The 55337-nt window shown below is 61.5% G+C and carries 55 protein-coding genes and 3 pseudogenes (1 of these 58 running past the window's edge); 31 read left to right on the plus strand and 27 right to left on the minus strand.

Annotation, left to right across the window (positions count from 1 at the left end):
* The 4 genes and pseudogenes from V8P77_RS22035 to V8P77_RS22050 form a co-directional block, all read left to right on the plus strand.
* Positions 1-388 (plus strand): TylF/MycF/NovP-related O-methyltransferase (locus V8P77_RS22035; protein ID WP_335914244.1); only part of this gene is annotated, 388 nt, incomplete at its 5' end.
* 245 nt (positions 389-633) lie between these two features.
* Positions 634-1662, plus strand: coding sequence for a polysaccharide pyruvyl transferase family protein (locus V8P77_RS22040; protein ID WP_335914245.1), 1029 nt, complete (start codon positions 634-636; stop codon positions 1660-1662).
* 278 nt (positions 1663-1940) lie between these two features.
* Positions 1941-3419, plus strand: a complete 1479-nt coding sequence (locus tag V8P77_RS22045; protein WP_335914246.1) for a lipopolysaccharide biosynthesis protein — start codon at positions 1941-1943, stop codon at positions 3417-3419.
* 66 nt (positions 3420-3485) lie between these two features.
* Positions 3486-3617 (plus strand): annotated as a pseudogene (locus V8P77_RS22050) (GTP-binding protein); the annotation flags it as partial.
* A gap of 260 nt (positions 3618-3877) precedes the next feature.
* Here the strand turns inward: V8P77_RS22050 and V8P77_RS22055 are convergent.
* Positions 3878-4432 (minus strand): methyltransferase family protein, encoded by a 555-nt coding sequence (locus V8P77_RS22055; RefSeq protein ID WP_335914247.1) that lies wholly within the window; start codon positions 4430-4432, stop codon positions 3878-3880.
* A gap of 213 nt (positions 4433-4645) precedes the next feature.
* Here V8P77_RS22055 and V8P77_RS22060 point away from each other — a divergent pair, with 213 nt between their 5' ends.
* The gene (locus V8P77_RS22060) at positions 4646-5524 is read left to right on the plus strand and encodes an alpha/beta fold hydrolase (RefSeq protein WP_335914248.1); all 879 of its coding nucleotides are present in this window, start codon (positions 4646-4648) and stop codon (positions 5522-5524) included.
* A 175-nt stretch (positions 5525-5699) separates the two neighbouring features.
* Here V8P77_RS22060 and V8P77_RS22065 read toward each other — a convergent pair whose 3' ends face one another.
* Both V8P77_RS22065 and V8P77_RS22070 read right to left on the minus strand, forming a co-directional pair.
* Positions 5700-6323, minus strand: a complete 624-nt coding sequence (locus V8P77_RS22065; protein WP_335914249.1) for an exopolysaccharide biosynthesis protein — start codon at positions 6321-6323, stop codon at positions 5700-5702.
* A gap of 3 nt (positions 6324-6326) precedes the next feature.
* The gene (locus V8P77_RS22070; RefSeq protein WP_335914250.1) at positions 6327-6638 is read right to left on the minus strand and encodes a hypothetical protein; all 312 of its coding nucleotides are present in this window, start codon (positions 6636-6638) and stop codon (positions 6327-6329) included.
* Positions 6639-7249: 611 nt separating this feature from the next.
* Between V8P77_RS22070 and V8P77_RS22075 the strand changes: the two genes are divergently transcribed.
* The 3 genes and pseudogenes from V8P77_RS22075 to V8P77_RS22085 all read left to right on the plus strand — a co-directional run bounded on the left by V8P77_RS22075 (position 7250) and on the right by V8P77_RS22085 (position 9911).
* Positions 7250-8380, plus strand: a complete 1131-nt coding sequence (locus V8P77_RS22075) for a DUF3734 domain-containing protein (protein WP_335914251.1) — start codon at positions 7250-7252, stop codon at positions 8378-8380.
* Positions 8377-9117 (plus strand): acetoacetate decarboxylase, encoded by a 741-nt coding sequence (locus V8P77_RS22080; protein ID WP_335914252.1) that lies wholly within the window; start codon positions 8377-8379, stop codon positions 9115-9117. The genes V8P77_RS22075 and V8P77_RS22080 overlap by 4 nt, the downstream gene beginning before the upstream one ends.
* 11 nt (positions 9118-9128) lie before the next feature.
* Positions 9129-9911: pseudogene (locus V8P77_RS22085) on the plus strand (3-hydroxybutyrate dehydrogenase).
* Between the two features lie 112 nt (positions 9912-10023).
* Here the strand turns inward: V8P77_RS22085 and V8P77_RS22090 are convergent.
* Positions 10024-10392, minus strand: a pseudogene (locus V8P77_RS22090) (NAD(P)-dependent oxidoreductase); the annotation flags it as partial.
* A gap of 341 nt (positions 10393-10733) precedes the next feature.
* Here V8P77_RS22090 and V8P77_RS22095 point away from each other — a divergent pair.
* Complete coding sequence (locus V8P77_RS22095; RefSeq protein WP_335914253.1) at positions 10734-11645, plus strand: acetamidase/formamidase family protein; 912 nt, start codon at positions 10734-10736, stop codon at positions 11643-11645.
* A 12-nt stretch (positions 11646-11657) separates the two neighbouring features.
* On the opposite strand, the gene V8P77_RS22100 is transcribed toward V8P77_RS22095, so the two are convergent.
* Positions 11658-12560 (minus strand): proline iminopeptidase-family hydrolase, encoded by a 903-nt coding sequence (locus V8P77_RS22100; RefSeq protein WP_335914254.1) that lies wholly within the window; start codon positions 12558-12560, stop codon positions 11658-11660.
* A 65-nt stretch (positions 12561-12625) separates the two neighbouring features.
* On the minus strand, positions 12626-13423 hold the full coding sequence (locus tag V8P77_RS22105; RefSeq protein ID WP_335914434.1) for a helix-turn-helix transcriptional regulator: 798 nt from the start codon (positions 13421-13423) through the stop codon (positions 12626-12628).
* A 160-nt stretch (positions 13424-13583) separates the two neighbouring features.
* Here V8P77_RS22105 and V8P77_RS22110 point away from each other — a divergent pair, with 160 nt between their 5' ends.
* Genes V8P77_RS22110 through V8P77_RS22130 form a run of 5 tightly spaced genes read left to right on the plus strand, consistent with a single transcriptional unit; the run spans position 13584 to position 19552 of the window.
* Complete coding sequence (locus V8P77_RS22110) at positions 13584-14474, plus strand: proline iminopeptidase-family hydrolase (RefSeq protein WP_335914255.1); 891 nt, start codon at positions 13584-13586, stop codon at positions 14472-14474.
* Between the two features lie 51 nt (positions 14475-14525).
* Complete coding sequence (locus V8P77_RS22115) at positions 14526-15464, plus strand: ABC transporter permease (protein ID WP_335914256.1); 939 nt, start codon at positions 14526-14528, stop codon at positions 15462-15464.
* Positions 15461-16312: an ABC transporter permease gene (locus V8P77_RS22120; RefSeq protein WP_335914257.1), complete on the plus strand. Its 852-nt coding sequence runs from the start codon at positions 15461-15463 to the stop codon at positions 16310-16312. Before V8P77_RS22115 ends, V8P77_RS22120 begins: the two co-directional genes overlap by 4 nt.
* A complete protein-coding gene (locus V8P77_RS22125) occupies positions 16309-18018 on the plus strand; it encodes a dipeptide ABC transporter ATP-binding protein (protein ID WP_335914258.1) in 1710 nt (569 codons plus the stop codon). The genes V8P77_RS22120 and V8P77_RS22125 overlap by 4 nt, the downstream gene beginning before the upstream one ends.
* A 19-nt stretch (positions 18019-18037) precedes the next feature.
* Positions 18038-19552 (plus strand): ABC transporter substrate-binding protein, encoded by a 1515-nt coding sequence (locus V8P77_RS22130; protein WP_335914259.1) that lies wholly within the window; start codon positions 18038-18040, stop codon positions 19550-19552.
* Between the two features lie 83 nt (positions 19553-19635).
* Here the strand turns inward: V8P77_RS22130 and yghU are convergent, their stop codons facing one another.
* From yghU to V8P77_RS22165, 7 genes are all read right to left on the minus strand, one after another.
* Positions 19636-20511: a glutathione-dependent disulfide-bond oxidoreductase gene (yghU, locus tag V8P77_RS22135; protein WP_335914260.1), complete on the minus strand. Its 876-nt coding sequence runs from the start codon at positions 20509-20511 to the stop codon at positions 19636-19638.
* A 243-nt stretch (positions 20512-20754) separates the two neighbouring features.
* The gene (locus tag V8P77_RS22140; protein WP_025398377.1) at positions 20755-21135 is read right to left on the minus strand and encodes a cupin domain-containing protein; all 381 of its coding nucleotides are present in this window, start codon (positions 21133-21135) and stop codon (positions 20755-20757) included.
* A gap of 16 nt (positions 21136-21151) precedes the next feature.
* A complete protein-coding gene (locus tag V8P77_RS22145; protein WP_335914261.1) occupies positions 21152-22243 on the minus strand; it encodes a Gfo/Idh/MocA family protein in 1092 nt (363 codons plus the stop codon).
* A gap of 2 nt (positions 22244-22245) precedes the next feature.
* Positions 22246-23073 carry a carbohydrate ABC transporter permease gene (locus V8P77_RS22150; RefSeq protein WP_335914262.1) on the minus strand — a complete coding sequence of 276 codons (828 nt, stop codon included), beginning with the start codon at positions 23071-23073 and terminating at the stop codon, positions 22246-22248.
* Positions 23070-24017 carry a carbohydrate ABC transporter permease gene (locus V8P77_RS22155; protein WP_335914263.1) on the minus strand — a complete coding sequence of 316 codons (948 nt, stop codon included), beginning with the start codon at positions 24015-24017 and terminating at the stop codon, positions 23070-23072. Before V8P77_RS22155 ends, V8P77_RS22150 begins: the two co-directional genes overlap by 4 nt.
* A 59-nt stretch (positions 24018-24076) precedes the next feature.
* Entirely contained in the window at positions 24077-25330 is a 1254-nt protein-coding gene (locus V8P77_RS22160; protein WP_335914264.1) for an ABC transporter substrate-binding protein, read from the minus strand.
* Between the two features lie 94 nt (positions 25331-25424).
* A complete protein-coding gene (locus V8P77_RS22165) occupies positions 25425-26090 on the minus strand; it encodes a GntR family transcriptional regulator (protein ID WP_335914265.1) in 666 nt (221 codons plus the stop codon).
* Positions 26091-26220: 130 nt separating this feature from the next.
* Here V8P77_RS22165 and V8P77_RS22170 point away from each other — a divergent pair, with 130 nt between their 5' ends.
* The gene (locus V8P77_RS22170; RefSeq protein WP_335914266.1) at positions 26221-27417 is read left to right on the plus strand and encodes a Tm-1-like ATP-binding domain-containing protein; all 1197 of its coding nucleotides are present in this window, start codon (positions 26221-26223) and stop codon (positions 27415-27417) included.
* Complete coding sequence (locus V8P77_RS22175) at positions 27410-28252, plus strand: phosphoenolpyruvate hydrolase family protein (RefSeq protein ID WP_335914267.1); 843 nt, start codon at positions 27410-27412, stop codon at positions 28250-28252. The genes V8P77_RS22170 and V8P77_RS22175 overlap by 8 nt, the downstream gene beginning before the upstream one ends.
* Positions 28253-28339: 87 nt before the next feature.
* Here the strand turns inward: V8P77_RS22175 and V8P77_RS22180 are convergent, their stop codons facing one another.
* A complete protein-coding gene (locus tag V8P77_RS22180) occupies positions 28340-29242 on the minus strand; it encodes an NAD(P)-dependent oxidoreductase (protein WP_335914268.1) in 903 nt (300 codons plus the stop codon).
* 160 nt (positions 29243-29402) lie between these two features.
* Between V8P77_RS22180 and V8P77_RS22185 the strand changes: the two genes are divergently transcribed.
* The 3 genes from V8P77_RS22185 to V8P77_RS22195 all read left to right on the plus strand — a co-directional run bounded on the left by V8P77_RS22185 (position 29403) and on the right by V8P77_RS22195 (position 31249).
* Entirely contained in the window at positions 29403-29870 is a 468-nt protein-coding gene (locus V8P77_RS22185; protein ID WP_335914269.1) for a universal stress protein, read from the plus strand.
* Positions 29871-30014: 144 nt separating this feature from the next.
* A complete protein-coding gene (locus V8P77_RS22190) occupies positions 30015-30923 on the plus strand; it encodes a DnaJ C-terminal domain-containing protein (protein ID WP_335914270.1) in 909 nt (302 codons plus the stop codon).
* Between the two features lie 2 nt (positions 30924-30925).
* On the plus strand, positions 30926-31249 hold the full coding sequence (locus V8P77_RS22195; RefSeq protein ID WP_025398586.1) for a chaperone modulator CbpM: 324 nt from the start codon (positions 30926-30928) through the stop codon (positions 31247-31249).
* A 13-nt stretch (positions 31250-31262) separates the two neighbouring features.
* On the opposite strand, the gene V8P77_RS22200 is transcribed toward V8P77_RS22195, so the two are convergent.
* The 3 genes from V8P77_RS22200 to V8P77_RS22210 are packed head-to-tail and all read right to left on the minus strand — an operon-like array spanning position 31263 to position 33435.
* On the minus strand, positions 31263-32192 hold the full coding sequence (locus V8P77_RS22200) for a phosphatidate cytidylyltransferase (protein ID WP_221977887.1): 930 nt from the start codon (positions 32190-32192) through the stop codon (positions 31263-31265).
* Positions 32189-32809, minus strand: a complete 621-nt coding sequence (locus V8P77_RS22205) for a lysophospholipid acyltransferase family protein (RefSeq protein WP_335914271.1) — start codon at positions 32807-32809, stop codon at positions 32189-32191. Before V8P77_RS22205 ends, V8P77_RS22200 begins: the two co-directional genes overlap by 4 nt.
* Positions 32806-33435, minus strand: a complete 630-nt coding sequence (locus V8P77_RS22210; RefSeq protein WP_335914272.1) for a CDP-alcohol phosphatidyltransferase family protein — start codon at positions 33433-33435, stop codon at positions 32806-32808. Before V8P77_RS22210 ends, V8P77_RS22205 begins: the two co-directional genes overlap by 4 nt.
* A gap of 208 nt (positions 33436-33643) precedes the next feature.
* Here V8P77_RS22210 and V8P77_RS22215 point away from each other — a divergent pair, with 208 nt between their 5' ends.
* The 7 genes from V8P77_RS22215 (at position 33644) to V8P77_RS22245 (ending at position 41629) form a co-directional block, all read left to right on the plus strand.
* Entirely contained in the window at positions 33644-34630 is a 987-nt protein-coding gene (locus V8P77_RS22215; RefSeq protein WP_335914273.1) for a BMP family protein, read from the plus strand.
* Between the two features lie 8 nt (positions 34631-34638).
* Complete coding sequence (locus V8P77_RS22220) at positions 34639-36051, plus strand: amidase (protein WP_335914274.1); 1413 nt, start codon at positions 34639-34641, stop codon at positions 36049-36051.
* A complete protein-coding gene (locus V8P77_RS22225; protein ID WP_335914275.1) occupies positions 36048-37580 on the plus strand; it encodes an ABC transporter ATP-binding protein in 1533 nt (510 codons plus the stop codon). The genes V8P77_RS22220 and V8P77_RS22225 overlap by 4 nt, the downstream gene beginning before the upstream one ends.
* Entirely contained in the window at positions 37570-38619 is a 1050-nt protein-coding gene (locus V8P77_RS22230) for an ABC transporter permease (RefSeq protein ID WP_335914276.1), read from the plus strand. Before V8P77_RS22225 ends, V8P77_RS22230 begins: the two co-directional genes overlap by 11 nt.
* The gene (locus V8P77_RS22235; RefSeq protein ID WP_335914277.1) at positions 38616-39560 is read left to right on the plus strand and encodes an ABC transporter permease; all 945 of its coding nucleotides are present in this window, start codon (positions 38616-38618) and stop codon (positions 39558-39560) included. The genes V8P77_RS22230 and V8P77_RS22235 overlap by 4 nt, the downstream gene beginning before the upstream one ends.
* Before the next feature lie 25 nt (positions 39561-39585).
* The gene (locus tag V8P77_RS22240) at positions 39586-40875 is read left to right on the plus strand and encodes an amidohydrolase family protein (RefSeq protein WP_335914278.1); all 1290 of its coding nucleotides are present in this window, start codon (positions 39586-39588) and stop codon (positions 40873-40875) included.
* A gap of 316 nt (positions 40876-41191) precedes the next feature.
* Positions 41192-41629: a VOC family protein gene (locus tag V8P77_RS22245; protein ID WP_335914279.1), complete on the plus strand. Its 438-nt coding sequence runs from the start codon at positions 41192-41194 to the stop codon at positions 41627-41629.
* 145 nt (positions 41630-41774) lie between these two features.
* On the opposite strand, the gene V8P77_RS22250 is transcribed toward V8P77_RS22245, so the two are convergent.
* The 3 genes from V8P77_RS22250 to V8P77_RS22260 form a co-directional block, all read right to left on the minus strand.
* The gene (locus V8P77_RS22250; RefSeq protein WP_335914280.1) at positions 41775-42641 is read right to left on the minus strand and encodes a protein-L-isoaspartate O-methyltransferase family protein; all 867 of its coding nucleotides are present in this window, start codon (positions 42639-42641) and stop codon (positions 41775-41777) included.
* A gap of 290 nt (positions 42642-42931) precedes the next feature.
* The gene (locus V8P77_RS22255) at positions 42932-43630 is read right to left on the minus strand and encodes a ribonuclease activity regulator RraA (RefSeq protein WP_335914281.1); all 699 of its coding nucleotides are present in this window, start codon (positions 43628-43630) and stop codon (positions 42932-42934) included.
* Positions 43631-43657: 27 nt separating this feature from the next.
* Entirely contained in the window at positions 43658-44443 is a 786-nt protein-coding gene (locus V8P77_RS22260; RefSeq protein WP_335914282.1) for an SDR family oxidoreductase, read from the minus strand.
* A gap of 95 nt (positions 44444-44538) precedes the next feature.
* Here V8P77_RS22260 and V8P77_RS22265 point away from each other — a divergent pair, with 95 nt between their 5' ends.
* A complete protein-coding gene (locus tag V8P77_RS22265) occupies positions 44539-45411 on the plus strand; it encodes a LysR family transcriptional regulator (protein ID WP_335914283.1) in 873 nt (290 codons plus the stop codon).
* A gap of 6 nt (positions 45412-45417) precedes the next feature.
* Here V8P77_RS22265 and msrA read toward each other — a convergent pair whose 3' ends face one another.
* Positions 45418-45927, minus strand: a complete 510-nt coding sequence (gene msrA / locus V8P77_RS22270) for a peptide-methionine (S)-S-oxide reductase MsrA (RefSeq protein ID WP_335914284.1) — start codon at positions 45925-45927, stop codon at positions 45418-45420.
* A gap of 188 nt (positions 45928-46115) precedes the next feature.
* Between msrA and V8P77_RS22275 the strand changes: the two genes are divergently transcribed.
* Genes V8P77_RS22275 through V8P77_RS22290 form a run of 4 tightly spaced genes read left to right on the plus strand, consistent with a single transcriptional unit; the run spans position 46116 to position 50080 of the window.
* A complete protein-coding gene (locus V8P77_RS22275) occupies positions 46116-47261 on the plus strand; it encodes an extracellular solute-binding protein (RefSeq protein WP_335914285.1) in 1146 nt (381 codons plus the stop codon).
* The gene (locus V8P77_RS22280; RefSeq protein WP_335914286.1) at positions 47261-48151 is read left to right on the plus strand and encodes an ABC transporter permease; all 891 of its coding nucleotides are present in this window, start codon (positions 47261-47263) and stop codon (positions 48149-48151) included. The genes V8P77_RS22275 and V8P77_RS22280 overlap by 1 nt, the downstream gene beginning before the upstream one ends.
* Positions 48148-48975, plus strand: a complete 828-nt coding sequence (locus tag V8P77_RS22285; protein WP_335914287.1) for an ABC transporter permease — start codon at positions 48148-48150, stop codon at positions 48973-48975. Before V8P77_RS22280 ends, V8P77_RS22285 begins: the two co-directional genes overlap by 4 nt.
* Positions 48976-49000: 25 nt before the next feature.
* A complete protein-coding gene (locus tag V8P77_RS22290) occupies positions 49001-50080 on the plus strand; it encodes an ABC transporter ATP-binding protein (RefSeq protein ID WP_335914288.1) in 1080 nt (359 codons plus the stop codon).
* 139 nt (positions 50081-50219) lie between these two features.
* Here V8P77_RS22290 and V8P77_RS22295 read toward each other — a convergent pair whose 3' ends face one another.
* The 6 genes from V8P77_RS22295 to V8P77_RS22320 form a co-directional block, all read right to left on the minus strand.
* Positions 50220-51053 carry an inositol monophosphatase family protein gene (locus V8P77_RS22295; RefSeq protein ID WP_335914289.1) on the minus strand — a complete coding sequence of 278 codons (834 nt, stop codon included), beginning with the start codon at positions 51051-51053 and terminating at the stop codon, positions 50220-50222.
* A 104-nt stretch (positions 51054-51157) separates the two neighbouring features.
* On the minus strand, positions 51158-52051 hold the full coding sequence (locus tag V8P77_RS22300; RefSeq protein ID WP_335914291.1) for a ribokinase: 894 nt from the start codon (positions 52049-52051) through the stop codon (positions 51158-51160).
* A gap of 23 nt (positions 52052-52074) precedes the next feature.
* Positions 52075-52722, minus strand: coding sequence for a TenA family protein (locus tag V8P77_RS22305; RefSeq protein ID WP_335914292.1), 648 nt, complete (start codon positions 52720-52722; stop codon positions 52075-52077).
* A 2-nt stretch (positions 52723-52724) separates the two neighbouring features.
* Positions 52725-53567, minus strand: coding sequence for a BtpA/SgcQ family protein (locus V8P77_RS22310; RefSeq protein WP_335914293.1), 843 nt, complete (start codon positions 53565-53567; stop codon positions 52725-52727).
* 35 nt (positions 53568-53602) lie between these two features.
* The gene (locus V8P77_RS22315) at positions 53603-54376 is read right to left on the minus strand and encodes a glutamine amidotransferase (RefSeq protein WP_335914294.1); all 774 of its coding nucleotides are present in this window, start codon (positions 54374-54376) and stop codon (positions 53603-53605) included.
* A gap of 37 nt (positions 54377-54413) precedes the next feature.
* A protein-coding gene (locus tag V8P77_RS22320) for a phosphotriesterase family protein (protein ID WP_335914295.1) crosses the window boundary here: on the minus strand, positions 54414-55337 show its 3' portion. Its footprint extends 156 nt past the window's final position; the window shows 924 of its 1080 coding nt (coding positions 157-1080); its start codon lies off the right edge, out of view — the gene reads right to left on this strand; it ends in the stop codon at positions 54414-54416.

The raw sequence follows: 55337 nt of genomic DNA on the forward strand, positions 1-55337 counted from the left end.
TGCCGGCGAAGCCGTCGGCCTTGGAGGCCAGCAATACTATCTCTATGATGATGACCTGATGGCGACGGTGACGAACAACTTCGCTAGGTTTGGTTATCCTGTCCAGTCCAACAACGTCCAACTGATAAAGGGTAAGGTGCAAGACACGCTTACAGTCGCCGAGCCGGTCGCTTTGGCTCATATCGATGTTGATTGGTACGAGCCTGTCGGCGCCTGTCTAGAGCGGGTTATGCCTCATCTCATCGTCGGCGGCGCTGTCGCACTTCACGCCTATTCGGATTGGTCTGGGTGCCGAAAGGCGGCGGACGATTACTTCTCTCGCGCAGGACGGGAGGGGCTGGACTTTGACCTCTCGGCTGGACACATGCTTGTGACCCGAACGCACTGAATCTTGTCCGTCCGAGAAGACATTTTGGGACGGCACCTCCTGCACTAGACACAGCAAGGACTTCGAGAATCGATGCCTACCGTGGCGCCAAAGATCCATTTCGCGAGACCAGCAATCATTGGCGTCACTTCGCTCGGGCGCCTGTAAGGGCTCCTCCAGCGCGCGCGGATGACAGTGTCCGCGCTAGCAAAGACAGGTTCCAGCATTCGCCAATCGCGGCAGTGCGTGATCGAGGGTAGGCGCACATGACCGGTACAGCACTTTCGCCTAAAGACGCGGCGCAAAAGGCGCAGCAGGCGCGAGCGATTCGCGAGTGTCTCGACCGATACATCCCCGAAGGCCAGCCTGTAGCGCTGCTGCAGTTCCCGTTCGACTTCAATGTCGGCAACCACATGATGTGGGTGGCCGCCATGGACTATTTGAAGCAACGTAATGCGCCCATCGCCTATACGGCGCATGGGCACAACTTCGATCTTCAGCAAATGATTCGCGCTGTCGGGGACGGCACGATACTCTTCTCGGGCGGGGTCACGGTCTCGCGCCTATGGCCGCGCCACGCAGAGGTCAAGCGCATCGTCGCCGAGGCGTGCCCCAATAATCGCCTCGTGTCGCTGCCGTCGACCATGCTGTTCGTCGACGACGAGGACCGTAGCGAGGCGCGCACGATCTTCGGAAATCATCGCAATGCTGTACTTTTAGCCAGGGACCCGGTCAGCGCTGAGTCAGCGCGCAACGTATTCCCCGGCAACGTCCATGTGGAGACGGTCCACGATTCCGCGCTGCTGCTCCCGCCGCAGCCAAGGCACGCCGCGCCTGATCACGATGTCATCTGGCTCGCCCGCGACGATATCGAGGGCGTCGGATCCCTCGCGCCAAGCGACGTCGAAGTGTTCGACTGGACGCACTATGATCCCGCGGGCATGCGGATCCTGTTTCCAGGGCGCTTCTTCTCCCGCGTCCGCACACTGGCGCCAACGCTCCGTTCGATCGTCAATAGGCAGATTGCCGGCAGCTACGATCGCTTTGCGCGCTACGTGCTCGCGAGCGGCAACCGCAGGCTGGATACCGGTAAGGTGCTGGTTACTGACCGCATGCACCCACACATTCTCTGCGCCCTGCGTTCGCAGCACAGCGTGCTGCTGCCCGACCGCTTCGGCAAGAACCGCGCTGTGTACGAGTACACAGGTCGGAACTACAGCACCGTCCACTGGGCCGACACATATGAGGAAGCCCTTGAGATTGCGCGTACCGTCGCCCGGAGCACCCCGGTCTAGCAGGCTGTTGAAGAAAGCGACTGACATGCTCTTGCGATGAATCAGATCAACATTTTTCAGCTCTTCGGTGAGGCTGCGACCGATCCAGTGAGTACTTGCCTGGCCCCGGGATTTTGGCTTCGCTGTTTCTTCTGCCTTAGCCGTCAGGGTTGCGATGTACCTGACCTTTCGTTCGTCTTATACCTCCAGCAAGACATAGCTTGACACCACGGCCCGATGAATATTTCTCCCGAGAACTGCACCGCATTAGCACTGTAAGCGTAAGCGAGGAAACAACGTTGGAAGGTGTACGCAAACAGCTGAGTGTCGGGGCAATGTGGACCGCCGGCGGACGCGTCGTCTCAAATCTTCTGGGCGTGGGTAGCATGCTGGCACTGGCTCGACTGCTATCACCTGCCGATTTCGGCCTAGTGAGCCTCGCGACTATCGTCCTTTCGATCATCGCGGCCATAACCGAACTTTCGCTCAGTTCGGCCCTCATCCAGCACAAGAGCCCGCAGCGAGAACATTACAATACGGCCTGGACACTGAACATGCTGCGCGCGGCGGTGATCGCCGTCCTGCTGGTTAGCGCAGGTTATCCCGTCGCATGGGCCTATCAGGACGACCGTCTGATCGGCATATTCTTCGCACTTGGAGGCGGCGCGCTGATCAGCGGCCTCGTGAACCCCCGGCTTGTGGACTTCCGGCGGCGCCTTTCCTTTCACCAAGAGATATTCATCGAGCTGATCAACAGGGTGGTTGGCGTGGTCGTCGCCGTCGTCATCGCCCTGATTCTTCGCAGCTACTGGGCGCTCGTGATCGGCACGCTCGCCTCGCAGGTGGCCGGTGTGATCATGTCGTACGTCCTGCTTCCTTATTTGCCGCGCATTTCGTTTGCTCACTGGAGAAATCTGTTCTCGTTCTCCGGGTGGGTGGCGCTCAGCTCCGGCCTCAATGAGGTCAACTGGCGCGCCGACCAGCTTGCGCTTGGCGCCATGCTGGGCGCCGGCCCTCTCGGCCAGTACACCGTAGGCGACAGGCTTGCCTCGCTGCCAGTGCGTGAAACGACGGCGCCGATCGCAGGCTTGCTCTTCCCAGTCTTTGCACGGCTTCAGGACGATCCTGAACGCCTGCGGCATGCATTCCTTCGATCCCAAGGCCTGCTTGTTGCGGCGGCGCTGCCGGTAGGCATTGGGTTCGCGCTGGTTGCCGAGCCCTTCGTCAGCATGGTCCTTGGCCCGGCGTGGTCCTCGGCCGCGCTGGTGGCTCAGGTGTTGGGCGCGGTCTTCGCCATCATCGCCTTTAAAATGCCGGTGACTCCCTTGGCAATGGGCCTCGGCTGCACGCGGTCGCTGTTTCAGCTTGACCTCGCTTTCATCTTCGTCCGCTTTCCCCTGATTTTCGCCGGCCTGGTCTGGGGTGGGCTGGTTGGTCTTCTATACGCGCGATGCATCAGCGCCGCGATCGGCATCCTGATGTATGTCTTCCTGGCGAGGCGTCTCGCCGGCGTGTCAGTGAGGGCTCAGCTTCTCGCCTGCTGGCGTTCGATCGTCGCTGCGCTGGTTATGGCTGGCTGTGTCTGGGGCGTCGGCCTCATGATCACCGACAGGTCAGAGTCCCTGCAACTGGCGATCATGATACCGATCGGCGGGATCGGCTATTTCGGGGCAAGCTTCGTACTTTGGCTGGCAAGCGGCAAGCCTGCAGGCCCCGAACGCGAAGCGTTGGATTTGCTCCAGTTCGTTCGCCGCGGAGAATTTCGAACGCCCGCGTAATCCGGCTACCCTGAGTCGACACGTAGCGGCCCAAGAGACACACCGCCGAAGCCGCGTGCACGCGCGTTGGACCATGTCCTGCGCAATCGCGAGGGGCGCCGGGTTGCCGTCATCGTCAACGACATGAGCGAGGTCAATATCGATGCCGATCTCGTGCGCGACGGAGGTGCGGATCCTGCTTGGTCGACCACCGATGAGAATTCTCTAAGGGTTCGTTGTATCGTATGGCGCTTTTCAAGGCGGGTGGTAGATACCACGATCGACAGCGGATTTCCGATGCGGGTGCCGAGGTAGAGTCTTGCGAACACCGTGAGCCAGTCGGCACCATGTCCCGCACGCAGAGCCTCGATCGAGGGCCTTAGCTTCCACGACTCGACAGCCGTTGCGTTTAGCGCCTCCGTCTCGGACCGGAAGCGGCCATAGAATACGCCATGCCTGACGCCCCTCCGGACGGAGGTTTACCGCCAATCGAACCACGGTGTCAGCAAGCCCGTCTTGCGCCGATAGGCTTCATATTCGGATGCCAGCGGTGATAGGGAGAACTTCCTCTCCTCATTGCGGGCTGCAATCACGTAGACAACCGTAAAAAATAAGACCGGCAGGATCGACCATATCGACCAAGATGCCAGCGCCCACCCCGACCAGAAGAGCAGGTAGGACGTGTAAAAAGGGTGCCGCAGGTAGCGATAGGGACCGTCGGTGACAAGACTATCTGGGTGATCGCGGTCGAACACAAAGCGCAACCTGGCCTGTCGCGAGGCCGACACCGCCCACCAGAACAAGCCCGCCGCCCCGAGTTCAAATCCCAGTCCTACTACCTGTACCCATAGCATCTGCGCCTCGGACCAAACCAGGTACAGGAAAAACGCCGTCGTCGCGATGACGCCGACGGTGATGAGCTTTGCTCCGGCTTCCATCTTCGGCGAGTTGAAGTGGCCTCGCAACGACCACGCCCAGCACCCGACGATAGTCAGGCTGGTGATCGAAATCATAAAGTCCAGAAGAAATTGCATCTCGATGCCCGGCTTGAAAGGTTGGTTACAATTGCTGCTGCGACAGACCTAACCCGTATAAAACGCCAAGGCAAATGATTGATGTATGATACGCAACCGCACTGAAACGTGTCGTGATTGCGCGACCTGGTTTAGATCTGGTTTACGATGATCATGCACCTGCCGTAGATATTTTCGTGCAAGACTTTAGCTGCGCTTTAGGGGTCGCAGCTTATGGACGTATTTCACTGTACAATCGACACCAGCCACGGCGCTGTGCGCATCAGTGACACTATCGATGGCGCTGCACCACTGGTTATGATCCACGGTTCCGGCAGCTCACGGACGGTCTTTTCACGGCAACTACACAGCCATTTGTCCCGGAATTGGCGTCTGATTGCGCTCGATCTTCCGGGACATGGCGAATCGAGCGACGCTCGAGATCCGCAATCAACTTATACCGTCACCGGTCTTGCCGACTGCATAGGAGAGGTGGCAGCCCGCCTGGGGCTTCATCGCTTTCCCGTGCTCGGATGGTCGCTTGGCGGTCACGTCGCGATTGAGATGGCGGGCAGCGGCAACGGCATTTCGGGCCTGATGTTGTGCGGCACGCCACCGGTCCCCGCCGGTCTCCTTGGCATGCTGCGGGGATTCCACCCATCATTTGATATTCTTCTGGCATCAAAAGAGAACTTTACATCGCGCGATGTGGAGCGATTTCAGTCTCTTTGCTTTGGAGACACGAGCAACCCCTCCTTTCGCGATGCCATAGCGCGCGCAGACGGAAGACTACGGAGCGTTTTTTCTCGCGCCATGTTGCGAGGGCAGGGGGTGGATCAGCGGCGTACCGTCGAACAGGCTGATATACCCATTGCTTTTGTCAATGGATCTCAGGATCCCTTTGTCAGACTCAGCTATTTTTCGGGCCTGAACATCCAGTTGCTCTTCGAAGGCAAAGCGCATGTAGTGGAAGGAGCTGGCCACGCACCCTTCTGGGAGAAGCCGGAGAGCTTCAATTCGATGCTCGACCGGTTCCTGAACACGGTCGCCGCTCATGAAGCCAATGCCGGCCTGAAAAGTCATCACGTTCCTTCGAACAGAGCAGCGTTCTAAAAGCTATAGGCGGGGCTGCGGCCTCTCGTGCCGGGTGATACCCTCGGCGCATGATTGATGCTTAACTTACGTTGACCGCAGGCGCGGAAAACGCCAATAACTCGAGGTCAGCGGCATACGTTGTGACCGCCGCAAGTTGCACGACTGGCTCCAAACAGACCTTTGTTCGCGAGCGTCATAAGTTGGCGACTAGCGACGCAGCGCCTCGCAAAAGTGCCGCAGTAACCGCCAGTGCGGCCACCGTAAGCAGCATCCCGAGCAATACCACCAGCCCGTCTTTTTCGATCAGGCCGATGGCCATCACGCAGATGGCGATGACGGGAATGAGGTTGCCGAACGGGATGGGAAGGGCGATCGCGACCGCGAGGGCAAAGACCGGCAGACCGAGGCAGCAAGGGAGGGCGCGCCCTGTCAGCGCCTTGAACCGGCCAGGCTGGATCGCTTGTTCGGTCCGACGGACAAGCGGCCGGGCGTGACGTTCCAGGAGCTGGAAGACTGACGCGGGAAGCCTTCGGCTCCTAAGGAAGAAGGGCAGCCATAGCGAGCGGATGCCGACGGCAAACTGCAATGCGACGATAGCCAAGGCCGATCCGAACACCAGACCGAACGGCCCGGGAACAGGGATAAGGGCGGGTAGCGCAAGCACGAGCATAACGAAGCCGAATCCCGATTCTCCCATGGCATCGAGCGCCTCTCCAATGGTGAGACCATCTCTCCTTTCGGCGGTAACGACAAGCCTTGAGAGCATGGTCGAGGCGACGCCGCCCGAGCGTTCCTGTTTATCCGCGCCGCGGGCCACCGATCACCCTTCGACGGATTGATCGCTTCCGGCCTTAAGCAGCCGGGCGAACACTGAGCAGTTGGGATCGCGAGCATCGAAGAGACCAACCGGCGGCGTCCAACCGGTAGCGACGCCAATCGCAGTGCTGACCGCCCATCCGGGTTCCTGGCCGGCTCGTTCGAGAAGTCGGGGGCCGTGAGTTGCGATACACTGCCGCGACTGCTCAATGGCCTCGACGGGCATGCTCGTTTTTTCAATTCGTTGACGCATCTCCGCTCCAAGCGGATCGAGGACAAATAGGGCGAACAGCCACGCTGCGATTTCTGATAACATGGATGTTTCCTACGCGGTTCGACGTAACTGTCGGTTAAGGTCCCGACATCACGAAAGCGCTGAAGCTCTCGCCAGAGGGGTCGGACCAGCGGGCTAACCTACATCTAAGTTGTCGTCGCTGCCGTTCAAGGGCGGAAACACTATCTCCACCGTCATCAAACCCGGGGAGAGTGACATTCCAACTTTGCAGAAACAGGACACTTCAACTTTGCGGCTACAAAAGATTTGCGGCGTAACGGATATTATGGAACATAAGAGTGCTCCTGTCTCGAAGCGAGACTTCGTTGATTGAACCAGCTGACGACGCTGGTCGAAGGCGTAGCAAGCCTGAAATGAAGGATTGGCCTGGCGTGGGTGAATTCGCAGTCTATAGCCGCATGGCAAGCGTTGTCACATTTTGTTGCATTGCAAGATGCCCTCGGCAGGACTAACTAAAGGCCGCGATGGTTGCGAAGAAATGCGCCGCTTTGACTAGCAAGTATCTGAAATAACTTAGCATACGATTACTCAGAAACCTTCCTGCATTGCTGAAACTTAATCTGCCCCGTGCAGCTCGATGGCCTTCTCTGTGTTATTTGTTAGCAGCTGCAGCATTTGAGGAAAAGCGTCCCGTGAGTACTATTCCGACAGAGAAAACCGTGCTGGTGTTTCAGGGCGGTGGTGCTCTGGGTGCCTACCAGGCCGGCGCTTACGAAGCTTTGCATGAGGCTGGCATCCGCCCCGACTGGCTGGCCGGGATATCTATCGGTTCGATCAACTCAGCCATCATTGCCGGAAGCCCCGTCGATCAGCGTGTCGATAACCTAAGGACCTTCTGGCATCGGGTCTCGTCCGGACTGCCCGGCCATTTTCTCGGCAATGGCAATGCGATGCGCAAATGGTTCAACGAATCCTCCGCTTTTCTGGGGTCTTTGACCGGCGTTCCCGGCTTTTTCACGCCGCGCGTCTTTGCGCCATGGAACATCCCGGGCGATCCGATGGCCGCTATCAGCCTTTACGACACCGCGCCGTTGCAGGAGACTCTCGCCGGTCTCGTCGATTTCGACCTGATCAATTCCGGTGCCATCCGTCTCAGCCTCGGCGCTGTCGATGTTGTTAGCGGCAACTTCAATTATTTCGACAACCGCGATTGTGCTTTTTCGCCCAAACACGTGGCCGCCTCCGGGGCGTTGCCGCCGGGTTTTGCGCCCGTCGAGATCGACGGCCGCTATTATTGGGACGGAGGTATCGTTTCCAACACGCCGCTGCAGCGCATTCTCGGTGGTAGCGAGTTGGAGACAGATCTCTGCATCTTCCAGGTCGATTTGTTCAGCGCCAAGGGCGTGCTGCCGAAGGATGTCTTTGACGTCGATGCCCGCGAGAAGGAAATCCGTTTTTCCAGCCGCACGCGGCTCAACACCGACCAGTTCCGCAAGCTTCAGTCGGTGCGCATGGCGGCCAAGAGGCTGATGGAAAAGCTGCCGCCTGAGCTGAAGGACGATCCCGATGCGAGGCTCCTTGAAAAGATCGGCAATGATTGCGCCGTGACCATGGTGCACCTGATCTATCGGCATGCCGCCTATGAAACCGGGTCCAAGGACTATGAGTTTTCGCGGCTCTCCGTGGAGGAACACTGGAAGGCCGGCCATGACGATGTGGTCGAGACGCTGAACCATCCAGATTGGCTCGACCGAACGCGTCCGACCAATGGGATACGGATTTTCGACCTTGCCGAGCAACGCCTGCGTGGGAAAAAACCATGAGAATTGAAGATGTCGTTCGCAATGCCTTTGCCATGCCGCTGACCAGTCCATCCTACCCGCCAGGGCCTTACCGGTTCGTCAACCGCGAATATATGATCATCACCTATCGCACCGATCCGGAGGCCCTGCGCCGGGTCGTGCCCGAGCCGCTGCAGTTCGATGAGCCGCTGGTGAAATACGAATTCATCCGCATGCCGGACTCGACCGGCTTTGGCGACTATACCGAATCCGGCCAGGTCATCCCGGTGACCTATCAAGGGGTACATGGCGGTTACGTGCATTCCATGTATCTCAACGACGACGCGCCGATCGCCGGCGGACGCGAAATCTGGGGCTTTCCGAAGAAACTGGCCGAGCCATCGCTGACATCCGTCAAAGATGCGCTGGTCGGCACGCTCGACTATGGCGGTCAGCGCGTCGCCACCGCAACGATGGGCTTCAAGCATCGGTCACTCGACGAGGCGAAAATCCTCGAAAGCCTGAAGCAGCCGAATTTCATGCTGAAGATTATTCCACATGTCGATTGCACACCGCGCATCTGCGAACTGGTGCGCTACTATCTGGAGGATCTGACGGTGAAGGGCGCGTGGGAAGGACCGGGCGCCCTGGCGCTGTTTCCGCACGCGCTGGCGCCGGTCGCCGACCTGCCGGTGCTTGAGGTCAAATCCGCCGTCCATATTCTCTCGGACCTGACGTTGGGCCTCGGCGAAGTGGTCCATGATTATCTTGCAAAATAAGGAGTCGAGCCATGAAGCTCAGGGACAAGGTCTGCATCGTCACCGGCTCGGCCAGCGGTATCGGGCTGGCGATCGCCAAAAAATACGTTTCGGAAGGTGCCAAGGTCGTCATCGCCGACCTGAAGCTCGAGGCGGCGGAAGCGGCGGCCAAGGACCTGACGGCTGCGGGCCCGGGCGAGGCGATCGGTCTTGCGATGGACGTCACCAGCGAGGAAGCCGTGAATGCCGGCGTCGCCGCCGTCGTAACCAAGTGGGGCCGGGTGGACGTGCTCGTCTCCAATGCCGGCATCCAGATCGTCAACAAGATCAAGGACTACGCCTTTTCCGACTGGAAGAAGATGCTCGCCATCCATCTCGATGGCGCGTTCCTCACCACCAAGGCTTGCGTTCCACATATGAAGGCGCAGAAGGGCGGCGCGATCATCTATATGGGCTCGGTGCATTCGCATGAGGCTTCGCCGCTGAAATCGGCCTACGTCACCGCCAAGCACGGCTTGCTCGGCCTTGCTCGCGTGGTCGCCAAGGAAGGCTGATCGGATGGCGTGCGTGCCAACGTGATCTGCCCCGGCTTCGTCCGGACGCCGCTGGTCGACAAGCAAATTCCGGAACAGGCAAAGGAACTCGGAATTTCCGAAGACGAGGTCATCAAGAAGGTAATGCTCGGAGGCACGGTGGATACACAGTTTACCACGGTCGACGATGTCGCCGAAGTGGCGCTGCTGTTTGCCGGTTTCGAAACCAATGCTCTCACCGGCCAGTCACTCGTCGTCAGCCATGGCTGGTACATGCAGTAACGGTCTCGCTGAGGCATCGCATCTGGGTCCGTCAAGGCTCAACGCTGTTGAATGTGCCGTCGATGCCGCGTTGCCTGCATATGAGAAGACCTTCGGCTTCGACCGCGGCTTACTACGCCGCCGGTCCGTAGAGGCCAAGCTGCTCGAGAAGCGCCCGCTGCCGGCCGGCATTTTCGGCCAGCAGACCGGTATAGCGATCGATGATCCGGTCCCGGTGGCTCGGGTCGAAGACAACGGAGAGCGCGCCGACGATCGCCGCGACCTTTTCCGAGGTCCGCCGCAATTCATCCAGCAATTCCGCATTGCCGCTGATCTCGCTGACCACCCGTTTTGTCACCCTGCCGATTCCGGCCGGTGTGCGGCCGCCTGCCGAGACATACCCTTCCGGCAGATCACCCTTCAGATTGGTGACCGACTTGAAGCGGATGACATCGAAGATCTGATCGACCGCCTGCTTGGCGCGGGTCACCCGAGAAGGATGGTGGGCGAGGCGGCCAAGGTCGTGGTTATGGTATCGCGTTCCGACCATTGCCTGAATGATCTTTCCTGTGCAAAACGCGTGGCCGAAAACCCCTTCGAGCGCTGCGGCAAGAGTCGCCTCCACCAGGGTGGATATGGGTGATCCATTCCCCTATGCGGTTGCCGCGATCACAAAGACGCCCCTCGTGCCACCCTTTCGGCAACTCGCCATCTGCTGCCGGTTTCGGGTGGTGCCGCGCGGATATTGGCGTTGCAGGCAATCTCTGATCTAGTCTGCAACTCTCTCGGCCGGGCGCTTCAGCCGCAGGCTCCTACATTCAAAACGAGCGAGAGCTGTATTTCATGACCACTCACCGCTTCATTCCGACGAGCTTTCACAATGTCATCGGCTCTCTTTCGCCGGCCCTGCACATCGCCGACGGCGATACCATCGTCACCGAGACGCTCGACGCCGCCGGGCATGACAAGGACGGCATCAAACGGGCATCGGGCCCCAATCCGATGAACGGCCCGATCTTCGTGGAAGGTGCCGAGCCCGGGGATGCTTTGAAGGTCGAGATCATCAGCATGGTCCCGACCCGGGACACGGGTTTTACCGGCAGTGTCGTAGCCGCCAATGTGGTCGATCCAGAGGCGGTTCGTGACCTGCCGCCGCGCGATATCGCCATCTGGAGCATCGACCGCGAAGCCCTGTCCGTCCGGCTTTCCGAACCGGTTGCAGGTCTTGAAAATTTCGTTCTGCCTCTTGCCCCGATGATCGGCTGTTTCGGCGTGGCGCCCAGCCTCGGCCAGGCGATATCGACGGCGACCAGCGGCGAGTACGGCGGCAACATGGATTATCGGCTGTTCGGCCCCGGCACCACGGTCCGCTTTCCGGTATCGGCTGCCGGCGCCCTATTCTTTCTGGGCGACTGTCATGCGGTGCAAGGGGATGGCGAGATCGTCGGAACCGGCGTCGAGACGACGTTCGAGGTCACGGTGCGGCTGACGGTGGAAAAGAAGGCCGGACTGGTCTGGCCGCGCGGAGAAACGGCCGAAGACATCTTCACCATCGGCAACGCCCGGCCCCTCGATCAGGCACTCCAGCACGCCACCAGCGAAATGTTGAATTGGCTGGCGGCGGATTACGGCCTGGACAGGACGGCGGCCAGCCATCTGCTCGGCCAGGTCGTGCGCTATGACGTCGGCAACGTCTTCGATCCGGCCTATACGATGGCCTGCCGTGTTGCCAAGAAATGGCTGGTCCGCCGATAGGCGAACCCTTCCTCAATCGTGCCGGGACAGGAAACCGGAAACGGTCGCCAGGCAAAGCTGCCTTTCCTCGACATGTGGCATGTGGCTGGAATTTTCGAAGAGCACCCATTCGCAGCCGGGAACGCGTTCGAGATAGGGCCTTACCACCAGGGGCGTCGCCTCGTCGTATTTTCCCGAGATCAGCAGCGTCGGAGCTTCGATGCGGTCCAGCCTGTTCTCGATCGTCCAGTCCTTCATGGTGCCGATGACGTGAAATTCCGTCGGGCCGTTCATGTTGCGATAGACGGTGTTGTCCTCGTCCATGATCGCAAAGGTCCGCGCCACTTCGGGTGGCCACGGCACCACACGGCAGACATGGCGGTCATAGAAGACGCGCGAGGCGGCGATATATTCCGGATCGGTGAGGCTTCCCGCCAGCTCATGCTTCAGCAGCGTGTCCTGCACCTCCTTCGGCAGTTCCTGCCTCAGCCGGTTCGCCTCTAAAACCCAGGTATGCATGTTGGCCGGCGAGTTGGCGATGACCAGCGCCTTCAGGCCTTGCGGCCGGCGCACCGCATGTTCGGCGCCGAGCATGCCGCCCCAGGACTGGCCGAGGAAGGCATAGCGCTGTTGGATGCCGAGATGGAAAAGCAGTGCGTCCAGCTCTTCGAGAAACAGGCCGACCGTCCAGAAATCCGGGCCTTTTTCCGGAAGGCGGGTGGAATTGCCGTTGCCGAGCTGGTCGTAATGGATGACCGCGCGGCCGTCGAGGGCGGCGATATCCTTGAAGGAATCGACATAATCATGGGTGCAGCCAGGCCCGCCATGGGCGACGACGAGCGGCAGCTTGCCGCTCTCCAAGGAGCCGGTGATGCGATACCAGGTGCGATAATCGCGAAAGGGCAAATAGGCTTCGTTCGTCGTGACTTCGCCCACTGGCGTCTCCCTCTCTCGGCGCTAATGAGAAAAGCATAACGCGGTGGCGACGGCTAAGGCAGCTATCACAAGTTATAGGGTGGCCAATTCAGGGACGGCCGGTCTTCGAGCAGGCGGTAATGGGTGGCGCGCACGACGGCCTGGGTGCGGTTGCGGGCGCCGAGTTTCTTTGTCGCGGCGTTCAGATGCATCACGACGGTCGGTACGGAACGGTCGATGATGCGGGAAATTTCCTTGGCGGAGTAGCCTTCCGCCGAATGGCGCAGGCATTCACGCTCCCGCTCGGTCAGGCGGATCGTGCCGACGCTCTTCGCCCGCGTGTCGAACAGCGAATAGGCGGTCTCATGGAAAACATGGGCAAGCAGGTTGAAGTCGGCGATATAGCGCAGTGCCTGCCATTCGAAATCTTTGTTCCGGCCGAAGCGGATGCCGGTGACGGTTGCATAGTCGCCGCGTGGCATATGAACCGGAACGGTGACCCCGGTCGACATATCGCGTTCGCTCAAATAGCGCGTCACCGGCGCAGTGTCGTCGTTCATGAAACGGTTGATCAGCGTGTCGGCGTCCGGGTCGTAGTTCCAGAAGAAGGGTGCGGAGGTGCGCAGCGCCACCTGCTGCACCGGATCGATACGGAAATAGCCGCGATTGAACCAGTAATCGTGCATATCGTCCGAGATATTCCGCAGCTTCAGCAGCGATGGTATCATGATTGCGCCGTCGAGATCGTAGGGAACGGGTGTATAGTCGTAGATCAGCGCCTCGAAGCCGATCTGCTTCATCGCCTCGAAGGCCTGGTCGATCCTGCCGTCCAGCGTTTCGTGCGCTGTAAACTGCCGTCTGATCGTTCCAATGTCGTCAAGAATAGGGTCGTCAAGAATGGGGTCGTCAAGCATGGGCTGCTCCCGGGGTTCGGCATCGCGGCCCACCCTATCACTTCTTATAGCTGGCACTGAATGCGGTTTAAGGTAAAAATTTAGCCGTGCCCAAATATTGAGCAAGCGAAATCTTCTGCCGGAGCGATCAATGTGGCGTGAAATACGGCCGGACGAGCGATTCGAGATCGATGTCGATGGCTATCGCGTCGTTGCCTATAGTTTCGGAACCGGCAGCGAGACGGTTTTCTGCCTGAACGGCGGGCCGGGTCTGCCCTGCGATTACCTGCGCGAAGCCCATTCCTGCCTGATCGACAAGGGCTATCGTGTCGTCGCCTTCGATCAACTCGGCACCGGCGCCTCCGACCGGCCGGACGATCTCTCGCTCTGGACGATCGGACGTTATGTCGAGGAGGCGGAAACGGTGCGCAAGGCGCTGGGGCTCGGCAAGGTCCACATGCTCGGCCATTCCTGGGGCGGGTGGCTGGCGATCGAATATGCGCTGACCTATTCCGAAAACCTCAAGACGCTGATCCTCGAAGATACCGTCGCCGACATGCCGCATCTGATCTCGGAACTGGAACGGCTGCGCGCGGCGCTCGGCCCCGAAACCGTGTCGATGATGCAGAAGCACGAGGCGCAGGGCACCTACAATCATCCGGAATATCTCGCGGCCGTCACCATCCTCAACTATCGCCATGTCTGCCGTCTGCCGGAATGGCCGGCGCCGGTGCGCCGCTCGCTCGACGATTGGAACATGGCGCCCTACGAGACGATGCAGGGACCGAACGAATTTCTCTATATCGGCAACCTCAAGGACTGGAACCGCATCCCCGACCTGCCGCGGCTGACGCTGCCGGTGCTCATCACGACCGGAGAACATGACGAGCTGACGCCGGCCTGTGCGCTCAGGATGAAGCTTGCGCTGCCGAATGCCGAGTTGAAGGTATTTGCCAATGCCAGCCACATGCCGTTCTATGAGAACCCGCAGGATTATTATCCGGCGCTTCTCGATTTTCTCGCCCGGCACGAGGCAGGCTGATGCAACAGGAAGCGGACCGAACCCGACGAAGACAAAGGGGCGATCGCCGTCATGCATCGCTATAAATTCGTTCTGACGCGACCGCTGCAGTTCCTACCCGTGATCTTCGGCATCAGCGTCATCACCTTCATTCTGGTCCGGCTGATCCCCGGCGATCCGGCGCGCAACATCCTCGGCACGCGCGCGACGCCGGCAGCCCTTGCCAGCATCCGCGCCCAGTACGGCCTCGATCAGCCGATGTGGCTGCAATATGTCTATTTCCTGAAGAACCTCGCCAATGGCGAGATGGGTAAGTCGATCCTCTACAAAATCGACGTGCTGAAGCTGATCGTCACCCGTATCGAGCCGACGCTTGCGCTCGTCGTCTCCAGCGTCGTGCTTTCGGTCCTGATCGCGGTGCCGATGTCGGCGATCGCCGCACGCAATGCCGGCCGGGCGCCGGATCATGCGGTGCGCATGGTCTCGACCTTCGGCATAGGTTTTCCGCCATTCTGGCTGGGGCTGATGCTGATCATCCTGTTCAGCGTCGAACTCGGTGTGCTGCCGGTTTCGGGCTATGGTGCGACGATCGGCGAAAAGCTGTCGCATCTCGTGCTGCCGAGCCTGACGGTCGCGCTGTCGCTCTCGACCGTGCTGACGCGCAGCCTGCGGGCGGCGATGATCGAGCAGCTGAAATCGGATGTCGCGACGGCGGCGCGCGCCCGCGGCATGCCGGAGGGGATCGTCTTCTGGCGGCATGTCCTGCCGAATTCGCTGGTGCCGACGATCAACCTGCTCGCCGTCAATATCGGCTGGCTGATCGGCGGCACGGTGGTGGTCGAGAGCGTCTTTGCGCTGCCCGGCATGGGACAGTTGCTCGTCAGGGCGATCTTCTCACGCGACTACATGGTGGTTCAAGGCGTCGCCATGGTCTTTGCCTGCGCCACCGTGCTTATCAACTTCATTGCCGACATCGTCACCGTCGCCGTCGATCCGAGGGTGAAGCTATGAGCATCGAGGCGATCGCCCCCGCCTCCCCCGGCTGGCGCCGGTTCTTCGGCCGGCGGCCGATGCTTGTGCTCAGTGCCGGCCTGCTGCTGTTCTTCGTCTTGCTGGCGATCGGTGCGCCCATCGTCGCGCCTTACGACCCGATCATGCAGAATGCCGAGGTGCGCCTGCAGGCGCCTTCGCTGTTGCATCCCTTCGGCACCGACAATTTCGGCCGCGACATCCTCTCCCGCATTATCTGGGGCGCGCGCCTCGACCTGCAGATGGCGCTGATCGGCGTCATTTTCCCCTTCCTGATCGGCACGACGGTCGGCACGGTCGCCGGCTTCTTCGGCGGGATCGTCGATGCGCTGTTCATGCGCCTCGTCGATATCATCCTCGCCTTCCCCTTCCTGGTGCTGATGCTGTCGATCATCGCGATCCTCGGCCCCGGCCTCGGCAGCTTCTACATTGCCATGGCGCTGGTCGGCTGGGTCTCCTATGCGCGGCTGATCCGGGCGCAGATGCTGGTGCTGAAAGGCAGCGACTACGCCGTTGCCGCCGTCAGCCTCGGCTTCAGCCGCCCGCGCATCATGTTCCGCCACCTGTTGCCGAACGCGATTGCCGGCTCAATCGTCTTTTCGATGTCCGATGCGACGCTGGTGCTGCTCAGCGGCGCCGCCGTCAGCTATCTCGGCCTCGGCGTCCAGCCACCGATCGCCGAATGGGGCGTCATGGTTGCGGAAGGACAGAGCTTCATCACCACGGCCTGGTGGATCACGCTGTTTCCCGGCCTGTCCATCGTTTGCCTCGCCTTCGGTTTCAGCATGCTGGGCGACGCGCTCGGCGAACTGCTGGGGGTGCATGAATGAGCGCTTCCGTGCTGTCCGTCCGTGATCTCACCGTCAGGGCACATGTCGATTCCGGCCCGCGCACGCTGCTCGATGCGGTCTCGCTCGATCTCGGCAAGGGCGAGATTCTCGGTCTCGTCGGCGAGAGCGGCTCGGGCAAGAGCCTGTTCTGCCGTTCCCTGGTGCGCCTGCTGCCCTCCTCGCTGCTGAAGATCGAAAGCGGTAGCGTGCTGCTCGAAGGGCGCGACCTCATGCGGATCGACGATGGCGAGATGCTAAAGGTGCGCGGCGGCGAGATCGGCATGATCTTCCAGAATCCGACCAGCCATCTCGATCCGGTGATGCGGATCGGCGATCAGATCGCCGAGGGCATCCGCTATCATCAGGGCCTTGGTGCCCGCGAGGCCCGCATTGCTGCGACGGAAATCCTGGCGCAGGTCGGCTTCCCCGATCCGAAGCGCCAGTACGACAGCTATGCGCACGAATTTTCCGGCGGCATGCGGCAGCGGGCGATGATCGGCGTGGCGCTGTCCTGCAATCCGAAGATCCTGATCGCCGACGAGCCGACGACGGCGCTCGACGTGACCATCCAGGCGCAGATCCTGCGGCTGTTGATTGACATTCGCGACCGGCGCGGCCTGTCGATCATTCTGATCACCCACGATCTCGGTATCGTCGCCCAGACTTGCGACCGCATCGCCGTGCTCCGCGGCGGCAAGCTCATCGAAGAGGGGCCGAAGCGGACGATCCTGGCGCGGCCGCAACATCCCTATACGATCAACCTGATCAACAGCCACCCTTCCATCCCGGGCGAGATATCAGCGCCGCTGCCCGAGCTTGCCGAGGCCAGCAACCCGGCGAGACCGTTGCTCGAAATCGATGATCTCCACGTGCGCTTCAGAGCCGGCGGCGCCCTGCTCAGGGGCGGCGCCAAGACGGTCAGCGCCGTTGCCGGCGTCAGCCTGCAGATCATGCCGGGCGAGACGGTCGGCATCGTCGGCGAATCCGGCAGCGGCAAGAGCACGCTTGCCCGCGCCGTGCTCGGCCTCACCCCGCTTTCCTCGGGTCACGTCACCTTCGACGGCGTCGATCTGGCGCTGCAGAAGAGTGCTGGCCTGGCAAAACTCAGGCGCGAGACGGCAATGGTCTTCCAGGACCCCTACAATGCGCTCAATCCGCGGCTGACGATCGGGCAGATGCTGGCCGAGGTGCTGAAGGTGCAGGGCAAGGTCGCTAAGGGCGATATCCCTGTTCGAATCGGCGAACTGCTCGATCTCGTCGGCCTCGAACGAGAATTCGCCGGCCGCAAACCGCGCAGCATGAGCGGCGGCCAGTGCCAGCGCGCCGGCATCGCCCGAGCGCTCGCCGTCGATCCGAAGCTGATCATCGCCGACGAGTGCGTGGCGGCCCTCGACGTCACCATCCAGGCGCAGATCATCGAGCTCTTCCGCGATCTCACGGCGAAGATGAACCTCACGCTGATCTTCATCGCCCATGATCTCGCAATCGTCCGCAATCTCTGCGAACGCGTCGTCGTGATGTATCGCGGCGAGATCGTCGAGGAAGGTCGCTCCGAAGAAGTATTCGCGCGGCCGAAGCATCCCTATACGGCGGCGCTGATCGCCGCCATTCCCGACATCGATCCTGACAAGCGGCTGCTTCAAGACGCCGACGGCAAGGACGATCCGCATTCGATGCCGATTCAATCAATCAAACGCATGCCATAACAACGAAGGGAACGAACACATGACAAATAGGTGGAAATCAATCGGGCTTGCAGCCTTGCTCGCCGGTCTGACGCTTAGCGCAAGCTATGCCGAGGCCGCCGGGGTGCTCACCATCGGCCGCCGCGAGGATTCGACGACATTCGATCCGATCAAGACCGCGCAGAACATCGACAACTGGGTGTTCTCCAATGTCTACGACGTGCTGATCCGCGTCGACAAGACAGGCACGAAACTCGAGCCGGGTCTTGCCGATAGCTGGACCGTCTCGGATGACGGGCTGACCTACACGTTCAAGATCCGCGACGCAAAATTCTCCGACGGTTCGCCGCTGACGGCGGAAGACGCGGCCTACAGCCTGCTGCGCATCCGCGATGACGCCGCCTCGCTCTGGAGCGATTCCTACAAGGTGATCGACACGGCCGTGGCGACCGACGCGCGCACGCTGACGATCAAGCTCAAGAACCAGTCCGCGCCGTTCCTGTCGACGTTGGCGCTGCCGAATGCCTCGGTCATCTCCAAGAAGGGCATGGAATCGCTGGGCGCCGATGCCTATGGCGAAAAACCGATCGCATCCGGCGCCTTCGTGGTCGAGGAATGGCGGCGGGGCGACCGCGTCATTCTCAAGAAGAACCCGAACTTCTGGCAGGCCGACCGCGTCAAACTCGACGGCGTCGAGTGGATCTCGGTGCCTGACGACAACACCCGCATGCTGAACGTTCAGGCCGGCGAGCTGGATACGGCGATCTTCGTTCCCTTTTCTCGTGTCGAGGAACTGAAGAAGGATCCGAATCTCAATGTCAGTATCGACGCCTCCACCCGTGAGGACCATCTTCTGATCAATCACGCGCATGGGGCGCTCGGCAAGAAGGAAGTGCGCCAGGCGCTTGATCTCGCGATCGACAAGAAGGCGATCGTCGATACCGTCACCTTCGGCCAGGGCACGGTCGCCAATTCCTACATTCCAAAGGGCGCGCTCTATTACTACGCGGACAATCTGCAGCGGCCTTATGATCCCGAGAAGGCAAAGGAGATGCTGGCGGCAGCCGGCGCTTCCGACCTGACGCTCAATTACCTGATCCGCGCCGGCGACGAAGTCGACGAACAGACGGCCGTGTTGGTCCAGCAGCAGCTGCAGAAGGCGGGCATCACCGCCAATCTGCAGAAGGTCGATCCGAGCCAGGAATGGGATATGACGGTCGCCGGCGACTACGATATCTCGGTCAACTACTGGACAAACGACATCCTCGACCCGGACCAGAAAACGACCTTCGTCCTCGGTCATGATTCCAACAACAACTATCTGACCAATTACAAAAACGAGGCGGTCAAGGAACTGGTCGCCAAGGCGCGTCTCGAGCTCGACCCGAAGAAGCGCGAACAGATGTATGTCGATCTGCAGAAGATGGCCAAGGACGACGTCAACTGGATCGACCTTTATTACAGCCCCTATATCAACGTCTCGCGCAAGAATATCGAGAACTTCTATCAGAACCCGCTGGGCCGCTTCTTCCTGGAAGACACGGTCAAGAACTGAGTTCCGGCAGTATGCAGATGCTCCGCCGCCGTAAAGGCGGCAGAGCATCTTTTGTTGCTGCGACACGTGCTGGGGCCGCTTGCTTACTCGGCGGCGGCGAGCTTGTCCTGCGTCCTGGTGTCGAAGTCGCTGGCGTCGTGGCGCTCGTGCAACTGGCTCGAGGGGTCGCCGGAGAGGCGGTTGACCATCCGGCCGCGTTGCACGGCCGGCCTGCTGTGGATGGCGTCGGCCCAGCGCAGCACGTTCTTATAGTCCTCGACCTGCAGAAACTCGGCTGCACCGTAGGTCCAGCCCTTCACCAGGCCGCCATACCACGGCCAGACGGCAATATCGGCGATCGTATATTCGCTGCCTGCCAGATATTCGCTTTCGGCAAGGCGACGATCGAGCACGTCGAGCTGACGCTTCACTTCCATGGCGAAGCGGTCGATCGCATATTCGATCTTCGTCGGCGCATAGGCGTAGAAATGGCCGAAGCCGCCGCCGAGATAAGGCGCGCTTCCCATCTGCCAGAACAGCCAGGACAGGCATTCGGCCCGCGCGCTCGGCTCAGTCGGCAGGAAGGCGCCGAATTTTTCGGCGAGGTAAGTGAGGATCGCGCCGGATTCGAAGACGCGGATCGGCTTTGACCCGCTGCGGTCCATCAGCGCCGGTATCTTGGAATTGGGATTGACCGCGACGAAGCCGCTTCCGAACTGATCGCCATCGCCGATCTTGATCAGCCATGCATCGTATTCGGCACCGCTATAGCCAAGCGCCAGCAGTTCCTCAAGCATGATCGTGACCTTCTGCCCGTTCGGCGTGCCGAGCGAATAGAGCTGCAGCGGATGCCGGCCGACCGGAAGCTCCTTGTCATGCGTCGGTCCCGCGATCGGGCGGTTGATGCTGGCGAACTGGCCGCCATTCGCCTTGTTCCAGGTCCAGACCTTCGGGGGTGTATAATCGGAAGAACCGCTCATCTTTCAAAACTCCTGATATTGGTCAGACAGAGCGCGGCGTTAGTTGGCCGCCGCATTTTTCCTGACATAGCAGAGGCGATAAGATTTTGTCAGAGGTGTCGGGCGCTGTTTCACGCAATCGTCAGAGTGTTGACTAAGCTGAAGAAAACGGCGCTTCAGACATCCGTCTCGGGAAGACGCCTGCCCGTCGCGGCTGTGAAGCGCAATCGACGCCATGATATTTTCCCACCCGTCAGCGGAATGTCAGGCCGTGCCCTCGCCTTCATGATTGACCGCCGTCCTGGTGCCGGAGGAGAACATGATCAGGGCGAAAAGTGGTTCGGTGCCGAGCGCGCGCGCCCAGTGACGAACATTGCGGGGAATCCGGATCGCGTCGCCGGCTTCGAGCCGATAGAGCGCATCGCCGAGCTTGTGTTCGCAATGGCCGGAAACGACGTAGAGGATTTCCTCGCAATCGGGATGCGAATGCAGCTGGTTGCGCTCGCCGGGATTGATGCGGCAGGTGCCGAAGGTCATCTCGGCGCCGGGCGTGTCGTCACCGGTGATCTTCCAGTTGAGTTCGCCCCAGGTGGTCGGCATGAATTCGCCGCCGGCTTTCCTGAATATGACATCGGTATCGCTCAAGACTGTCCCTCCCCTGTCAGAGATTGGTGGTGACGCCGGCATCCGTGCGTCTGTAGAATTCGAAGAGTTTCATGATCTCGAGGGCGATTTCGAGCGTGCCCCTTGATATCGGCGTGCCGGAGAGGATCGCATCCGTCAGATGCAGGATTTCGGGCACATAGCCGAGATAGAAGAGGTTGTTGTTATAGAGCTGGCCGAGCGAATGCTCCGGCTCGTAGAACAGCGCCGCATTCTCGTCCGGCTGGATGAAACTCGCGGCGCGGCCATAGGACGGTAGGTCGGCCTTGCGGAAATAAGTAAGCCGGCTGCCATTTTCGACGATAGCGTTGGCGCCTTCGCCGATGACTTCGACCCGCTCGAAGATGCTGCCGCCGGACTGGCCGGCGGTAAGATGCAGCGTGCCGATCGCGCCGGAGCGGAAGCGCAGGCTGGTGACGGTTGCGCCCGTGAGTGATTCCCATTCATAACCGGCGCGTTCGATCTCGCCGCCGAGGAAGTTCAAGATTGCTCCCGGATGGTAGATATGGTCGAGGAAGCTCTGCATCTTGACGAGATCGGCGCGGTCTTCCTGGCTCGGCAGGCTCTGGGGATAGCGAACATTGATCGACGTGAGCCGGCCGAAACCGGGCGAGCCGATCAGGTCTCTCAGCTTCTCGATGGTCGGGAAGAAGGTCTTCTTGAGACCGGTCATCACCATGCGGCCGGCCGCTGCACTTGCCGCCTGCAGCCTTTCGATATCCTCAAGGCTTGCCGCCGTCGGCTTCTCCATCCAGACGTGAGCGCCCGATGCAAGTGCGTCGAGTGCGAGATTGGTCGCCTGCACCCGGCCGTCAGGATGATAGGCGGTGACGAGAAAGACCAGCTCCGGCTTTTCCCGCGCGAGCATTTCGCGGTGATCGGTATAGGCTTTTCCGGCGCCGAAGAGCTTGGCGAATTTCTCGGCGCGGCCGAGATCGAGATCGCAGATGCCGGTAAGCTCGACCGGCGCGTAACGCAGCGCCGGATAGACATTGCGATAGGCATGGCCGCCGGCACCGATGAAGCAGGCCTTGATGCGGTGGTCGAATTCGAAATTGTAGCGGATTTCCCGCTGGACGTGATGCGACATGGTCAGCCCTTGATTGCCCCCTGCGTGAGCCCCTCGGTGAAACGGCGCTGCATCAGGATGTAGAGAAGAATGATCGGCAGGAATGAAATGACGGTTCCCGAAAAAACTAGCCGGTAATCGGAAGCATAGGTGCTGGCGAAACGGACCAGCCCGAGTGGCAGTGTCTGCACCTCGGGGCTGATCAGCACGATCAGCGGCAGAAAGAAATCGTTCCAGGTGGAGAGGGCGCTGATGATGACGAGCGCCTGCACCGCCGGCGTCGAGATCGGCAGGAAGACCTTGGTGAGGATCTGGAAATGCGAGGCGCCGTCGATCTTGGCGGCCTCGATCAGTTCATCAGGCACGCCGATAAAGAAACTCCGCATCAGGAATATGCCGAAGGGAATGCCGTTGCTCACCTGCACCAGCACGATGCCGGTCAGCGTGTTGACGAGATTGAGCCCGAAGAGCACCTGGTAGAGCGGGATGACGATCGCCTGGACCGGCACGGTCAAGCCGAGAATGAAGGCGTAGAACAGCCATTCCCGGCCGGGAAAACGGATCTTGGCGAGCGCATAGCCGGCCGGCGCACAGGTGATCAGCGACAGAATGACGACGCCAATGAGATTGATGAGGCTGTTGCCGACAAGGTCTCCGAACCCGCCGATCTGCCATGCATCCAGATAGTTCCGCCACATCAGGTCGGCGGGCCAGGTGAAGGGGTCGGCCTGGCCGATCTCGGCCTCGGTCTTGAAACTCGAGATCACCAGCCAGACGAAGGGGGCAAGAATCAGGATCAGCGCCGGAGTCAGCGCCAGCGCCATCGGCCATTCGCGGTTGCGGACGCTCATTGCGAAATCCTTGCGCGCCAGCGGTTGAAGACGATGGTGATGGTGATCGCAAGCAGGCTGAGCAGGATGCAGAGCACTGCCGCAAGCCCGTGATCCTGGGATTGGAAGGCAAGTCGATAAATATAGGTGGTGATCAGCTCGCTCTGGTAGAACGGCCCGCCATTGGTCATGACGAAGACCGTGGCGAAGCCTTTCAGGCCGTTGATCATCGCCAGCGAGACGACGAAGGTCGTCACCTCGCGAAGCCCCGGCAACGTCACGTAGATCAGCTTCTGGAAGGCGTTGGCGCCGTCCACTTCGGCCGCATCATAGAGCGAGCGGTCGATATTCTGCAGGCCGGCGATGAAGAGCAGCATGTAAAGGCCGAAACCCTGCCACGAGCTTGCGACATTGACGGAAAAGAGCACCAAAGCGGGGTCGGAAAGCCAGCCTTGCGTGAAGGCGCCGAGCCCGAACCGCGTCAAGGCGGTATTCAGCAGGCCGAAGAACGGATCGTAGATATTGGCCCAGATGACGCCGACCACTGCCAGCGATACCAGATGCGGCAGGAAGAAGGCGGTGCGGAAGAAGACTTGGGTGATCCGTAGCCTGCTGACGGCAAGCGCCAGCAGAAGGCCGAGCCCACCTGCCATCACCACATGATAGGCCAGCCAAAGGAAGGTATGGACGAGGCTCTTCCAGACGATCGGATCCTGTGCCGCCTTCGTGTAGTTGTCGACGCCGACGAAGCTGGCGGAAGTATTGAAGCCGGCGGAGCTGTTGAAGCTCAGCCAGAAGGTAGCGGCGATCGGCAGCAGGGTGAAGACGGCGTAAAGAGCAAGCGCCGGCACCATCAGCCACAAGGCGGTGCGGGTATCGCCGCCGGATGAGCCATCAGATGAGGCCGCTCTGGCCGTCCGGCGTTCGGACATACGGGCGGATAGGCCGCCCGTATGTCCCGCCACGGCAGACGCATCCCTGAGAGGAGCCACGACCTTGCTTCCGGGCGTTTCTGGAATGACCACTATTTCGCCTCTGTCATCTTCACCTGGATCTGCTTCATGCCGTCCTCGCCGCCGATCTGGCCGGAGATCAGGCCCTGGATGACCTGGAAGTAGGTATCGAGCACCGGCCCGGGCAGATAGACGCTCGGATTGTAGCCGACGCCGCCGGCGGCAGCGGCGAAGATATCCTTCAGCACGAGGGTTGGCGGCTCGACGCCCGGGATCTCGCGCGGATAGATCATCGTGCTTGCCGGATCCTGCGCCCGTTTCTTCATCACCGCATCCGACAGCATGAAGTCGATCCACTTCACCGCGAGTTCCGGCTGCCTCGAATTGACCGGCACCAGCCAGCTCCAGCCAACACCGCCGGTCGGCATCGCTGCACCCTTGATGTCGGAAGGCATGGGCGCGTAACCGGCGTTGGCGAGGTCGTAGCCCGCCTTGCGGGCATTGGCGGTGAACCACGGGCCGGCAACGAACATGGCCGCACGCTTGTTGAACCAGAGGCGCGAAGCGCCGTCGAGATCGAGACCCGCCATTTCCTTCTTGATGTAACCTGCCTCGACCAGCTTCTGCAGCCGGATGGCGCCGGCGGCGACGGCGGGATCGTCCCAGGCGATCTCGCGGCGCAGCGCCTTGCCGATCACCTCCTTGCCGCTTGCAGATTGCAGCAGATTGCCGAAGAGGTGGCCGGCGCTGCCCGTCGTGCGAGGACCGATGGCGATCGGCTGCAGGCCGGTCTGCTCGATCGATTTCATCAGCGCTTCGAATTCGGTCCAGGTCGCCGGGATCGTCCAGCCGGCCTTTTCGAAAATATCCTTGTGATACCAGATGCCAAGCGCATCGAGACCGTCGGGAACTTCGTAGATCTCCCCGCCGAACTGGCCCTTCAGCTCGGTGTAGAGCCAGGGATAGATCTCGTCCTTCCAGCCGCGCTTTTCATATTGCTCGGTGAGCGGCATGACCTGCTTGGCATTCCTGACGACGCTGATGCGGCCGATGCCGGAGTTGGTGAGGATCACGTCGGGGCCGGCATCCGACTGGATCGCCGCCTGCACCGCGCCGTTGCTGATCGTCCCGGTCGGCGGCATGAACTCGACGGTCGCGCCGGGGTTGGCCTTTTCGAAATCGGCCTTGATGCCGTTCCACAGCTGCGCGACCAGCGGTTCGGTGATCTGTTCCGGACCCCACATCTTCAGGGTTTCGGCATGTGCCGGCGAACTTATGGCGATCATCGCCGCCAGTGCCGTGCTGCGGGCAAGAAATTTCAGCATTGCTCCCTCCTCCCGGGCCGCTCCGCGGCCCACGTTTTTCCATTGTTGAAAAGGAGACCTCCCTCTCCTTCATTCCATCTGGCGTTCCATTCGGTTAGCGCGCCGGATTCTCCTTCTGAAACCGTGCCATGACGGCCTGCTGAACATCGCTGATATGCGCGTGCATCAGGGCCTTGGCGCACGTGATGTCGCGAGCCCTGAAAGCCTGCAGGATCTGATCGCGCTCCTCGGCTGCCCTCTCGGCCAGATCGCGGCTCTCATTGGCGATCGAGCGGCAGATCTGGATCTGCAGCGCGAGCCGCGCCAGCGTTTCGATCAGCGGCGCGCTTCCCGAAAGCTCGGCGATGGTCTCGTGAAACACCTTGTCGCGAATGCCGTATGTCTCCATGTCGCCGCGGCGGAGTGCTGCTACCGCCTCATCCAGGATGCGCTCGAAGCCGGCAATATGCCGATCGCTCATCTGCGGAACGGCGAGCTCGACGGCGAAGCATTCAAGCGTCTTGCGCAGATCGTAGAGGTCGTCGATCTCCTTCGGCGTGAAGCTGCGCACGAAGAAGCCGCGATAAGGCTTGATCTCGATCAGGCCTTCCTTGGCGAGCGTGCCGATCGCTTCGCGAAACGGCGTGCGGCTGACCTGCAGGCGTTCCGTCAGTTCTTTTTCGTCGATCGAGACTCCGCTCGGCAGCTCGCCGGAAACGATCAGGCGAACGATTTCCTCGTAGATCCGCTCGCGAAGGGTGAGGTGGCGCGGTGCGTTCATGATCTCCATTTCCGTCTGGCATCCATGAGTTAAGTATGCAATATACGAAAGAATATACAATATGGAAAATACAAAACTCGGGATTTTTTCGGAAGAAAGCCGAAGATCGATCAGAAAGGGAGGAAAACCAATGCGAAAGATCTACATCGTCGGCACCTGCGACACCAAAGGCGCTGAACTGAACTATGCCAAAGAGGTGGCTCTTTTGGCCGGAGCCGATGCCGTGCTGGTCGATGTCGGCACGCTTGGGGAAGGCGCAGGCGCCGATATCCAGGCGCGCGAAGTCGCCGAATTTCATCCTGAGGGCGCGGCGGCCGTGCTTGGGCAGACCGATCGGGGAACGGCGGTTTCGGCCATGGCCAAGGCGCTGACGGCCTACCTGAAATCGCGCAACGACATTGGTGCCGTCCTTGGCCTCGGCGGAACCGGCAACACTGCCCTTGTGACGGAGGCGATGCGAACGCTTCCCATCGGTGTGCCGAAACTGATGGTCTCGACGGTCGCCTCGGGCAATGTGGTGCCCTATGTCGGCCCCAATGATCTCACCATGATGTATTCAGTTGTCGACGTCGCCGGCTTGAACGCGATCTCGCGCAGAGTGATCGGCAATGCCGCAAATGCGGCGGCCGGCATGGCTCGCAACCCCATTCCCGCCTCTAGAGATGATCGTCCGGGCATCGGCATGACCATGTTCGGCGTTACCACCTCTTGCGTGACCCAGGTCCGCGAGATGCTCGGCAAGACGCATGAAATCTACGTCTTCCATGCGACTGGCGTCGGTGGCCAGTCGATGGAGAAGCTTGCCGATTCCGGTCTGCTGCAGGGCGTGATCGACGTGACGACGACTGAGGTTCCCGACCTTCTTATTGGCGGCGTCTTTCCGGCGACCGAGGACCGCTTCGGCGCCATCATCCGCACTGGTCTGCCCTATGTCGGCTCGGTCGGCGCCGTCGATATGGTGAATTTCGGCGCGCGGGAAACCGTGCCGGCGCCTTTCCGCGACCGCCGGCTTCACGTCCACAATGCGCAGGTGACCCTGATGCGCACCACCCCGGAGGAAAATCGCAGGATCGGCACCTTCATCGTCGAACGGCTCAGCCGGATGGAGGGTCCGGTTCGCTTCCTGCTGCCGCTTCAGGGCGTTTCGGCAATCGATGCCGCCGGCCAGCCATTCCATGACCCCGAAGCCGACGCGGCGCTGTTTTCCGCCATTCGTGCCGGCTGGCGCGATGCGCCGAACAGGCGACTCGTCGAGATAGACGCCCATATCAACAGCCCGGAATTTGCCGCGGCACTCGTTGCCGGCTTCCATGAGCTCCATGCCTGAGGAGAGAGTTTTGACCCGCACCGACAGAAACGACATTCTGAGCAAGCTTCGCCGCAAGATCGCCGACGGCCGGCCGATCATCGGCGGCGGCGCCGGCACCGGCCTTTCTGCCAAGAGCGAGGAAGCCGGTGGCATCGACCTGATCGTGATCTACAATTCCGGCCGTTACCGCATGGCCGGGCGCGGCTCGCTTGCCGGCCTGCTCGCCTATGGCAATGCCAACGAGATCGTCAAGGAGATGGGCCGCGAGGTCCTGCCGGTCGTGCGCCACACGCCGGTGCTCGCCGGTGTCAACGGCACCGATCCCTTCATGCTGCCCGATCACTTCCTCGACGAGTTGAAGGCAATGGGTTTTGCCGGCATCCAGAACTTTCCGACCGTCGGGCTGATCGACGGCACGTTCCGCGCCAATCTCGAAGAGACCGGCATGGGTTTCGATCTGGAAATCGATCTCATCGCCCGCGCCAACGCCAAGGATATGCTGACGACGCCCTATGTCTTCAGCAGCAAGGACGCCATTGCCATGACCAGAGCCGGCGCTGATATCGTGGTCTGCCATCTCGGTCTGACCACGGGCGGTGCGATCGGCGCCGAAACGGCGCTAACGCTCGACGGCTGCGTGGAGAAGATCAACGAATGGTCGGATGCCGCAAGGTCGGTGCGCGAGGATGTTATCGTGCTCTGCCATGGCGGGCCGATCGCCATGCCTGCGGATGCGGCCTATGTGCTCGCCCGCTGCAAGGGTTGCCACGGCTTTTACGGCGCGAGTTCAATGGAGCGATTGCCGACCGAGGTTGCGATCCGGGCGCAGGTCGAGCAATTCGCGACGATATAGGCATGACCTGGATTGGGCACGAAGCCTGCTGCCGGCTCCACCGATGTGGGGCGCCGGCAGCAGAGAGTAATAGCTCGACCATCGTGGTCAGTTGTCGGTTCCGCGGTGAGCGATGATCTCGTCCAACTGCCCGACGAGCATGCGGCTGCCCTCCACGTCGTTCGCCATCCTGGAGAAGACGTCCGCCATGCCGCGGAAGATGGTCGCTGCCGGATCATTCTCGCCGAGGAAATCGGCAATCTCCTGCATTTCGGCAACCCACCGATAGGCTTTCGGATACATGTCGGGTATGGATCCCGACAGCTTGCGATCGATGTCGGGAAGGCTTTCGGAGAGCTCGGCTTTCAGGCTCTCGGCCGCACCGGAACGCGATGCGGCAAGCAGCATGGCGGTGCCAAGGCCGACAAATCCCTTGTTGATGCCGGCATAACACATCTTCAGTGCCGAGGCGGCGCCGAGCGGTCCATCGAGCCGGCGGATCCTGAGGCCGCAATCATCGAGCAGCCTGCTTCGCGCCGCGGTATCGCCGCTGATATAGATGGTCGGACCTGTTTTGCCGGGGACCGGAGGCCCGCCGATGATTGCACCGTCAAGCACCTCGACGCGGCTGCCTTCGAACCGTGCCGCCAAAGCCTGCATGGTTTTCGGCGCAATCGCGTTGAGGTCGATAAAGGGCGGCGGCGCCTGCATCCCCGACGATATGTCCGCGACGAGTTCGGCGACCTTGATCGCCTCCGCCGGTGGAACGATCGACAGGATCAGCTCGGCCTTCGTCAGCTCCTGGCGGCTGACCGGCACCATGCCGGCTGCCTTTGCCCGCGCAATCGTCTGCTCGCTCCTGCCCTCGAGATAGGTCAGCACCGTAGCGCCGTGGTCGATCAGCCGTTTGGCGACGGCACTTCCCATCGCGCCCGATCCGATAATCGCAAAATCCGGCATGTGAACCTCAATCAATGACGTCATCGGGTTAGAACTGTTGCCGATGGCCATATCGTCAACTGCGACGATTCAGCCGGAGCCTCCTTCCGAAGAGCCGGCAGCTTCGTGCGCGCTGACGTTGCGGCACTTTTTCTTGATATTCGTCAATGCCGGGACGGTCGACACCGGTATGATCGGTGCTATCATTTGCATTCGAGGATATGGATTTCAAATGTATCGGACAATCATCTGCGGCATCGGCATGGGTCCCCGCCAAACGGCCAGCCGCCTTCTGCGTCGGGCTGCCGCTCTGGTGGACGACGGCGGAAGCATCGCCGTCATGCACGTCATCGAGAATATCCCCCGCCATCACCTGACGGAGCTTCCCGAGGAATTCGAAACGACCGCCATCGTCGACGCCGAAAAGAAACTAGCATCGCTCTGCAAGGAGTTGGGAATTCCGGCGATGATCGAGGTTCGTATCGGCGTTGCCGCCTCCCTGCTCGTCTCCAGGGCAAGGGAGAAATCGGCCGATCTTATCTTGGTTTCATCCCATGTGACCGATATCACCGACTACGTCTTCTCCTCGATCGTCGACAAGGTCGTGCGCCATGCCGGGTGCTCGGTTCTTATCGATCGGCGCCCCGATCACGCGCAGGAAGGCTCGGCGTCCCCGGCGGAAGACGTCGCGTTGTTCTAAACTCTACAGAGCTTGCGTGACAGTGGGCGCTTTATCGGATTGACGTCGACCAGCGCGGCCGGCCTCCCCTCCCCGGCGGCGGCCCGACAACCTATATCATTGCCAAGCCAACCTGCAGTATTCGCTGCCCGACCGGAGACATGTATGAGCCAGGATCCCTATGAGCTTCTGGGCGTGAAACGCGATGCGACGCAAAAGGATATTCAAAGCGCGTTCCGCAAGCTCGCCAAGAAACTTCACCCCGACCTAAACCCCGGCGACAAACGCGCTGAGGAACGGTTCAAGGAAATTTCAACCGCCTACGAAATCTTGAGCGATGAGGAAAAACGCGGACGCTTCGACCGCGGCGAGATCGACATGACGGGCGCCGAGCGGGCGCAGCGCAATTATTACCGCGACTATGCGTCGAAGAGCGGGCCTGGCGATCCCTACCACAACAGCGCCGGCTTTGCCGATTTCAGCGATGCCGATGAGATCTTCGCCAGCTTCTTTTCACGCCGTACCGGCGGCGGCCAGACGCGTGGTCGTGACCGGCAATTTTCCATGGAAGTCGACTTTCTCGAAGCCGTCAACGGCACCAGGACGGAGGTCAAGCTGCCGAATGGTCCGGCGCTTGACGTGCAGATCCCGCCGGGGACGCGCGACGGCCAGACCTTGCGGCTGCGCGGCAAAGGCGAGCCGGGCATCGGCGGTGGGCCTGTGGGCGATGCCCTGATCGAAATCCGTGTGCGGCCGCACCGCTTCTTTACGCGTGACGGCGACGATATCCGCCTGGAACTGCCGATCTCCCTCAGTGAGGCCGTGCTTGGTGGCAAGGTTCGGGTGCCGACGCCGGCGGGACCGGTCAATCTGACGCTGCCGCCTCATTCGAACACGGGCAAGGTCCTGCGTCTCAAGAGCAAAGGAGTTGCAAAACGCGGCGGCGGACACGGCGACGTCTACATCTCGCTGAAGATCGTACTGCCCGACGCCCCGGATGAGCGGCTGACGGCTATGATGAAGGAATGGGCGACGGCAAATCCATACGATCCGAGGAAGAACATGGAGGCCTGATCATGGATGATCTCGAATTCCGTCTTGACTTGAAAATAGACATCGTCCAGCTCGACTTCTGGATCGAACAGGGTTGGCTGATCCCGGAGACATCAGGCGGCAAAAGGCAATTTCGCGATGCCGATGTCGCGCGCGCCCGGCTGATCCTGGACCTCATGGGAAACATGGGTGTCAACGAAGCCGGCGTCGATATTGTCATGGAGCTGGTCGACGAATTGCACGGCCTGCGGGCAACGATGGGCAAGCTGATGACCGCCATTGGCAAGCAGGAGCAGGATGTTCAGCGCCGGCTGTTCGAGAGCCTCGAGGAGATCGACCGGTTTTAGCCACAACCAGCTTCTACGTGGTGAACCAATAGCGGACGATGTGGAAGAACAGCGGTGCGGCGAAGGTGATGGAATCCAGGCGGTCGAGCACGCCGCCATGGCCCTCGATCACATAGCCCCAGTCCTTGGCATTGAGATCGCGTTTGATGGCCGAGAGCACGAAGCCGCCGAAGAAGCCTGCGACGACGATGACCGTGCTGACGGCAGCTGCCTGCAGCGGGGAGAACGGCGTCAGGCGATAAAGCAGTGTTCCCACGAGGATGGCCGAGACGCCGCCTCCGACCAGTCCTTCGATCGTCTTTGACGGGCTGATATTCGGCGAGAAACGATGCTTTCCTAGGAGCTTACCCCAGACATATTGGAAGACGTCGCTGAGCTGCACGACCACCACCAGATAGACCAGGAGAAGTGCGGACGGCGTGCCGGTGTCCAGCATGAGCAGGGCGGGGGCGTGGCTGATCGAATAGACCGTCAGCATCAACCCCCATTGCACCCTGGCGCTGCGGGCGAGGAATTCGTTGACGTCGCCCTTCAATGTCGCCACTGCCGGCAGGATCAGGAAGGCATAGACCGGGATGAAGATCGCAAACAGGCCGTACCACTCCGTCCCGAGCAGCACGTAATGCAGCGGCAGCACAACGAAGAAGGACAGGAAAAGCGCCAGGTGATCGCCGCGCCGCGATGGTGTCAGCGTCCAGAATTCGCGAAGCGCCATAAAGGATAGGAATGCGAACAGGATGACTGTCGCCGTGTCGCCGAGCAGGATCGCGCCGCCGAACACTGCGACCATGATCCACCAGGAGCGGATACGGGCGTTGAGGTTATGCACGGTGGCGACGGATCCGGGCTCGGTCGCGCGCCGCTGCAGAATGAAGCCGATAGCGGAGGCGACGGCAAGCAGGCCGAGGATCGCGGCAAGCACGATGGAGAAAAGGCTGGTCATGCGAAGTGCTTTCCGTCTGCTAACTCGATGACTGCTGCACGGGCGCGGGCCAGGAACGCGTCCTTTCCTTCGCCCGGCTCGACGCGCAGCGGCTTGCCGAAGCGCGCCGTGCAGGTGATTGGGACGATCAGCATGCTTCCCTTGGGCAGGATGCGCTGAAGATTGTCGAGATGGATCGGCACGAGATCGACATCAGGAAAACGGCATGCAAGGCGATAGATGCCGCTGCGGAAGGGGGCGATCTCCTCGCTGGCGCTTCTCGTCCCTTCCGGGAAGATCAGGATCGAACGACCCTCCTCGAGCAGGCGCTCGAGAGGCTCCAGCGGATTGCTGTCGGGCAGAGGCTTGCGGTCTATCAGGACGGCGCGCAGTCCTTTCTCCGCGATGAAGCGGCGAAAAGCGCTTGTTCCCCAATAGTCGCGCGCCGCAACCGGATGGGTCAGCCGGCGCACCGGCCACGGCAGGGCGGCCATAACGGCGACGGTATCGACATGGCTGTTGTGATTGGCGAAATAGATGCGGCGGCGGGGATCGGGCGCGCAGCCCCGCCATTCGCTTCGGGCGCCGACCAGGATACGGACGAACAGCACGAGAAACCGACGAATGAGCGCGATCATGGTCTCTCCAGGGAACGGGCAAGCGTTATCGTGCGTGTGATGCAGGTGACAAGGCTGCCGGCCGCGATGACCGCGCATGCCAGGATCAGCGACCAGTGGCTGCCGGATATCAGCGTCTCGACGCTCTGGGCGAGGAGGCCCGCCGTCAGCACCGCCATGCGGCGCTGCTTGGCCATGACGCCGCTGAAGTCCTGGGGAAGACCGACCGATCCGCCGAACACCCTGATATAGGCGGTGAGTGCTGCGAGCAGCGCAGACAACCAGCCGAGCCAGCCTAAGCCGCAGGCATAGCCAGCGGCGACGAGAAACAGGCTGTCGGCCACCCGGTCGGGGAATTCATTGTAGAGCGGCCCGCTCTTGGTTTTCTTGCCGCCTTCGATCGCGACCATTCCGTCCAGCAGATTGCAGACCAGCCGCAGTTGCACCGAGATCGTGGCACAAACCATGGCAATCGGATGTGTTGTGAAAACGATGAGCGCTGCGCCTATACCCGCGAATACGACCGATAAAAGCGAAATGCCGTTCGGTGTCGCGCCGCTCCGCGCCAGCCACGCGCTGAGGCCGATGGCCCAGGACGACGACCGGCTCGCGATCGGTCGCCGCGAGGCGCCCTCTTCTTCCCCCATTTCATGTCCCCCAACCCCAATGATCCCAGCTGTATCCTGCCAATGGCGTCGCGCCAAGCCGCGACGCTATACAGGTTCGGAAAAATCGGCTGCAAAACACAAGGCGCAACAGATTGAACAGCCTGATTTTTAAGCCCATTCGCTGCTTGACACATTTTTGGGCGCTACTATGATTTTTGAACCAAATGGTAAAAAAGGGGAACAATCAATGACCAAAGACATCCTGATTTCACGCCGGGCAGTGATCGCATCCGGCATTGCGCTTGGGGTCAGCGGCTTTGCCTCGCTGGCAAGGGCGGCTGCGCCGCTGAAGGTTGCCGGCATTCATGCGTCGCCGGTCGAAAATGCCTGGAACTCCTGTCTGCACAGGGCCCTGCAGGACGCGGCCAAGGAAGGCGTGATCGAATATGTCTTCTCCGAAGGCGTCTCCGGCACCGATTATCCGCGCGCCATGCGCGAATATGCCGAACAGGGCAACAAGCTAATTATTGGCGAGGCTTATGCGGTGGAGAAAGAGGCTCGGCAGGTCGCGGCAGATTATCCCGACACCGCTTTTGTGCTCGGTTCGAGCGGCGAGCAGGCCGGCGACAATTTCGGCGTCTTCGGCACCTGGAACCATGACGGCGCCTATCTCGCCGGCATGCTGGCGGGCAAGATGACCAAGTCGAATGTCGTCGGGTCGGTCGGCGCCATTCCGATCCCCGAGGTCAACATGCTGATCAATGCGTTCGCGGCGGGCGTCAAGGCCGTCAATCCCGATGCAAAGCACCTCGTCTCCTTCATCGGCACCTTCTTCGATCCACCGAAGGCCCGTGAAGCCGGCCTTGCCCAGATCGACGCCGGCGCCGATATCCTGTTCGGCGAGCGTATCGGCACGGCCGATGCCGCCAAGGAGCGCGGCATCAAGTCGGTCGGCTCGCTGATCGACTATACGCCGCGTTATCCCGATACGGTGTTTGCCAACGCCATGTGGTATTTCCGGCCGATCCTGGACGCTGCGATCGCCGATGTCGCGGCCGGAAAGCCGGTCGGCAGGAACTACACGTCCTACGGCCTGATGAAGGAAGGCGGCAGCGATATCGTCTTCGTGAAGGGTGTCGCGCCCGCCGAGGCCGAGGCTGCGATGGAAGCCAAACGGGCGGAGATCAAGGCCGGCACCTTCGAAGTTCCGAAGATGATGGACGAGCCGAAGTAATTCGGCTCATGCAAGGCGATGCAACAGACCTGGCGGCAGCGATCAGGCGTGGTAGCCTGAGCGCTGCGGAGGCGATGCAAGCTTCCCTTGAGGCGGCTGCGCGGCAGGAGCCGCTCGGCGCCATCGCCTATCTCGATGCCGCCTTGGGCCTCGCCTCGGCAGAGGACCGCGACCGGGAGCGGCGGAGCGCCCCCAGTCGCTTTGCCGTACGGCCTTTCGCCGGTGTGCCGACCTTGGCGAAGGATCTTGGCGGCCCCTTTGCCGGGTTGCCGGTGACGGCCGGCTCCCGCCTGTTCGAGAGAAAGGGCGGCGAAGCGGATTCCGATCTCGCCTCCCGTTTTCGCGACGCCGGTTTCTGCCTGTTCGGCCTGACGACGAGCCCAGAATTCGGCCTGTCGCTCGCCAGCGAACCGGCGATCAGGCCCGTCTGTCGCAACCCCCTCGATCCGACACGAACCGCGGGCGGCTCCTCCGGCGGGGCGGCGGCAGCGGTCGCCGCCGGGATCGTCGCGATTGCGCATGCCACCGATGCCGGCGGCTCGATCCGTGTGCCCGCCGCCTGCTGTGGCCTCGTCGGACTGAAGCCGACGCGCGGCGCCATCCCAGGCGGGCCATCCTTCGGCAACCACTTGGCCGGCATTGCGAGTGAACTCGCGGTCTGCCGTTCGGCGCGGGATACGGCGCTGATTTTCGACAGGCTGAGCGGCAAATCACGAGGACCTTTTCCGGACCCCTCCCCTGTCGATAGCGACAACGGCCGTTTGCGGATCGGCCTGCTCGTTGATACCGGGTCGACCTACCCGACCGAGGGTGATCGGCTCGCAGCCGTCGAGGCTGCGGCCCATACACTCGAGGGTGACGGACACGAGATCGTTCCGCTGAGCTGGGCCGACTTCGAATGGGCCGTCGCCGCCAGCGGCCGTGCCTTCGCCGATATCGTCTCCGTCAACCTTGCCGCACTTATCAAGGCGGCGGCTCTGGATGAAGGCAGGGCCGAGCCTCTCACGCAGGCCTTCGCGGCGCGCGGACGGGCGCTTCCGGCGACATCGCTCTGGAACACGCTGAATGAGGCCGTCCTGGTGAGTGGTAAGCTCTGGGCCCTGTTCGACAGGGTCGATTGCATTCTGATGCCGATGCTGTCTTCCGCGCCTCTTGCGATCGGCTCCTTTCCGTCCGATCATGCCGACACGGATCTGCATCTCGAGCGGATGACGGCATTTGCGCCGCTTGCCTGCCTCGCCAATATTTCGGGTTTTCCTGCTTTGACACTGCCTTTCGGACAGGATGAGCACGCCATGCCGCTGCCGGTGCAGATCATGGCGCCGATGGGCCACGAGCCGCGTCTGCTGTCGCTTGCCGCACGCCTGGAGGCCGAGGGGCGGTGGCAACATCGTTTTCCCGTTGCAGGACGGCCGTCATGACCGGGCCCGTGCTGGAGATTATCGGCGTCAGCAAGCGCTTCGGCGACAATCTCGCCAACGACGATATTTCCATGACGCTCGCCAGGGGTGAGGTCGTCGCCCTGCTCGGCGAGAACGGTGCGGGCAAGACCACGCTGATGAGCATCCTTTTCGGCCATTACATGCCGGATGCCGGGCGAATTCTGATCGAGGGTGCGGAGGTGCCGCAGGGCAAGCCGCGTGCGGCGATCCGCGCCGGCGTCGGCATGGTGCATCAACATTTCTCGCTCGCGCCCAATCTGACCGTTCTCGAAAATGTCATGACCGGCACGGAAAAACTGTGGTCCTGGCGCTCGGGAACATCTGCGGCGCGGAGGAAGCTGCTGACAATTTCCGAACGTTTCGGCCTCAAGGTCGATCCGGATGCCCGTCTTGGCGACCTGTCGGTCGGCGAGCAGCAGCGTGTCGAAATCCTCAAAGCGCTCTATAACGATGCCCGCATCCTCATCCTCGACGAGCCGACGGCAGTGCTGACCAATATCGAGGCTGAACGACTGTTCACGACGCTGAGGGAAATGGCACGCCAGGGCCTGTCGCTGATCTTCATCTCGCACAAGCTCGACGAGGTGATGGCAGCGGCCGACCGCATCGTCGTGCTGCGCGGCGGCAAGATGGTCGCCGAACGCAAGGCGTCGGACACCAGCAAGGCGGAACTCGCCGAATTGATGGTCGGGCGCCGGGTGACGCGGCCCGTACGCGAGCCGTCGACACCCGGCGCCGTTGCCCTCGAAGCGGCCGATGTGACGGTGCGTATCGACGGCGTCGATCGGCTGAAGTCAATCAGCTTCCGGCTGCACCAGGGCGAGATCCTCGGCATCATCGGCGTTTCGGGCAATGGCCAGGCGACATTGGCGCATCTTCTCTCCGGTATGCTGGCGCGGAATGCCGGCGACCTGCTGCTCTTCGGGGAAGCCATCGGCAATCTCGGCGTCGCCGATGTCGTCGACGCCGGCATCGGACGCATTCCCGAGGACCGCAACGAGGAGGGTGTGATCGGCGAAATGGCGATCTGGGAAAATGCCGTGCTGGAGCGGATCGCCTCGCCTGCCTTTTCGCGCCATGGCCTCGTCAACCGCAAGGCGGGCATGGCCTTTGCGAGCGAAATCATCGACGGCTTCGATGTCCGCGGCGGCGGGCCAGCCATCCGCACCCGGCTGCTCTCCGGCGGCAATATGCAGAAGCTCATTCTCGGCCGCAACCTGCATCGGCGGCCACGCATCCTGATTGCCGCGCAGCCCGCGCGCGGCCTCGATGAAGGGGCAGTGGCCGCCGTGCACGCACGCCTGCTCGAAGCGCGCCGGCAGGGTACTGCCGTGCTGCTGATCTCGGAAGACCTCGATGAGGTGATCGCGCTTGCCGATCGCATCCAGGCGATCGTCGGCGGCCGCCTGTCGCCGCTCGTCGAGGCCGAAGACGCTGACGCCCGCAGGCTGGGGCTGATGATGGCCGGCGAATGGCAAGAGACTCGCGGGGCCGATCATGCGATTTGAGCGCCGCGAGCACCGCCCGCTTTACCTGCTGATCGTCACGCCTGTGATCGCGGTGATCGCAGCGCTGGCGCTGGCCGGCATCCTGATCTCAATCGCCGGCGCGCCTGTTCTCGATGCCTATTGGCGCATCCTGACCGGTGCCTTTGGCTCGCGGCTCTCGGCGACCGAAACGCTGACGCGGGCAACGCCGCTGATGCTGACGGGACTTGCCGCCGCCGTCGCTTTCCGGGCGCGGCTCTGGAATATCGGCGCCGAGGGCCAGTTCTATCTCGGCGCCATCGCCGTTGCGGCGGCAAGCTCGAAACTGCTCGGCAATCTTCCCGCCCCCATCCTCATTCCGCTGCTGCTGCTGGTCGGTGCCATTGCGGGCATGGTGCTGATCCTGATCCCGCTCTGGCTCAGGCTGCGCTTCTCGGTCGATGAAGTCGTCACCAGCCTGCTCTTGAATTTCATCGCCGTGCTCTTCGTCTCGATGCTCATCGACGGCATCCTCAAGGACCCGCTCGCCTTCGGCTGGCCGCAGTCGCAATCCGTCAGCGATCATGCGATGCTGCCGAAGCTGATCGCCCGCTCGCGCCTGCATATCGGTTTTGCGATCGCGATCGCGCTGGCCGTCGTCGTCCATTTCGTCCAGTCCCGCACCGTGTTCGGCATGCAGTCGCGCGCCGCAGGCCTCAACCCCACTGGTGCGGTCTTTGCCGGCGTCCCGCTCGGCAGAACGCTGGTGAAAGTCGCCTGTCTCTCGGGCGGGCTTGCGGGGCTCGCGGGAGCGATCGAGGTCATGGGCGTCAAGGGTTATGTCACGACCGATCTGTCGCCGGGTTTCGGCTATGCCGGCATCGTCGTTGCCATGCTCGCCAACCTCAATCCGCTCGGCGTCGTCTTCGCCGCCATTTTCACGGCCACCATGTTCGTGGGTGCTGACGGCATGAGCCGGGGTCTCGGCATCCCCACCTATATCGCCGACGTCACGGTGGCGCTGTCGCTGCTGACGATGCTGATTGCGTTGTTCTTCACCCAATACAGGATACGGCGATGATGCAGCTGTTCGACATCATCGCTTCCGCCGGGCTCTGGGCGGCAATCCTGCGGATCGCCACGCCGCTGATTTTCGGCACGCTCGGCGCCTTGCTCTGCGAGCGAGCGGGCGTGCTCAATCTCGGCATCGAGGGCATTATGACCTTCGGCGCCATGATCGGCTGGCTCTCCGTCTATCACGGCGCCGATCTCTGGACCGGCCTGCTGATCGCTGCCATCGCCGGCGGCGTCTTCGGCCTGCTGCATGCCGGCCTCACAGTGACGCTCGGCCTCTCCCAGCATGTCTCCGGTCTCGGCGTCACGCTGTTTGCCTCGAGCTTCAGCTATTATGTCTTCCGGCTGATCGTGCCGCTTGCCAATACTCCGCCCACCATCGTGCCGTTCCAGCCGATCGCCATTCCCGGCTTGTCGACCTTGCCCTTCATCGGGCCGGCCTTCTTCACGCAGACGGCGCCGACCTATCTCGCGATCGCCATCGCCCTGCTGATGGCCTACATCATCTTCCGCACACCAGTCGGCCTTGCAATCCGCATGACCGGCGAAAATCCACATGCGGCGGAAGCGCAGGGCGTCAATCCGATGAAGGTACGCTATGGCGCTGTGATTGCCGGAAGCGCGCTGATGGGAATGGGCGGCGCTTTCCTGACATTGTCGGCGTTCAACAGCTTCTTCCCCACAATGGTGCAGGGACGCGGCTGGATCTGCATCGCGCTCGTCGTCTTCGCCTCCTGGCGGCCGGGCCGTGCGCTTTTCGGCGCCCTGCTCTTTGCCTTCTTCGATGCCTTCCAGCTTCGGCTGCAAACTGCGCTGAGCGGGCTCGTGCCCTATCAGCTGTTTCTGATGACGCCCTATATCCTTTCCATCGCCGCCCTCGCCGTCATGGCCCGCCGCGCCCGCGTTCCACAGGCGCTGATGCAACCCTATCGGCGCGGCGAACGCTGAACCACTTCTGTCCAATGAGGCTCCGATGTTCGATCTGATCGTCAGAAATGCAAATCTCCCCGATGGCCGAAAGAATGTCGATATCGGCATCCAGGGCGGCAAGATCATCGCTGTCGAGAGCAATCTCCAGGCGCAGGCGAAAGAAGAAATCGACGCGACCGGTCGGCTCGCCAGCCCGCCTTTCGTCGATCCGCATTTCCACATGGATGCCACCCTGTCGCTCGGCCTGCCGCGCATGAACGTATCCGGCACCCTGCTCGAAGGCATCGCGCTCTGGGGAGAATTGCGCCCGATCGTGACGAAGGAGGAATTGGTCGATCGTGCGCTACGCTATTGCGATCTGGCGGTCACGCAGGGCCTGCTCTTCATTCGCAGCCATGTCGACACCAGCGATCCCAGGCTGGTGACCGTCGAGGCGATGATCGAGGTTCGCGAGAAGGTCGCGTCCTATATCGATCTGCAGCTGGTTGCCTTTCCCCAGGATGGTTATTACCGCTCGCCGGGCGCGATTGATGCGCTCAACCGCGCCCTCGACATGGGCGTCGATATCGTCGGCGGCATTCCCCATTTCGAGCGGACGATGGGCGAAGGTACAGCGTCGGTCGAGGCGCTCTGCCGCATCGCCGCCGATCGCGGCCTGCCCGTCGACATCCATTGCGACGAAACCGACGATCCGCTCTCGCGCCATATCGAGACGCTGGCTGCGGAAACCATCCGCTTCGGATTGCAGGGGCGTGTCGCCGGCTCGCATCTGACCTCGATGCACTCGATGGACAATTATTATGTCTCCAAGCTCATTCCGCTGATGGCGGAGGCGGAGATCAACGTCATTCCCAATCCGCTGATCAACATCATGCTGCAGGGCCGGCACGACACCTATCCGAAACGCCGCGGCATGACCCGCGTGCGGGAGCTGATGGATGCGGGGCTCAACGTTTCCTTCGGGCACGACTGCGTCATGGACCCCTGGTATTCGATGGGATCGGGCGACATGCTGGAGGTCGGCCATATGGCGATCCATGTCGCGCAGATGGCCGGCATGGACGACAAGAAGAGGATCTTCGACGCGTTGACCGTCAATTCGGCAAAGACGATGGGACTTGCAGGCTACGGCCTGGAAAAGGCATGCAACGCCGACCTTGTCATTCTCCAGGCCAGCGACACGCTGGAAGCGCTGCGGCTGAAGCCGAACCGGTTGGCGGTGATCCGCCGCGGCAAGATTATCGCCCGCTCGGCGCCGCACATCGGGGAGCTTTTCCTGGACGGGCGCCCGGCCCGGATCGACGGCGGCCTGGATTACGCACCTCGCTGTTAGATGCGGCGGAAGCTTTCCTGCTTACCGGAGCAGCTTCCATCTGCGCCAAAACAAAAGGGCCGCGAAGTCGCCCAGCCCCTAACCTGAATCTGGAAAGCAAGTATTTTGTGACTTGCGGGCTTCGCTGCCCATCAATTGTTGAGGCATTCACTGGCGCAAAAATTTGCTGAAGAGCCGAAGCGAAATTGGCACCTACTTGGATGACGTGTCGCAGAATTCGTAATTTCTGCATCAAACTCGGCTGATGCCATCGGTTCGGCCAAGTTTCAGGTATCTTCGGGAGGATGTGAATCAGGCCGATGGAGCGAGGATTGGAATGAGCGAAGATAACAGCATTCAGCTTTCATTGTTTGTTGAACATGGGCGCGAGCGAGAAGCCGCAAACTTCTACAGGGCGGCTTTTGGTGCGCAGGAGGTGGACACCTACACCATTGACGGTGTTGTGGCGGGCGTAGCAATGCGGTTTGGAGAACTGCCGGTGACGGTCGCCGGCTCCAATCCGAATCGGGAAAAGATGCCTTCCTATGGCGGCCCATTCTTTCCGAAACAGGCCGGGGCCGTCAGCGCGATATTTCAGGTCAACGTTGGCGATATCGACACCGCTTTCCCGCGCGCCATCGCGGCCGGTGCTGTGATCCGCGACGAAATTCAGACCGACACACTCAGCCGGCGAGTAGCCTCGATCTTCGATCCCTTCGGCCACATTTGGACGCTCGTCGAACGGAAACCGGAAATTGCCGCACTGGCCGCGTGACCGTGCGCGAAGTGTCGCGAAGGTCTGTCGCACAAGTTTGACTTTTGCACCTGACTTTCGCGGCAGAAATTTCCCTGAAAAATCAGTCTCCCGATTTTGTCGCGAAACTTAGGAATTTCGCGACGGTATGATGCCGAGCCGTCGCCTAAGCATAGGCTAGGCACCAGCCAGGAGCGCGAACCCAACATCGTTCGGCCGGAACCTCATCAGTACGATACAGCCGGGTCACCCGCTTGTGCTCCCCGCTCTCGAACGCCGCCGCGAGCGCTTTTTCCGATTCCTCATCGCGCATCCCTTCACAGGGGAAGATGGCGACCGGCGAAATCCATCGCGCGTGATATTCCTCACCCCTACGCGTCACGAGGAACACCGCCCCGCGAAGGTGCATGTTGCTCCAATTGCTGCTGGTAAACCCAAGATCGGTCGTAAGCGGTAGGACAAGCCTTCCGCCATCATTGAGCCGGTCCAACCAGATATCCGCGGGTCGGGTTGCTCCAGCATTCACATAGATCACATCGGCTGCATCGAAAGCCACGAAACTGCCATCGCCCGGAACTACGGAAGCGTTCCGATAGGGAGCGAGATTTGCTTTTGCCCGCGCAGCAAGCTCCGGCTCGAACTCGATCGCCGTCACCTTGCCGGATGCGGCAACGAGTTTCGCCATGATCGCAGAATAGTAGCCGGCACCAGCGCCAACATGCACGATATGCTCGCCTGCTCGCGGCGCGGCCTGCGAAAGCAGGAAGGCATGAAGTGAAGGTTGTCCGTTGTTGATGTGGTGCTCAGGGACAATACCAACAACGTCATCCGTATAGAGGTAGACCGGGTCGGCGGTCGGGGTCGGAACATAGGCTTTTCGCATTCGGAAGATCGGCCAGGGACCGGCACCAAGGAAATCTTCTCGCGGTACTTCGGCAAAGGCTGCTTCAATACGTTCATCGACAACTCTCACAGCCGCCGTGATCTGCTTCGCATAAGCTCGTCGCACGATCTTCAATTCGTCAGGTGTCATCAGCAGGACCAACTCCATAGATTCCTGTCGCGAAAGTCCCGAAACATGCGACAGGTATGATCCAAGTCAATGTCGACCTGCAAGGTCTGCTCTAGGCGTCCTCGCCTCCTGCCGTGAACGGCCGAGATGGGGTCGGAACCGGCCGTTCAAACGTCGCAAGAATCCCAAGTTTCGCGACAGAAATCGCCACCGCAGAAAAGTCGGGGAAATTTTTGTCGTAAAAGTAATTCACGTCTTGGGTTACAGGCTGGGCGAAGCCGCGACCCTTTTAATCCGTCTCATTCATGAGCCTATTTCTTCGAAGCCTCGTAGAGCGCCTTGGTCTCGGCGTTCATCGGATAGAGGCCGGGCAGCGATACGCCTTCATCGATCCTGGTCATGATCCAGGCTTCCATGCGCTCCTGTTCCGGCGCTTCATCAAGCACCGCCTCGAGCAGATCGGCCGGAATCAGCACCGCGCCGTCCTGGTCGACGACGATGATGTCGTCAGGAAAGACCGCCACGCCGCCGCAGCCGATCGGTTGTTGCCAGGCGACGAAGGTGAGGCCGGCGACCGACGGCGGTGCTGCGACGCCGCGGCACCAGACCGGCAGATTGGTGTCGAGCACGCCGGCAAGGTCGCGCACGACGCCGTCGGTGACGAGGGCGGCAACGCCTCTCTTCTGCATGCGGGCGCAGAGGATATCGCCGAAGATGCCGGCATCGGTGACGCCCATCGCATCGACGACGGCGACACAGCCTTCCGGCATCGCCTCGATCGCGGCGCGCGTCGAGATCGGCGAGGCCCAGGATGCCGGTGTCGCCAGATCTTCGCGAGCCGGAACGAAACGCAGGGTGAAGGCCGGGCCGACGATGCGCGGCTGGCCTGGCTTCAGGGGAACGGCGCCGCGGATCCAGACGTTTCGCAGGCCCTTCTTCAAAAGAACGGTCGTCAGGGTCGCCGTCGAGACGGCCTTGAGGGTTGCTATCGCTTCAGCGCTGAGAGCCATCGGTGTTCGGTTCCAATTGGGTTTCTGTCAGATGCTCTGGATCATGCCGCCATCGACGCGGATCACCGAGCCGGTGAGATAGGAGGCAGGTTCGCTCGCCAGGAAGGTGACGACATTGCCATATTCTTCGGGCCGGCCATAGCGGCCGAGCGGAATGCTGCCGGTGCTTTCTGCGACGACGTCATCGATGGAGCGGTTTTCGCGTTTGGCCTTCTGCTCGTCGAGGAAGGTGATGCGGCCGGTGGCGATCCGGCCCGGCAGGACGATGTTGACGGTGATGCCGTCGCGCCCGACCTCGCGCGCCAGCGTTTTCGACCAGCCGACCAGCGACAGGCGCAGCGCATTGGAAATACCGAGATTGGGGATCGGCGCGACCACGCCCGACGAGGTCGAAGTGACGATGCGTCCCCATTTGCGCGCCCGCATCTGAGGCAGCACACGATCGGTAATGGCGATGACCGAGAGCACCATGCTTTGGAAATACTGGTTCCAGACCGTCGGATCCTGGCCGGAGACAGTGGTCGGCGGTGGGCCACCGGTATTGTTGACGAGGATATCGACCGGTCCGAACTGGCGCTCGATTGCAACGACATGCGCATCGATCGAACCGAGATCGGCAAGATCCCATTGTAGTGCCAGCGCCCTGCCGCCTTCGGATTCGATCGCAGCCGCGGTCTTCTCAGCGGCGGCGAGATCGATATCCGCCGCGGCAATTCTGGCGCCTTCGCGCGCAAGTTTGACGGCAATCGCGCTGCCCAGTCCGCCGCCGGCGCCAAGCACCAGGGCCGTCCTGTCCTTCAGGCCGAAATCCATTCCATCCGTCTCCTCAATGATCGGCCATCTTTCGGAGCAATGGACTATAAATAAAATATGGCTTCTGCTTCGTTCAAGAGATAGAAAAACTATCGATGGACACGCGTTTTCTCGAAACCTTCATTGTCGTTGCCGAGCGGCACTCGCTGGCGGAGGCCGCCCAGCGGCTAAACCTCACGCCTGCGGCCGTCGCCCAGCGCATCCGCGCATTGGAGGCCGAGCTCGGGGTGCGGCTGCTGGTGCGCTCCGGCCGCGTGATGCGGCCGACGGAGGCGGGTTTTGCCATTCTCGAACGCTGCAGGGATCTGGTGCGCGATACACGCGATCTGAAGGCGATGGCCGGCACCGCGACGATTTCAGGCGAGATGCGGATCGGGGCGATCAATACGGCGCTGACCGGTCTCGTTCCCGGCATTCTCCACCGCCTTGCGCAGGATTACCCGCTGATCGAGATCTTCCTCAAGCCGGGCGCTTCGATGGATCTCTATGCCGAGGTTCTGAACGGCGGGCTGGATGCGGCCTTCATCATAGAACCGCGATTTCCGATGCAGAAGACGCTGACCTTCAACAAGCTGCGCCAGGAACCCCTGGTGCTGATCGCGCCGCGGGGCTGTGAGGGGGCGGATCCGCTCGAACTGCTGCCGACCCTGCCTTTCATCCGCTACGACCGAAACCAGTGGGGTGGTCACATCGCCGATGAATATCTGCGCGAGATCGGCATCCGCCCGGTCGAGCGTTATGAGCTTGACGCGCTGGAGGCGATCGCGGTGATGGTAGACCGCGGTCTCGGGATCTCGATCGTGCCGGATTGGGCGCCGCCCTGGCCGGCGGGACTAGATGTCGTCAAGCTGCCCCTGCCCCGCTCGTCCGCTGTGCGCACCGTAGGCATCGTGGTGACGCGATCCTCGCCACGGGCAAATCTCGTCGCCGCACTTCTGGAAACCAGCCGTGCGGCGATGGGCCTCTGATCAATGTCAGGCGATTTTCTGGCGGACCGGCAGTTTCCAGCCGGGCCGGACGAAATGGCAGGTATAGCCATTCGGAATCCGCTCCAGATAATCCTGGTGCTCGGGTTCGGCTTCCCAGAAATCGCTAACCGGCACGACTTCGGTGACGACCTTGCCAGGCCACAGGCCTGATGCATCGACGTCGGCGATCGTATCCCTGGCGACGCGCTCCTGCTCAGGCGTGACGTAGAAGATCGCAGAGCGGTAACTCAAGCCAACATCGTTGCCCTGGCGGTTGCGCGTGCTCGGGTCGTGGATCTGGAAGAAGAATTCGAGGATTTCCCGGTAGCTGATCCTTGCGGGGTCGAAGATGATCTCGATCGCCTCGGCATGGGTTCCGTGGTCGCGGTAGGTGGCATTCGGCACATCGCCGCCGGTATAGCCGACGCGGGTCGAAATCACGCCCTTGTATCGGCGGATCAGGTCCTGCATGCCCCAGAAGCAACCGCCGGCGAGGACTGCACGTTCTTCGGTCATTGGATATCTCCTTGTTTGCCGAGAGATAGTGTCTCCCGCCGCTGATTTCCATACGGCGCCATCAGCACAGCTGTGCAATTTCCCTGCCGAGACGCCCGATCCTGTCATGTCGATGTTACGCGCCGGCGCTAGCAAGGCCTTGGACAATCCTGCGGAGGCTGAGCCTCGACACCTGATGGAGACGGGTTATGAATAGACGCGAATTTCTGATCACATCGTCGGCTGCAGCCGGTCTGTTGGCTCTTCCGCGTTTCGCATCGGCTGCGGCCGCCACGATCGACCTCTACAGCGGTTCGGATGCCAACATCGTCGACCTCTGGAACAACGTCATTCGCCCGGCCTTCGAAAAGGCGCTTCCGGGTGTTGCCCTGAAGGTGACCGATGCCGGCGACAATAATGGTCTGCGCGCCATCGCCGACCGTGCGCTCGCCGCGCTGAAGACGAAGACCGATCCGCAGGCCGACCTCTTCGAGCAATTCGATCCGCGTCTGCCATCCGGCGGCATCGATGCCGGCCTCTGGGTCAAGTTTTCCGCCGAGAACATCGAGGGTTACGACCATATCAACCCGCTTGCCTTCGATACTCCTTTCTCCCTTCCCTATCGCGGTTCGCAGGTGCTTCTCGCTTATGACACGACCAAGCTCGATCCGAAGGATGCACCGAAGAGCTGGGATCAGCTCACCGCCTGGATCAAGGCCAATCCGGGCCAGTTCATCTACAACCGTCCCGACAAGGGCGGTTCGGGCGGAAACTTCGTCCGTCGCGCGATCCATGAGGCCAATGGCCGCGATCCGAAGAAGTTCAAGGTCGACAATTTCACCGCCGACTTCGCCACTGAGACGCTGACGCCGGCCTGGAAGATCCTCAACGACCTCGCCCCGGCGCTTTACGACAAGGGCGCCTATACGGCCGGCAACACCCAGTCGATCCAGCTGCTCGCCCAGGGCGTCGTCACCATGGTGCCGGTCTGGTCGGACCAGGTGCTGCAGGCGATCTCCCAGGGCGTGCTGCCTGATACGACCGGGCTCGTGCAGCTTAGCGATCTCGCCCTTTGCGGCGGTTTCTCCAGCATCACCGTCTTCTCGAACGGCGCCAACAAGGATGCGGCCCTGACGCTCGCCGCATTCATGCTGACGAAGGAAATGCAGGAAGCGATCATCACCGAGATCGGCGGTTTCCCTGCCGTCTCCTGGGACCACATCTCCGACGATCTCCGCAAGAAATATGCCGACGTCATTCCGGCGACCATCCCGACCTTCCCGGGCGGCGATTGGGAAAAGGCGATCGCTGACGGCTGGTATCGCAACGTTGCTCCGGGCATCAGCCGCACCTGATGTCCACTGATACTGCGCCGGCGGTTCTGCGCCGTCACCGGTCCATCAACGGGGGGAGCTCGATCGGGCTCCTCCTCGTCGCCCTGCCGGTCCTCCTGCTCGCATGGCTGATCGTCTTTCCGATCTTTTCGGCGGTCGTCGGCACGATCTTCGTTCGAGGCCCTGACGGCGCGACGGAATTCTCGCTTGCCTCCTATCGCTTCTTCTTCACCGATGGCTACAGCCTCGGCAACTTGTGGCTGACACTCTGGACCACCGCCGTCTGCGGCATTCTGCTTCTGGCGATCGGCCTTCCGATCGCGCTTTACCTCCGGTTCTCGCAAGGACGCCTTGCCGCCTATGTGCAGGCTCTTGCGATCTTCCCGATGTTCGTGCCGTCGATCATCCTCGCCTATGCGCTGATCCGGACGATCGGGCCGAACGGCACCGTCGACCTGCTGCTGAACGCCGTCAGCCTGCCGAAGCTGCGCACGCCCTATCTGACGCCGTGGGGACCGGTCATCGGCCTCGTCTGGGACAATCTTCCCCTGACGGTGCTGATGCTGACGGCCGGGCTTTCCTCCGTTTCGAACAGCGCTATCGAGGCCGCTCGCGATGTCGGCGCAGGGCCGCTCCGGGTGTTCATTTCGATCATCCTGCCGCGCATGGGCAATTCCCTACTGGTGACCGCGTCCTTCGCCGTGCTCGGCATCTTCTCCGCCTTCACCCTGCCCTATGTGCTGGGCTCCGCATCGCCGGAGATGATGGGGCCGTTCATGCAGCGCACCTTCGCCGATATGAACGACCCGCTGAACGCCATGACCCAGGCCGTCATCACATTCGGCTTCTGCCTGGTCTTTGGTATCTTCTATATCAGGTCGATCGCCCGCAACCGTGAGGCCCAGCCATGAGTGCCGGTAGATCGAGAACGGATCTTCGCTTCGACTGGATCGGCATGCTTTTCGCCTGCCTGCTGACGCTATTTATCGCGCTGCCGCTAATCGTCGTCGGAACATGGGCTTTCACCGAGGTCTGGCGTTATCCATCGGTAATCCCGCAGCAATTCGGCCTGCGTTTCTGGGGCCAGACGCTGGCGCGTCCGGATGTCTGGGACGCACTTTTCCTCAGCCTGCGGCTGACGACGACGGTCACCATTCTTTCCGCCGTCATCTGCCTTCCCGCGGCTTATGCCTTTGCGCGCATGCGTTTTCCCGGCAGGAACATCCTGTTCCTGTCGTTCCTCGCATCGCATGCCTTCCCGAAATTCGGCCTGCTCGTCGCCATTGCCGGCATCTTCCTGCAGCTCGGCCTGATCAGCACCTTCTGGGGCGTCGTGCTGATTCAGCTGGTCGGCACGCTGATGCTGATGATCTGGATCCCGGTCGCAGCCTTTCAGAATGTCGACCGGCGCATGGAAGAGGCGGCGCGCGATGCCGGTGCCACGCCGCTGCGCGTTTTCTGGTCGATCACCCTGCCGCAGGCCGGACCCACAATCGCCGCTGCACTGCTTTTGACCTTCGTCGGCACCTTCTACGAGACCGAAGGCGCCTGGCTGATCGGCGCGCCTCAGGTCCGCACCATGCCGGTGCTGATGATCAGCTTCATCAACAATCAGATCGTCGTGCAATACGGCGCCGTACTGTCAGTCATGCTGTGGGTGCCGTCCTTCATCGCGCTGATGTTTGCGCGCCGCGTGATCGGCACCGGCGCATTCGCAAGAGGCTTCGGCGCGTGAGGTCAATTCAGGGAAGGGTTTGAGAATGGCACATCTTTCGATCGAGGGCGTTTCGAAGCTGTTCGGGACCACCTTTGCCGTTCGCGACTTCTCGCTCGAAGTCGGAGACGGCGAACTCGTCTGCCTGCTTGGCCCATCCGGCTCCGGCAAGTCGACGCTTCTCAGGATGATCGGCGGCTTCGAGCGCCCGAGCGGCGGAACGATCCGCATCGACGCGAAGGATGTGACGACGCTGCCGCCCGAGCGACGCCCGACCGGCATGGTATTCCAGAGCCATGCGCTCTGGACGCACATGGATGTCTTCAACAACATCGCCTTCGGCCTGAAGCTCCGCCGGCTGCCGAAAGCGGAGATCCGCCAGCGTGTCGAGGATGCTTTGGCTCTGGTCGGCCTCGCCGATTACGGGCGGCGGATGACGACTCAGCTCTCGGGCGGCCAGCAGCAGCGCGTCGCCCTTGCCCGCTCGCTGGTGCTCGAGCCGAAAATCCTTCTGCTCGACGAGCCCTTCGCCAGCCTTGACCAGCACTTACGCGAAAGATTGCGGGAGGAAGTGCGCGATATCCAGCAGCGCCTCGGCATCACCACGCTCTTCGTCACCCATGGCCAGGACGAGGCCTTAGCGCTCGCCGACCGCATCGTCGTCATGCGCGACGGAGGCACCGAACAGATCGCGCCGCCAAGCACCATCTACCGGCAGCCGCAGACGGCTTTCGTCGCCGGCTTCATCGGCTCGATGAATTTCGTCCAGAGCCGCATTAGAAACCGCGTCTGCGAACATCCGCTGTTCCCGCTTGCAATCCCGATCGACGATGGACCGGTGACGCTGGCCGCCCGCCCGGAAGCGCTGACGATCCGTTCCTCGAGCCGGGCCGATGCTGCGACAGTCCATCGCATCGTCGATTTCGGCACCCACAAGATGGTCGAGGTCGATCTTGCCGACGGCACCCGCCTGAAGGCGATGGTGGCGCCGGACGATCGGATCCGGGCCGGAATGAGGGTTGAACCGAGTTTCACCGGCTTATGCGTCTTCCGCGACAACGAGCTCGTCCATCAGTCGATGCCGGCAAAGGACGATGTGGAGAGAGAAGAGCTCCTGCAGGTTTAGAGCGGTTCAGCTTTTCATGGAAATGCAGACCGCTCTAACCTTTTTGACGCAATTCCCGGCAAAACCGCTACGCGCTTTGACTGGGAAAACCGCTTCGCATTTTTCCTGGAATTTCTCTAGACGCTCGGAATGCGCCCGTTCACATCTTGCTTTGAAAACCTTCGAGCAGCCAGGGATGCAGAGCCTTGCTGGCGGCCAGGATGTCGCTCTTTCCGACAACCTCAGCGCCGGAAAAACGGGTGACGATGCCGCCCGCCTCTTCGACCATCAGCGCCGAGGCGCCGAAATCATGGATCGCCAGCCCGTCCTCGAAGAATCCGTCTAGCCGGCCGCAGGCGACATAGGCGATCGACAAGGCTGCCGAGCCGAGGCGGCGCACACCCGCCGTATTCGCCATCAGTCGTTTGATGGCCTCGAAATAGGTCTCTTCCGCAACCGCCGTGACCTGACCGGGGATCGGCAGCCCGGCGCCGACAAGCACGTTTTCGATGTCGCCGACATCGGCGCAGCGGATACGCTCGCCGTTCAGATAGGCGCCGCCGCCGATCTCGGCGCTGAACAGCTCATCCTGCATGGCGTCATAGACGACACCCATGACGAGCCTGCCGCCTTCGACGATCGAGATCGTCATGCCGAAATGCGGAACGCCCCAGGCGTAATTGGTCGTACCGTCGATCGGGTCGATGTAGATAACAGGCGTTTCCGGACCCGCCGTGCGGTTGCCGACGGCTTCCTCGCCCTGGATGGCATAGTCCGGGAAGGCCTTCGTCATCTCGTCGACGATGATCCGCTCGACGGCGACATCGATCTCGGTCTGATAGTCGCGCGGCGCCTTGGCGAGCATTTCCTGGGATGTGCGCCGCCGCACGGAGCCGCGGGCAGTTTCCCCCGCCTTCAATACCGTTTCGGCAAGCACGACGAGGCGGGAGGAGGCGGTCGGGGAAAGACGCGCGGAAATCGAGGGTGATGTCATGAGAAAAGTCCGGATGCTGCTGATATGACGGAGTGAATCGCGAGGAGCCCATCCCTTCGCAGAGGCCGATGATGATTTTATGAAGCGCGCCCATGCCGAGCGGATTATCTCAGGATCGCTTCAAGCTCGGAAATGGTCGGAAACGCCTTTCTTGTTCCATGTCTTGAGACGGTGATGGCCGCGGCTGCAACTGCGTGTTCGATGGCTAGCCTGTCCAGCCGCTGTCCGCGCAGCGCGCAGGATGCAAGTGCTGCGGCCATGAAGGTATCGCCTGCGCCCGTTGTATCCATAACGTCGCAAGCGCGGGCCGGCACTTCGATGCTGTCGCGCCGGTTCACGAGCGTCGCGCCGTCGCCGCCCAGCGTCAGAACGATTTCGCGCGGACCCCGGCTCAGCAGATATTCGGCAGCATCTCTGCCTGTTGTCCCGGTCAGGGCCTGCGCCTCGCCCTTGTTGAGGAAGGCGATGTCGATCAATCCCCAAAGATCGGAGAAATAGGCGCGCACCGGCGAGGGATTGAAGGCGGTGACCATGCCGATCGTTCTTGCATGTTCGAGGATGTCGCGGGTCGCATGGTCGGACAGATTGCCCTGGAGCATCATGAGATCGCCGGGCCTGGCCGTCGACAGGATCCGCCCGACATCGGAGAGGGACAGGCTCTGTGCCGATTCCGTCGTCGTGACGATGGCATTTTCGCCGCCCGGCAGCCGGAAGATGATCGAGACGTCGCTCGATGCATCTTCCATTTCGATCAGTTCGCTTCGAAGCGGCTCGTCCGCGAGGTAATGGCGTATCGTATCGGCCCTTGCATCCCTGCCGACGGGCGCCACCAGCGTTGTTGGAACGCCGCAGCGGGCCATGACGACCGCCTGGTTCGTGCCCTTGCCGCCGAGATCGCTGCCTCCGGCATTGCCGAGGATCGAGGCGCCGATAACGGGAAGTTCGGAAACGGCGATGGTCTCGTCGATAGCGACGTTACCGACTATGTAGGCGCGCATGTATCCGCTTTCGCAAGGTGAAGCTAAAGATAAGGCGCATGGTGAAAATCGATCTCGAGCTGCATCGCCCGGCCGAAGATCGCGCTGAGCCGCGCTTTTTCATCCTCTTCCAGCGTTTCTCCTGCCACGTCGAGTTCATTCTTCAGCCATTGCGCCTGGGCGGCGAAATTCGGATCGACATGCAGGTCGACCCATTCCTTCAAGAGGGGATCGCTGATCGAGCGGCTGGCTGCTTGCCTACACCAGGTCCAATACATCCACTCGGCGGCAAACATCGCCGCGACCGTGTCGAGGAAGCCGCCCTGGCGGGCAATCTCCAACATGCCGGCGCGAAAGGCTTCGACCTCGGCGATGCCGGTGTCGAAGGACGAGGGATCGATGCCGCAGCTGGCGAAGGTGCGCTCGAAATAGGCGATCTGTTCGTTGGCAAGCGCGTCGAGAACCGCGATCAGCCAGCGCTTCTGCGCCATCGTCTTGGCGGTCGCCGCCGCATAGGCGAAGATCGAGATGGCGCTGTCGACGAAGGCGCCTTCATAGACGAGATAACGCTCGAAGGCCTCCTTACTCAGCCTGTCGTTCTTGACGTCCTCGACGAAGCGATGGCTGAGCATCGCGCCGAGGACGGCGTCGTTCTCGCGCAGGATACGGTCTGAAAGGCTTTCTGCAGCCATGCTCAGCCCTCCAGTCCCGGTTCGGCCGCCGCCCGGAAGGCGCGCACGCGCTCGACGTCGACCGGGTTCCACCAGACGCCGCCGTGTTTCAACGAAGACGCAACGATGACGCCATTGGTGCGGCTCAGAATATCGACGATATTGTCCTTGTTGACGCCGGAGCCGACGAGCAGCGGCAGGTGCGTCGCCGCGCCGATTTCCTCGATCTCCTTCATCGTCGCCGAATTGCCGGTCCGCTGGCCGGTGGCGATGACGCCGTCGGCATCGAAGAAGGCGAGATCGCGCGTCAGCTCCTGGATCGAGCGGTCGGCGACGATGGCGTGGCTGCCATGCTTGACGTGGCTGTCGGCAAAGACCTTGATGTGCTCGGCCCGGAGCAGCGAGCGGTAGCGCATGGCTTCGGCGGCCCTGCCCTCCATGAAGCCTTCATTGGCGACATAGGCATTGGCCCATTGATTGACGCGGATGAATTTGGCGCCACCGGCCATGGCGATGGCGAAAGCCGGGATCGGCGCATTGGCCAGCACGTTGACGCCAAGCGGGATGCCGGCCGCGCGCGCGATCCGGTCGGTGACGACAGACATGAAGCCCGTCGTCTCGGGGCCGATATCCTCGGGCTTCGAGAACGGCACATCGCCGTGATTTTCGATGATCAGCCCATGCAGGCCGCCTTCCACGCAGGCTTCGGCGTCGCGCATGCACGCGTCGTAGATCGCATCCATCGCAGCCCCCCGGTAGCGCGGCGCGCCCGGAAAGGCCGGGCAATGGATCATGCCGATCAGAACCTTGTCCCTGCCGAAGATATCCCTGATGGCGTTGGACGGCCTGTCCGAAATTTCCTGCATATCATTCCCTTTCGAATTCCTGCCCGGCGCTGACATCACGCCTGTTTTTCGGTGAGCCAGCCGAGGATGTTCTTCCAGAGCCGGCCGTAGCCTTCCCATTCGCAGAAAGCAGGCGAGAGCCAGTGCGGGCCGATATCCGACGTCCAGGCCGCCGTCCGCCCAGTGCCATGCGCACCGACGACGAGCAGCGGATGGCCGCCCTGATCCTGAGGCAGCCGTGCGACGACCTCGACATCCGCACGGTCGCGCACTTCGACCTCATTGACGCCGAGGAGCACCGGCCAGGCGCCTTCGAGACCCCGCATCGTCGGATGCTCCGGCTTCACCACCTCGGCAACGGTTCCCTCAGGGATTTCGACGCGGTCGTCATACGGCAGGCACGTGACGGGCAGCGTGTCTTCGACAGGCGTGCGCCGCCAGCGCGCCTTGCCGTCGATGCCCTGGAAGGAGAAGTATCCGCCGACCATCAGCAGGCCACCACCCTTCTCCACCCACGCCTTCAGAAGCTTCAGCCGGTTCGGCACCGTGCGCGAATGCAACCACACATCCGGCGGCAGCAGCAGCGAGTTGGCGCCGATATCGGAGAGAATGATGGCGTCATAGGCGTCGAGCCCAGCCATATCGAATGGGAATTTCTCCACCGCCTCATGCGCCGGCATATAGGTGAGTTCGAAGGCGCTGCCGGCGAGCGCCTTGACCAGCGGTTCTGCGCCGAGATGGAAGGTGACGCTGCCGAACTGGTCGAAACCTTTGTAATGCGTGGCGGAGCTGACCCAGCTCTCGCCGACAAGGAGGATTTTCTTGGTCATGGTCTGCGTTTACCTGTGATCGATTGAATGGATAGAGCTAGGCTCTGGCGTCAAAGACGCGTCGGGGATTGCCGCGCATCATCTCGTCGAGAACCGTCGTGTCGAGGCCGTGCCGCTCCAGACGGGGAAGGAAGTGGCGGAGGATGTAGGCGTAGCCGTTGCCGCCGTAATGCGTCAGCATCATCTTCAGAAAGACGTCGTGCGACAGGAGAATCCGGTCGAGATAGCCGGCCTCGACGAGACGGACGATCGCACGCGCCGCCTCCTCGTCGCTCGGGCACTGCACCTGCTGGTCGGCATAGAAGAAATCCATGCCGATCATGTCGTATTCGATGAAGGCGCCACGCTCTGCCAGCTCGCTCTGATAGGCGATGTCGTCATGCGACGGGTTCATGTGGCAAAGCACGGTGTGGCGGAGATCTGCCCCCTCTTCCGCCGCCACGTCGAGCACGCGGTGGCCGAGACGGAACCAGCCTGGCAGATGAACCATCAGCGGAAGTCCGGCCAGCACCTGCGCCCGCGCCGCGCCGCGAAGCGATTTCTCTTCCTCGGCGGTGAAATCCGAGGAGACGCCGATCTCGCCGATCAAGCCGATCCTGACGCCGGTGCCGTCGACGCCTTCTCTGGCCTCGCGGACAATTTCCCGCGCGATGTCATCGACGCTCATTGCCGCGACGCCTTCCGGATGTGAGGAGCCGAGGTAATAACCCGCCCCCATCACGATGTTGAGACCGGATGCTTTCGAGATGCGCTGGAGCGCCAGGGGATCTCGGCCGATGCCCTTGCAGGTCGGCTCCACCACCGTGCGGCCGCCTTCTGCTGCGAAATCCTTGAGCTCGGAGATCGCCAGATGTTCGTCGTCGAGCGTGATATTGTGCTTGTTGACGAAAGGATCTTGCTTGAGTTCGCCGAGGATCTCCATGCAGACGAAGCTTTCGGCGAGATATTGCCGTTCCGGCGT

Origin of the sequence: Rhizobium aouanii (assembly GCF_037002925.1) — a bacterium.
Lineage (GTDB): Bacteria > Pseudomonadota > Alphaproteobacteria > Rhizobiales > Rhizobiaceae > Rhizobium > Rhizobium aouanii.

Bases quoted from the DNA above. Each gene is read 5' to 3' on its own strand.
- V8P77_RS22040 (WP_335914245.1), top strand. From the start codon at position 634: ATGACCGGTACAGCACTTTCGCCTAAAGACGCGGCGCAAAAGGCGCAG.
- V8P77_RS22055 (WP_335914247.1), bottom strand. From the start codon at position 4,432: ATGCAATTTCTTCTGGACTTTATGATTTCGATCACCAGCCTGACTATC.
- V8P77_RS22060 (WP_335914248.1), top strand. From the start codon at position 4,646: ATGGACGTATTTCACTGTACAATCGACACCAGCCACGGCGCTGTGCGC.
- V8P77_RS22070 (WP_335914250.1), bottom strand. From the start codon at position 6,638: ATGTTATCAGAAATCGCAGCGTGGCTGTTCGCCCTATTTGTCCTCGAT.
- V8P77_RS22080 (WP_335914252.1), top strand. From the start codon at position 8,377: ATGAGAATTGAAGATGTCGTTCGCAATGCCTTTGCCATGCCGCTGACC.
- V8P77_RS22095 (WP_335914253.1), top strand. From the start codon at position 10,734: ATGACCACTCACCGCTTCATTCCGACGAGCTTTCACAATGTCATCGGC.
- V8P77_RS22110 (WP_335914255.1), top strand. From the start codon at position 13,584: ATGTGGCGTGAAATACGGCCGGACGAGCGATTCGAGATCGATGTCGAT.
- V8P77_RS22115 (WP_335914256.1), top strand. From the start codon at position 14,526: ATGCATCGCTATAAATTCGTTCTGACGCGACCGCTGCAGTTCCTACCC.
- V8P77_RS22120 (WP_335914257.1), top strand. From the start codon at position 15,461: ATGAGCATCGAGGCGATCGCCCCCGCCTCCCCCGGCTGGCGCCGGTTC.
- V8P77_RS22125 (WP_335914258.1), top strand. From the start codon at position 16,309: ATGAGCGCTTCCGTGCTGTCCGTCCGTGATCTCACCGTCAGGGCACAT.
- V8P77_RS22130 (WP_335914259.1), top strand. From the start codon at position 18,038: ATGACAAATAGGTGGAAATCAATCGGGCTTGCAGCCTTGCTCGCCGGT.
- yghU (WP_335914260.1), bottom strand. From the start codon at position 20,511: ATGAGCGGTTCTTCCGATTATACACCCCCGAAGGTCTGGACCTGGAAC.
- V8P77_RS22145 (WP_335914261.1), bottom strand. From the start codon at position 22,243: ATGTCGCATCACGTCCAGCGGGAAATCCGCTACAATTTCGAATTCGAC.
- V8P77_RS22150 (WP_335914262.1), bottom strand. From the start codon at position 23,073: ATGAGCGTCCGCAACCGCGAATGGCCGATGGCGCTGGCGCTGACTCCG.
- V8P77_RS22160 (WP_335914264.1), bottom strand. From the start codon at position 25,330: ATGCTGAAATTTCTTGCCCGCAGCACGGCACTGGCGGCGATGATCGCC.
- V8P77_RS22165 (WP_335914265.1), bottom strand. From the start codon at position 26,090: ATGAACGCACCGCGCCACCTCACCCTTCGCGAGCGGATCTACGAGGAA.
- V8P77_RS22170 (WP_335914266.1), top strand. From the start codon at position 26,221: ATGCGAAAGATCTACATCGTCGGCACCTGCGACACCAAAGGCGCTGAA.
- V8P77_RS22175 (WP_335914267.1), top strand. From the start codon at position 27,410: ATGCCTGAGGAGAGAGTTTTGACCCGCACCGACAGAAACGACATTCTG.
- V8P77_RS22180 (WP_335914268.1), bottom strand. From the start codon at position 29,242: ATGGCCATCGGCAACAGTTCTAACCCGATGACGTCATTGATTGAGGTT.
- V8P77_RS22185 (WP_335914269.1), top strand. From the start codon at position 29,403: ATGTATCGGACAATCATCTGCGGCATCGGCATGGGTCCCCGCCAAACG.
- V8P77_RS22190 (WP_335914270.1), top strand. From the start codon at position 30,015: ATGAGCCAGGATCCCTATGAGCTTCTGGGCGTGAAACGCGATGCGACG.
- V8P77_RS22195 (WP_025398586.1), top strand. From the start codon at position 30,926: ATGGATGATCTCGAATTCCGTCTTGACTTGAAAATAGACATCGTCCAG.
- V8P77_RS22200 (WP_221977887.1), bottom strand. From the start codon at position 32,192: ATGACCAGCCTTTTCTCCATCGTGCTTGCCGCGATCCTCGGCCTGCTT.
- V8P77_RS22205 (WP_335914271.1), bottom strand. From the start codon at position 32,809: ATGATCGCGCTCATTCGTCGGTTTCTCGTGCTGTTCGTCCGTATCCTG.
- V8P77_RS22210 (WP_335914272.1), bottom strand. From the start codon at position 33,435: ATGGGGGAAGAAGAGGGCGCCTCGCGGCGACCGATCGCGAGCCGGTCG.
- V8P77_RS22215 (WP_335914273.1), top strand. From the start codon at position 33,644: ATGACCAAAGACATCCTGATTTCACGCCGGGCAGTGATCGCATCCGGC.
- V8P77_RS22220 (WP_335914274.1), top strand. From the start codon at position 34,639: ATGCAAGGCGATGCAACAGACCTGGCGGCAGCGATCAGGCGTGGTAGC.
- V8P77_RS22225 (WP_335914275.1), top strand. From the start codon at position 36,048: ATGACCGGGCCCGTGCTGGAGATTATCGGCGTCAGCAAGCGCTTCGGC.
- V8P77_RS22230 (WP_335914276.1), top strand. From the start codon at position 37,570: ATGCGATTTGAGCGCCGCGAGCACCGCCCGCTTTACCTGCTGATCGTC.
- V8P77_RS22235 (WP_335914277.1), top strand. From the start codon at position 38,616: ATGATGCAGCTGTTCGACATCATCGCTTCCGCCGGGCTCTGGGCGGCA.
- V8P77_RS22240 (WP_335914278.1), top strand. From the start codon at position 39,586: ATGTTCGATCTGATCGTCAGAAATGCAAATCTCCCCGATGGCCGAAAG.
- V8P77_RS22245 (WP_335914279.1), top strand. From the start codon at position 41,192: ATGAGCGAAGATAACAGCATTCAGCTTTCATTGTTTGTTGAACATGGG.
- V8P77_RS22250 (WP_335914280.1), bottom strand. From the start codon at position 42,641: ATGACACCTGACGAATTGAAGATCGTGCGACGAGCTTATGCGAAGCAG.
- V8P77_RS22255 (WP_335914281.1), bottom strand. From the start codon at position 43,630: ATGGCTCTCAGCGCTGAAGCGATAGCAACCCTCAAGGCCGTCTCGACG.
- V8P77_RS22260 (WP_335914282.1), bottom strand. From the start codon at position 44,443: ATGGATTTCGGCCTGAAGGACAGGACGGCCCTGGTGCTTGGCGCCGGC.
- V8P77_RS22265 (WP_335914283.1), top strand. From the start codon at position 44,539: ATGGACACGCGTTTTCTCGAAACCTTCATTGTCGTTGCCGAGCGGCAC.
- msrA (WP_335914284.1), bottom strand. From the start codon at position 45,927: ATGACCGAAGAACGTGCAGTCCTCGCCGGCGGTTGCTTCTGGGGCATG.
- V8P77_RS22275 (WP_335914285.1), top strand. From the start codon at position 46,116: ATGAATAGACGCGAATTTCTGATCACATCGTCGGCTGCAGCCGGTCTG.
- V8P77_RS22280 (WP_335914286.1), top strand. From the start codon at position 47,261: ATGTCCACTGATACTGCGCCGGCGGTTCTGCGCCGTCACCGGTCCATC.
- V8P77_RS22285 (WP_335914287.1), top strand. From the start codon at position 48,148: ATGAGTGCCGGTAGATCGAGAACGGATCTTCGCTTCGACTGGATCGGC.
- V8P77_RS22290 (WP_335914288.1), top strand. From the start codon at position 49,001: ATGGCACATCTTTCGATCGAGGGCGTTTCGAAGCTGTTCGGGACCACC.
- V8P77_RS22295 (WP_335914289.1), bottom strand. From the start codon at position 51,053: ATGACATCACCCTCGATTTCCGCGCGTCTTTCCCCGACCGCCTCCTCC.
- V8P77_RS22300 (WP_335914291.1), bottom strand. From the start codon at position 52,051: ATGCGCGCCTACATAGTCGGTAACGTCGCTATCGACGAGACCATCGCC.
- V8P77_RS22305 (WP_335914292.1), bottom strand. From the start codon at position 52,722: ATGGCTGCAGAAAGCCTTTCAGACCGTATCCTGCGCGAGAACGACGCC.
- V8P77_RS22310 (WP_335914293.1), bottom strand. From the start codon at position 53,567: ATGCAGGAAATTTCGGACAGGCCGTCCAACGCCATCAGGGATATCTTC.
- V8P77_RS22315 (WP_335914294.1), bottom strand. From the start codon at position 54,376: ATGACCAAGAAAATCCTCCTTGTCGGCGAGAGCTGGGTCAGCTCCGCC.